At 40.3% G+C, this 57,671-nt stretch carries 48 protein-coding genes and 1 tRNA gene (2 of these 49 only partly in view); 32 read left to right on the top strand and 17 right to left on the bottom strand.

Annotated elements, in window-relative coordinates; translation table 11 throughout:
- The 6 genes from uvrB to RR876_RS00920 form a co-directional block, all read left to right on the top strand.
- On the top strand, positions 1-1,787 hold the 3' portion of the coding sequence (gene uvrB / locus RR876_RS00945) for an excinuclease ABC subunit UvrB (RefSeq protein WP_332477025.1). Its footprint begins 235 nt before the window's first position; only the last 1,787 of its 2,022 coding nucleotides appear in the window; its start codon lies beyond the left edge, outside the window; it ends in the stop codon at positions 1,785-1,787.
- A 103-nt stretch (positions 1,788-1,890) separates the two neighbouring features.
- Positions 1,891-2,475 carry a lipocalin family protein gene (locus RR876_RS00940; RefSeq protein WP_332477026.1) on the top strand — a complete coding sequence of 195 codons (585 nt, stop codon included), beginning with the start codon at positions 1,891-1,893 and terminating at the stop codon, positions 2,473-2,475.
- A gap of 149 nt (positions 2,476-2,624) precedes the next feature.
- Entirely contained in the window at positions 2,625-3,560 is a 936-nt protein-coding gene (gene rarD / locus RR876_RS00935) for an EamA family transporter RarD (RefSeq protein WP_201703722.1), read from the top strand.
- Between the two features lie 323 nt (positions 3,561-3,883).
- Complete coding sequence (locus RR876_RS00930) at positions 3,884-5,341, top strand: glyceraldehyde-3-phosphate dehydrogenase (protein ID WP_004980374.1); 1,458 nt, start codon at positions 3,884-3,886, stop codon at positions 5,339-5,341.
- Positions 5,342-5,628: 287 nt separating this feature from the next.
- Complete coding sequence (locus RR876_RS00925) at positions 5,629-6,345, top strand: MFS transporter (protein ID WP_332477027.1); 717 nt, start codon at positions 5,629-5,631, stop codon at positions 6,343-6,345.
- An 8-nt stretch (positions 6,346-6,353) separates the two neighbouring features.
- Positions 6,354-7,034: a hypothetical protein gene (locus RR876_RS00920; protein ID WP_332477028.1), complete on the top strand. Its 681-nt coding sequence runs from the start codon at positions 6,354-6,356 to the stop codon at positions 7,032-7,034.
- Between the two features lie 52 nt (positions 7,035-7,086).
- Here RR876_RS00920 and RR876_RS00915 read toward each other — a convergent pair whose 3' ends face one another.
- Complete coding sequence (locus tag RR876_RS00915) at positions 7,087-7,938, bottom strand: SDR family oxidoreductase (protein ID WP_332477029.1); 852 nt, start codon at positions 7,936-7,938, stop codon at positions 7,087-7,089.
- Between the two features lie 112 nt (positions 7,939-8,050).
- On the opposite strand from RR876_RS00915, the gene RR876_RS00910 reads away from it, so the two are divergent.
- The 3 genes from RR876_RS00910 to proB all read left to right on the top strand — a co-directional run bounded on the left by RR876_RS00910 (position 8,051) and on the right by proB (position 11,209).
- Complete coding sequence (locus RR876_RS00910; protein WP_004980366.1) at positions 8,051-8,431, top strand: helix-turn-helix domain-containing protein; 381 nt, start codon at positions 8,051-8,053, stop codon at positions 8,429-8,431.
- A 403-nt stretch (positions 8,432-8,834) separates the two neighbouring features.
- Positions 8,835-10,049 (top strand): Obg family GTPase CgtA, encoded by a 1,215-nt coding sequence (cgtA, locus tag RR876_RS00905; RefSeq protein WP_332477030.1) that lies wholly within the window; start codon positions 8,835-8,837, stop codon positions 10,047-10,049.
- A 26-nt stretch (positions 10,050-10,075) separates the two neighbouring features.
- Complete coding sequence (proB, locus tag RR876_RS00900; protein ID WP_005399671.1) at positions 10,076-11,209, top strand: glutamate 5-kinase; 1,134 nt, start codon at positions 10,076-10,078, stop codon at positions 11,207-11,209.
- Between the two features lie 58 nt (positions 11,210-11,267).
- Here proB and RR876_RS00895 read toward each other — a convergent pair whose 3' ends face one another.
- The 3 genes from RR876_RS00895 to RR876_RS00885 form a co-directional block, all read right to left on the bottom strand.
- A complete protein-coding gene (locus RR876_RS00895; RefSeq protein WP_332477031.1) occupies positions 11,268-11,864 on the bottom strand; it encodes a phosphatase PAP2 family protein in 597 nt (198 codons plus the stop codon).
- Positions 11,865-11,992: 128 nt separating this feature from the next.
- Positions 11,993-14,188: a TonB-dependent siderophore receptor gene (locus RR876_RS00890; protein ID WP_332477032.1), complete on the bottom strand. Its 2,196-nt coding sequence runs from the start codon at positions 14,186-14,188 to the stop codon at positions 11,993-11,995.
- Positions 14,189-14,380: 192 nt separating this feature from the next.
- Positions 14,381-15,082 (bottom strand): SIMPL domain-containing protein, encoded by a 702-nt coding sequence (locus RR876_RS00885; protein WP_004693610.1) that lies wholly within the window; start codon positions 15,080-15,082, stop codon positions 14,381-14,383.
- Between the two features lie 472 nt (positions 15,083-15,554).
- On the opposite strand from RR876_RS00885, the gene RR876_RS00880 reads away from it, so the two are divergent.
- The 7 genes from RR876_RS00880 (at position 15,555) to sohB (ending at position 25,634) form a co-directional block, all read left to right on the top strand.
- Positions 15,555-16,928, top strand: a complete 1,374-nt coding sequence (locus RR876_RS00880) for a diaminobutyrate--2-oxoglutarate transaminase (RefSeq protein WP_004693606.1) — start codon at positions 15,555-15,557, stop codon at positions 16,926-16,928.
- A gap of 2 nt (positions 16,929-16,930) precedes the next feature.
- A complete protein-coding gene (locus tag RR876_RS00875) occupies positions 16,931-18,463 on the top strand; it encodes an aspartate aminotransferase family protein (protein ID WP_332477033.1) in 1,533 nt (510 codons plus the stop codon).
- Positions 18,464-19,555: 1,092 nt separating this feature from the next.
- Complete coding sequence (locus RR876_RS00870) at positions 19,556-20,581, top strand: substrate-binding domain-containing protein (protein WP_004693599.1); 1,026 nt, start codon at positions 19,556-19,558, stop codon at positions 20,579-20,581.
- Between the two features lie 104 nt (positions 20,582-20,685).
- Entirely contained in the window at positions 20,686-22,065 is a 1,380-nt protein-coding gene (gene pstC / locus RR876_RS00865) for a phosphate ABC transporter permease subunit PstC (RefSeq protein ID WP_332477034.1), read from the top strand.
- Positions 22,065-23,453, top strand: a complete 1,389-nt coding sequence (pstA, locus tag RR876_RS00860) for a phosphate ABC transporter permease PstA (protein WP_332477035.1) — start codon at positions 22,065-22,067, stop codon at positions 23,451-23,453. The genes pstC and pstA overlap by 1 nt, the downstream gene beginning before the upstream one ends.
- A gap of 13 nt (positions 23,454-23,466) precedes the next feature.
- Positions 23,467-24,381: a phosphate ABC transporter ATP-binding protein PstB gene (gene pstB, locus RR876_RS00855; RefSeq protein ID WP_004693593.1), complete on the top strand. Its 915-nt coding sequence runs from the start codon at positions 23,467-23,469 to the stop codon at positions 24,379-24,381.
- Positions 24,382-24,662: 281 nt separating this feature from the next.
- Entirely contained in the window at positions 24,663-25,634 is a 972-nt protein-coding gene (gene sohB, locus RR876_RS00850; protein ID WP_289844555.1) for a protease SohB, read from the top strand.
- 79 nt (positions 25,635-25,713) lie between these two features.
- On the opposite strand, the gene RR876_RS00845 is transcribed toward sohB, so the two are convergent.
- Positions 25,714-26,925, bottom strand: a complete 1,212-nt coding sequence (locus tag RR876_RS00845; RefSeq protein WP_125273105.1) for an aspartate aminotransferase family protein — start codon at positions 26,923-26,925, stop codon at positions 25,714-25,716.
- A 162-nt stretch (positions 26,926-27,087) separates the two neighbouring features.
- Here RR876_RS00845 and grxD point away from each other — a divergent pair, with 162 nt between their 5' ends.
- On the top strand, positions 27,088-27,429 hold the full coding sequence (gene grxD, locus RR876_RS00840; RefSeq protein ID WP_004693588.1) for a Grx4 family monothiol glutaredoxin: 342 nt from the start codon (positions 27,088-27,090) through the stop codon (positions 27,427-27,429).
- Between the two features lie 56 nt (positions 27,430-27,485).
- Here grxD and RR876_RS00835 read toward each other — a convergent pair whose 3' ends face one another.
- Positions 27,486-30,119 carry an ATP-binding protein gene (locus tag RR876_RS00835; RefSeq protein ID WP_332477036.1) on the bottom strand — a complete coding sequence of 878 codons (2,634 nt, stop codon included), beginning with the start codon at positions 30,117-30,119 and terminating at the stop codon, positions 27,486-27,488.
- 181 nt (positions 30,120-30,300) lie between these two features.
- Between RR876_RS00835 and RR876_RS00830 the strand changes: the two genes are divergently transcribed.
- From RR876_RS00830 to rpmE, 4 genes are all read left to right on the top strand, one after another.
- Positions 30,301-32,442 carry an MFS transporter gene (locus RR876_RS00830; RefSeq protein WP_332477037.1) on the top strand — a complete coding sequence of 714 codons (2,142 nt, stop codon included), beginning with the start codon at positions 30,301-30,303 and terminating at the stop codon, positions 32,440-32,442.
- A gap of 124 nt (positions 32,443-32,566) precedes the next feature.
- Positions 32,567-32,968: a lactoylglutathione lyase gene (gene gloA / locus RR876_RS00825; RefSeq protein WP_004693583.1), complete on the top strand. Its 402-nt coding sequence runs from the start codon at positions 32,567-32,569 to the stop codon at positions 32,966-32,968.
- A 167-nt stretch (positions 32,969-33,135) separates the two neighbouring features.
- On the top strand, positions 33,136-34,116 hold the full coding sequence (locus RR876_RS00820; RefSeq protein ID WP_004693581.1) for a bile acid:sodium symporter family protein: 981 nt from the start codon (positions 33,136-33,138) through the stop codon (positions 34,114-34,116).
- Positions 34,117-34,321: 205 nt separating this feature from the next.
- On the top strand, positions 34,322-34,549 hold the full coding sequence (rpmE, locus tag RR876_RS00815; RefSeq protein WP_004693579.1) for a 50S ribosomal protein L31: 228 nt from the start codon (positions 34,322-34,324) through the stop codon (positions 34,547-34,549).
- 140 nt (positions 34,550-34,689) lie between these two features.
- On the opposite strand, the gene RR876_RS00810 is transcribed toward rpmE, so the two are convergent.
- From RR876_RS00810 to epmB, 3 genes are read right to left on the bottom strand one after another with little or no spacing between them, the layout of a single operon-like run.
- Positions 34,690-36,816, bottom strand: a complete 2,127-nt coding sequence (locus RR876_RS00810; protein WP_332477038.1) for an EAL domain-containing protein — start codon at positions 36,814-36,816, stop codon at positions 34,690-34,692.
- Entirely contained in the window at positions 36,798-38,543 is a 1,746-nt protein-coding gene (locus RR876_RS00805) for a GTPase (RefSeq protein WP_148827089.1), read from the bottom strand. Before RR876_RS00805 ends, RR876_RS00810 begins: the two co-directional genes overlap by 19 nt.
- 17 nt (positions 38,544-38,560) lie before the next feature.
- Positions 38,561-39,577 carry an EF-P beta-lysylation protein EpmB gene (gene epmB / locus RR876_RS00800; protein WP_183174473.1) on the bottom strand — a complete coding sequence of 339 codons (1,017 nt, stop codon included), beginning with the start codon at positions 39,575-39,577 and terminating at the stop codon, positions 38,561-38,563.
- Positions 39,578-39,886: 309 nt separating this feature from the next.
- Between epmB and efp the strand changes: the two genes are divergently transcribed.
- The 8 genes from efp (at position 39,887) to RR876_RS00760 (ending at position 48,427) form a co-directional block, all read left to right on the top strand.
- A complete protein-coding gene (gene efp / locus RR876_RS00795) occupies positions 39,887-40,456 on the top strand; it encodes an elongation factor P (protein ID WP_004693574.1) in 570 nt (189 codons plus the stop codon).
- Between the two features lie 168 nt (positions 40,457-40,624).
- Complete coding sequence (locus RR876_RS00790; RefSeq protein WP_332477039.1) at positions 40,625-42,727, top strand: carbon starvation CstA family protein; 2,103 nt, start codon at positions 40,625-40,627, stop codon at positions 42,725-42,727.
- Between the two features lie 10 nt (positions 42,728-42,737).
- Positions 42,738-43,040: a YbdD/YjiX family protein gene (locus RR876_RS00785; protein WP_004693572.1), complete on the top strand. Its 303-nt coding sequence runs from the start codon at positions 42,738-42,740 to the stop codon at positions 43,038-43,040.
- 252 nt (positions 43,041-43,292) lie between these two features.
- Complete coding sequence (locus RR876_RS00780) at positions 43,293-44,312, top strand: 2-dehydropantoate 2-reductase (protein ID WP_332477040.1); 1,020 nt, start codon at positions 43,293-43,295, stop codon at positions 44,310-44,312.
- A gap of 165 nt (positions 44,313-44,477) precedes the next feature.
- Positions 44,478-45,389, top strand: coding sequence for an AAA family ATPase (locus RR876_RS00775; protein ID WP_332477156.1), 912 nt, complete (start codon positions 44,478-44,480; stop codon positions 45,387-45,389).
- Positions 45,390-45,405: 16 nt separating this feature from the next.
- Positions 45,406-46,305 carry a DUF58 domain-containing protein gene (locus RR876_RS00770; RefSeq protein ID WP_332477041.1) on the top strand — a complete coding sequence of 300 codons (900 nt, stop codon included), beginning with the start codon at positions 45,406-45,408 and terminating at the stop codon, positions 46,303-46,305.
- A gap of 10 nt (positions 46,306-46,315) precedes the next feature.
- Positions 46,316-48,307, top strand: coding sequence for a DUF3488 and transglutaminase-like domain-containing protein (locus RR876_RS00765; protein ID WP_332477042.1), 1,992 nt, complete (start codon positions 46,316-46,318; stop codon positions 48,305-48,307).
- 43 nt (positions 48,308-48,350) lie between these two features.
- A tRNA-Val gene (locus RR876_RS00760) sits at positions 48,351-48,427 on the top strand.
- 426 nt (positions 48,428-48,853) lie between these two features.
- Here RR876_RS00760 and RR876_RS00755 read toward each other — a convergent pair.
- The 8 genes from RR876_RS00755 to RR876_RS00720 all read right to left on the bottom strand — a co-directional run bounded on the left by RR876_RS00755 (position 48,854) and on the right by RR876_RS00720 (position 56,268).
- A complete protein-coding gene (locus tag RR876_RS00755; protein WP_332477043.1) occupies positions 48,854-49,873 on the bottom strand; it encodes a hypothetical protein in 1,020 nt (339 codons plus the stop codon).
- Positions 49,874-50,014: 141 nt separating this feature from the next.
- The gene (locus RR876_RS00750) at positions 50,015-51,157 is read right to left on the bottom strand and encodes a tyrosine-type recombinase/integrase (RefSeq protein WP_332477044.1); all 1,143 of its coding nucleotides are present in this window, start codon (positions 51,155-51,157) and stop codon (positions 50,015-50,017) included.
- 1 nt (position 51,158) lies between these two features.
- The gene (locus RR876_RS00745) at positions 51,159-51,425 is read right to left on the bottom strand and encodes a hypothetical protein (RefSeq protein WP_332477045.1); all 267 of its coding nucleotides are present in this window, start codon (positions 51,423-51,425) and stop codon (positions 51,159-51,161) included.
- Positions 51,415-51,717, bottom strand: a complete 303-nt coding sequence (locus RR876_RS00740) for a hypothetical protein (protein ID WP_332477046.1) — start codon at positions 51,715-51,717, stop codon at positions 51,415-51,417. The genes RR876_RS00745 and RR876_RS00740 overlap by 11 nt, the downstream gene beginning before the upstream one ends.
- Positions 51,718-52,022: 305 nt before the next feature.
- Positions 52,023-53,933: a DUF3732 domain-containing protein gene (locus RR876_RS00735; RefSeq protein WP_332477047.1), complete on the bottom strand. Its 1,911-nt coding sequence runs from the start codon at positions 53,931-53,933 to the stop codon at positions 52,023-52,025.
- On the bottom strand, positions 53,930-54,412 hold the full coding sequence (locus RR876_RS00730; protein WP_332477048.1) for a three component ABC system middle component: 483 nt from the start codon (positions 54,410-54,412) through the stop codon (positions 53,930-53,932). Before RR876_RS00730 ends, RR876_RS00735 begins: the two co-directional genes overlap by 4 nt.
- A 10-nt stretch (positions 54,413-54,422) precedes the next feature.
- Positions 54,423-55,571, bottom strand: a complete 1,149-nt coding sequence (locus tag RR876_RS00725; RefSeq protein ID WP_332477049.1) for an ABC-three component system protein — start codon at positions 55,569-55,571, stop codon at positions 54,423-54,425.
- Positions 55,572-55,620: 49 nt separating this feature from the next.
- On the bottom strand, positions 55,621-56,268 hold the full coding sequence (locus RR876_RS00720; protein WP_332477050.1) for a S24 family peptidase: 648 nt from the start codon (positions 56,266-56,268) through the stop codon (positions 55,621-55,623).
- 101 nt (positions 56,269-56,369) lie between these two features.
- Here RR876_RS00720 and RR876_RS00715 point away from each other — a divergent pair, with 101 nt between their 5' ends.
- The 3 genes in view from RR876_RS00715 to RR876_RS00705 are tightly spaced (at most 39 nt apart) and all read left to right on the top strand, a layout consistent with a single transcriptional unit that may run on beyond the window.
- The gene (locus RR876_RS00715; protein WP_116763120.1) at positions 56,370-56,555 is read left to right on the top strand and encodes a Cro/CI family transcriptional regulator; all 186 of its coding nucleotides are present in this window, start codon (positions 56,370-56,372) and stop codon (positions 56,553-56,555) included.
- 39 nt (positions 56,556-56,594) lie between these two features.
- A complete protein-coding gene (locus RR876_RS00710) occupies positions 56,595-57,044 on the top strand; it encodes a phage regulatory CII family protein (RefSeq protein ID WP_087011036.1) in 450 nt (149 codons plus the stop codon).
- 11 nt (positions 57,045-57,055) lie between these two features.
- Positions 57,056-57,671: the 5' portion of a helix-turn-helix domain-containing protein gene (locus tag RR876_RS00705; protein ID WP_332637059.1), read on the top strand. It continues 395 nt past the right edge of the window; 616 of the gene's 1,011 nt are visible here — the first part of the coding sequence; its start codon is at positions 57,056-57,058; its stop codon lies off the right edge, out of view.

The following is a 57,671-nucleotide window of genomic DNA, read 5'->3' as shown; positions in this document are numbered from 1 at the left end:
TCAAATCTTTCTTTCCGAACAATGCCGTCGAATATTTTGTCAGTTATTATGACTATTACCAACCTGAAGCCTATGTGCCATCTTCAGACACATTTATTGAAAAAGATTCAGCGATCAATGACCACATTGACCAAATGCGTTTATCCGCGACGCGTTCGCTCTTAGAACGTCGGGATGCGATTATTGTTGCTTCAGTTTCTGCTATTTATGGTTTGGGTGACCCCAATGCTTACATGAGCATGTTGCTACATATTGTACAGGGCGACAGTATTGCGCGTGATGACATCATTCGTCGTTTGGTGGAAATGCAATATAGCCGTAATGAACTTGAGTTTTTACGCGGTACCTATCGTATTCGCGGTGAAATTATCGATATTTTTCCTGCTGAATCAGACCAGCACGCAATTCGGATTGAGTTGTTTGATGATGAAGTCGATTCGATTCGTTGGTTCGATCCACTGACAGGCAAACTCGTCCGTAAAGTTCCGCGTGTAACCATTTATCCAAAAAGTCACTATGTAACACCGAAAGATAATTTAGAACGCGCCATTGGCACGATTCGTGAAGAGTTAAAAGATCGTTTAGGATTCTTCCGTGCACATGACAAATTGCTTGAAGCACAGCGAATTGAACAACGCACTCGATATGATTTGGAAATGATGCAGCAGTTGGGCTACACCAACGGTATTGAAAACTATTCACGTCATTTATCCGGTCGTCCTGCGGGCGAAGCGCCACCGACCTTGTTTGATTATGTTCCTGACGACGCCTTACTGATTATTGATGAGTCACACGTCACTGTGCCGCAAATTGGCGCGATGTATAAAGGTGACCGTTCGCGTAAAGAAAATTTGGTGAATTATGGTTTCCGTCTTCCTAGTGCTTTAGATAACCGCCCAATGCAGTTTGAAGAGTGGGAACGGATTACGCCAGCAACGATTTATGTCAGTGCTACACCAGCCAAATACGAGCTTGAAAAAGCCGAGCAAATAGCTGAGCAGGTGGTTCGTCCTACAGGGTTGATTGACCCCGAAATTGAAGTACGTCCGGTATTGACTCAAGTTGATGATGTCTTGTCTGAGATCAATATCCGTAAAGATCTAGATGAGCGTGTTTTGGTAACCACCTTAACCAAACGTATGGCAGAAGATTTAAGTTCGTACTTAAAAGAATATGGCGTCAAAGTTGCCTATCTGCACTCAGATATTGATACCGTTGAACGGGTGAAAATTATTCATGACTTACGTTCAGGTGTCTACGATGTTCTCGTCGGGATCAACTTACTACGTGAAGGCTTGGACATGCCTGAAGTATCTTTAGTGGCTATCTTGGATGCGGACAAAGAGGGTTTCTTGCGTTCTGAGCGCTCTTTGATTCAAACCATTGGTCGTGCAGCACGTAATGTAAAAGGCAAAGCGATTTTATATGGTGATCGGATTACCGATTCGATGCAAAAAGCCATCGATGAAACAGCCCGTCGTCGTGAAAAACAAATGGCCTTTAATGAGCTGCATGGCATTATTCCGCGCAGCACCATCAGACAAAATAAAAAGGATATTGATACAGGCGAAGTGCTGACAGATGATCAAGTTGAAAGTGGTATCACAGACCAACACCAAACGCTCAGTGCAGATGAGCAGCACTTGCTGTCCGATCCGAAACTTCTTGCCAAGCACTTAAGCAAGCTGGAAAAAGAAATGTTAAAAGCTTCTAAAGAGCTACAGTTTGAGCAAGCTGCACGTCTGCGAGATGAAATTTTGCGCTTAAAAGCACAACTTCTAACCTAAGTTGCATTTACATAACGCTACAGTAATTTGGGCAGAAAGCATTATTTTTTAAAGAGATGTTTATTTTTAGATCATAAATTCTGAAATATTAAAGGTACAGTTTATGTCTGCAAATCTTCCAAAGGCGGGTTTTACGCTTGCCAAAATTGCTGTAGGTGGTGCTGTTTTAGTCGGGTTAGGCATGGCAACCATGGCTTATGCCCAGAGCAAACCCTTAGCCGTGGTGGATAAGGTTGAATTAGACCGTTATTTGGGTGTTTGGTACGAAATTGCACGTAAGCCCATGTACTTCCAAAATAAATGCGGAAGTAATGTCTCGGCTACTTATACCCTGAATGAAAATGGCAATGTGATAGTAGATAACCGCTGTTATGCTCAAGATGGTAAGCTGATGCAGTCTATAGGTGAAGCATTTGTACAAAACCCACCTTTTAATAGTAAGTTGAAAGTGAGTTTTTTACCTGAGGCGGTGCGTTGGTTACCTGTGGCACGCGGAGATTATTGGATTTTAAAAATTGATGATGACTATCAAACGGTTTTAGTGGGGGAGCCACGACGTAAATATATGTGGGTGCTTTCTCGTTCGCCACAACCAGACCAAAAGGTCATTAATGAATACTTAGAATATGCAAAGTCAGTGGGTTATGACTTGAATGATTTGATTCATACCAAACAATTGCAAAAATAAAATCTATTAAGCCTTGAAAGCCATGCTGAAGCATGGCTTTTTTAGTTTCATATACGTATTTTAAAACTTGAATAATAAAGCTTTATACAGTCGAACGCTTTATAATCGGAACCTGGTAAAAAATCGCGTAAATCAATGTGGAGTGAAGGATGTATAAAGGTGTTGCACTATCGGTTTTAGCATCCGTCACTTTTGGGGTTTTGTATTTTTATACCTTTTTTTTAAAGCCTTTGGATAGTGAACAAACTTTTGCTTGGCGTATGCTCTCGACTTTACCCTTTTTAACCGCATTCATGTGGTGGAGTGGTGATTTAAAACTCATTTCGGAGTTGTTTAAGCGTATCTTTAAACAACCTTGGATGTTTGCTTGGTTATTGTTTAGTTCGGTTTTATGTACCACGCAGTTGTGGCTATTTTTATGGGGGCCCATGAATGGTCGCGGCCTACAGGTGTCGCTCGGCTATTTTTTACTGCCTTTGGTCATGGTGTTGGTTGGTTGCATCCTTTACAAGGAAAAACTATCCCGCTGGCAAATGGCTGCGGTAGCCCTTGCTGTGCTTGGGGTAGGACATGAAATTTGGCGTATTGGTAGCATGGCATGGGAAACGGTTTATATCGCTTTGGCTTATCCTTTGTATTTCTTCCTGCGTCGTGTTTGTAAGACGGATCATTTGGGTGGCTTCTGGTGGGATCTGTTTTTAATTTTACCTGTCGCTTTCTATTTGGGCTTTGTGCATAGTGATAGCTTGGCTTTGATACAACAGTTTCCACATCTGATTTTGGCGGTCATTGGACTGGGTTTCTTAAGTGCGATGGGACTCGGAAGTTATATACTTGCGAGTCGTTATTTACCTTTTGTGATCTTTGGTTTGCTGAGTTATTTGGAGCCTGTTTTACTGGCGGGAGCATCAGTTGCCATGGGAGAGCGTATAGAGGCAGGTGAGTGGTTTACCTATATTCCAATTTGGTTCGCAGTCTTATTGCTCATTATTGAAGGTGTGTTGCATTTATATAAACAACAACAAAATAAAAAACAGCTCGAACGAAATATTGAGCATTTTGAAAAACAGCAACATTCAGACTAATTTGATGATGTTCGGAGCTGTCATTGCGCTAGAATTTGGGCGATAAGCAAGTTTCTTATATGTTTATTGCCCTTTAAGAATAGTTGACTGTTTGATAAAACATCATTTGCGTAACTGTTTATTTTTTATCTAAAAAAATATTTTTTTAATTTTTATACTGCAAAATCATAAGACTAAATGCAATCATTTCTTAAATTAATAATGGATATACGACAAAAAACATCATGCATTTACAGCTTTCGATTCAAACTTGGCGCTAAATCCTTTACAATTGTTGGGTTTTAAAATTTACGCTTAGATTAAATTAATTAGAGGACGTATCTGTGAGCAAAGAGACTATCATCGCCCTACACGCAGAACACCAAGGTCGCTGGAAAAACCGTGAAGAAATCGCGGAACAAATGATCGCTTTGATCGGTCAGCTTTACCGTGAAAAAAATATTGTGGTTTCAGTGTTTGGACGTTCTTTAGTTAACCGTTCAGTTATCCAAATTTTAAAAGCGCACCGTTTCACTCGTATGATGGACGTTGAGCTTTCAGTTGTACACACGTTCCCAATTCTTGAAGCGTTGGCTAAAATTGAAAATATCGGTACTGCTGAAATTGATCTAGGCAAATTAGCCGTTGCGTTTAAAGAGCAAGGTGGCGATGTTGATGCATTTGTTGCAGCAGCTGTTAAATCTGTAGAAGGTCGTGCGACTTCAGTAGAAGGTCGTGACGTTGTCCTTTACGGTTTTGGTCGTATCGGCCGTATCCTTGCACGTTTAATGATTGGTCAGTCTGGTCTTGGCCGTGGTTTGAACCTAAAAGCGATTGTGGTTCGTAAGTCATCTGATGGTGATTTGGAAAAACGTGCGTCTTTATTACGCCGTGACTCAATCCATGGTCCATTCTCTGGTACGATTTCTGTTGATGAAGAAAACGAAGCAATCATTGCAAACGGTCAATTCATCAAAGTGATTTATGCGTCGAACCCAACTGAAGTTGATTATACCGATTATGGTATTAGTAATGCATTAGTGATCGACAACACGGGTAAATGGCGTGATGCTGAAGGTCTTGCGCAACACCTTAAGTGCCCAGGCGCTGCACGTGTGATCTTGACTGCACCAGGTAAAGGCGACATGAAGAACGTGGTGTTTGGTGTGAACCAAGCAGACATTCTTGATGAAGATACCATTATCTCTGCTGCAAGCTGTACAACCAACGCAATTACACCAACACTTAAAGTTTTGCATGACAAATACACAGTGTTGAATGGTCACGTTGAAACAGTTCACTCGTTCACAAACGATCAAAACTTAATCGACAACTACCATAAAGCAGACCGTCGTGGTCGTGCTGCAACGTTGAACATGGTGATTACTGAAACAGGTGCGGCTAAAGCGGTTGCTAAAGCACTTCCAGCACTTCAAGGTAAACTGACAGGTAACTCTGTACGTGTTCCAACACCAAACGTTTCACTTGCGATTTTGAACTTAACTTTAGATAAAGAAGTTGATCGTGATGAAGTGAACGAATACATTCGTAAAATTTCAATCAGCTCTAGCCTTCAAGGTCAGATCGGTTATACCAACTCGACTGAAGTTGTATCATCTGACTTTATCGGTTCACGTACAGCAGGTGTATTTGACGCGCAAGCAACAATCACTTCGGGCAACCGTTTAACTGCTTATGTTTGGTACGATAACGAAGTTGGCTATAGCTGCCAAGTTTTACGTATTGCAGAGCAAATGGGCGGCGTAAGCTATCCAAAAATTCCAGCTGAAACAAATGCATAATTTGTAATAGTTACTAAAAAGAGCCTCAATTGAGGCTCTTTTTTTTGCGTTGTTGTTGTGGATGAGGCTGATCAGATGCATTGGGGTGACATAAGTATTGGCTTGGGTGGTAAGAGTTGCCAATGTTTAATCCCTAGTAATTTACTTAGAATAATTAGAATACTGTGTAGAATAGGGTGATAAAAATTATAGAGTCTGGTTGGTATACCGCCCTCAATGACTTTCTAGGCTGACAAAAGGATGATATTTGTCAGATAAAAAGAAAATAAAACAAAAGGAATTTGAATTTGCAAGTGAAGCATGTGCTAAGTGGATTGGCATTCATTGTGTTGGCATCTGTATGCGGTGTACTTATCGCTATTTGGACGTTTAAACACTTTAATATTTATATTCCCTTAGAAAATCAAAAAGTCAGTATTGATCTGCAAGAACCTTTACAAGCTGAGGTTAAAATTCATGATGCCTTAGATGTAGATGTCACAGGGCGCGTCAATGCAGAAATTCCAATTCGTGAAAACCTGAATATTCCCCTGACCCAAACGCTGACTCCACGGGTATATTTTGATAATCAGGTTCCGATTAAAACCACCATTCCAGTGCGTGAAACCTTGAAAATTAATCAGAATATGCCTGTAGATACCAAGGTACAGGTGAAAGTCATGGGACGAGATGTGACTTTACCTTTAAAAGGAAATATTCCCATTCAGTTGGATGTGCCGATTCATATTGATGTGCCACTTGAACAGCAAGTACACCTCAAATTTGATGCACCTGTGAAAACCGTACTGAAAGAAAACCTACATATTCCAGTCAATACAGTGGTTAAGACCAATATTCCAATACAGGGACATTTAAACGTTCCAATTAAAACGGCATTGAAAGCTTCGGTGGATGTGCAAAATACATTACCAATTGAAATCAAGCAGGGTGAGTTGAAAATTCCACTCAATAGCTTGCAATTACTGCGTGAAAAACCTCTACCTCAAGAACACGTGAAGCCATAGGAGGGAGTATGTGGATATTCCAGTCTGCGAAGCGGCTTATACTGAGTTTTGTGTGCGTTGTAATTTTAGTGAGTGCGCTGTTTTGGTTGTACCTGAATATTCAAGCCAGTATGCAAGTGTCTGCGAGTGAAGCCCAAATTCAACTATCAGACTCCTTACCGACAAAAATCCAAGTGGGTAATTATTTAGAAACCCAATCCGTTGGGACTTTAGATACGCAACTGAAAATCGATCAGAAAATCAACCTGCCTTTGACAGGGAAATATTTGGCAAATTTAGAGTTTGAAGTAGAAGTACCCGTTTCAGTATCTGTTGATTATCAAACCGAGGTGCTCATTGATCAAAATATGCCGTTGGAGACAACTACAGACCTAATTTATCAAAATAAACTATTACCTAAGTTCCCACTCACTTTAGATATTCCGATTAAGCTGGCTGTGCCATTTCATTTAAAGCAGGACTATCAGATCCCAATCAAAATTATGTTTAATGGTTTGGTCTATTTTGAGTTTGATGAGCAAGTACGACTGCATGTGTTGCATCAGTTTGCACCACAGTTAAATTTGAATGACCCAATAACTATGCGCAAAATAGCAAGCTTCAATGCGACCATGTACAACATAGAGCGAAGTACGACGGCGAACTTGGAGATGAATATGACACTACCCGTGAAGAACATTCATCCATAAAAAACACCACCAATCATTGGTGGTGTTTGAATGTGAAAATTAAATGAGTGGCTTAAAGTGCGGCTTTGATTGCATTTTGAATGCTGGTGGTGTTACGTCCAATCAATTGTTCTAGGTCTTTACGGTCACTATACATCGCGCCTTGAATGCTTTGGGTATCTGCATCAACGATTACATCAACTAAGCCAGCAGGTAGGCCTGCTTGAGTTAAGCCTTGCGTGTATTCTTCTGCACTTAGGTTCTGATAAATAATGTCTTTATTTGCCGCTTGGCCAATTAAAGTTGCAAGGTCTGAGAGTCTAAAACTTTCTGAACCTGCTAGCTCATAGGTTTTATTCTCATGGCCCGTTGAGGTTAAGACTTTCGCTGCAGCTTCAGCATAATCTATACGCGATGCTGAGCTAATTCGACCGTCTTGAGCTGCGCCAAAAAGCGTCCCAATTTCAATGGTATGAGCAACACCTGCAAGGTAGTTTTCGCTATACCAGTTATTTCTTAAGAAGGTATAAGTGATTCCACTGTCTTGAATTAGTTTTTCGGTTTCACGGTGTTCTTGGGCTAAGCCGAGTGGGGAGGTATCTGCACGAAGTAAGCTGGTATAAGCAAGATAAGGTATGCCGGCTACTTTCGCAGCATCAATCACTGCTTGGTGTTGAGGTGTACGGCGACCAATTTCATTGGCTGAAATCAATAATAACTTATTTACTCCTGATAGAGCAGGAATTAATGTTTCAGGGCGGTCATAATCAAACTCACGTAGCTCAATACCTTGGACTTTGAAATGTTCAGCTTTATCGATGTTACGAACTAGCGCAACAATATTCTGGGCAGTAGTCAGCTGCAAAAGTTGCTCTATAACGAGGTTGCCAAGTTGTCCTGTTGCGCCTGTGATTGCAATTTTCATAATTCACCTATGTTGGTTGTTTTCTATACTTGATGGTTGTATCTTAATCTGTTAACTTACTAAATGTAAGTACGTACCAAAAAGTAAGTAATAAACCAAATGGAGAGAAATGATGCACACCTATGCGACAAGCAAATTGTTAGGTCAAGTTTTATCCACGGAGTGTCCGTCTCGTGAAATTTTGGAGCATCTTACGAGTAAATGGTCGGTACTGGTGTTGCGCTGTTTAAGTGATGGCGTACATCGTTTTAGTGAACTCAAGCAGCGTATAGAAGGGGTGAGTGAGAAAATGCTTTCTCAGACGCTTAAAACTCTTGAGCATGATGGCTTTATTCTACGGACGGTCTATCCTGTGGTGCCGCCCAAAGTAGAGTACCAATTGACGATCTTGGGTTCTCAAGCCGCTGAGAAAACCATGTATTTGATTGGTTGGATTGAAAAAAGTTTGCCTGAAATTCTAGAAAGCAAGGAGCGAGTAGCAGCTTTAAAATAAAAGATGACAAGTAATGTGGATTGGTTGTGATAATCCTTAATTGCATTTTAAGAGTGAATTCCTCAGGCGTGCGGAGGTGGTTTAGATTTGATTAGAATTTCAGGCTGTGAAAAAGTCTTGTTATCAAGCAATTTACTCTTTTAGCGCGCTATTTTGATGTGAAAATCCTTTTTGAAAGTAAAAGTTGATTAGGATTGAATAAAATGAGTCGAAGAGTGATCTAACGACTAAATGGTCAGCACATTTAAATTAAAAAATGAATAAAATCAGGTGAAAAGTGTCGAAAAGTTAGATTTTGGTATTTTTGTGACTAAATTTCATGTTTCGCTGAATAATTCTATTCGAGAAATTTTGTAAAATATGGCAGAATATGCGGTTTTAAAGTATTTAGAGGATTGGCAGCATGCGCTTTGTTGATGAAGCAGTCATTACCGTAGAGGCTGGCGACGGTGGCAATGGCGTAGCCAGTTTTCGCCGTGAAAAATTCGTACCTTTTGGTGGTCCAGACGGTGGTGATGGTGGTCGTGGTGGTAGCGTATTTATCGAAGCTGATGATAATACCAGTACCCTTGTAGACTTCCGTTATACTCGCCGCTTCCGTGCGGAGCGAGCTAAAAATGGTCGTGGCGCGAACTGCGCAGGCCGTGGTGGTGAAGACACCGTATTAAAGGTTCCTGTAGGTACAACGATTGTTGACACTGACTCGGGTGACATTATTGGCGACTTGGTTGAAAGTGGTCAGCGTGTGCTTGTTGCAGCGGGTGGTGATGGTGGTTTGGGTAATACTCACTTTAAATCATCGACGAACCGTTCGCCACGTAAGTGTACCCATGGTTTTAAAGGTGAATTCCGTGAAATTCGTTTAGAGCTAAAAGTACTGGCCGATGTTGGCTTACTGGGTATGCCAAACGCAGGTAAATCGACGTTTATTCGTGCCGTATCAGCAGCAAAACCTAAGGTTGCAGACTATCCATTTACTACGATGGTTCCAAACCTTGGTGTGGTTGATGCAGACAGTCACCGTTCATTTGTAATGGCTGATATTCCTGGCTTGATCGAAGGGGCTTCTGAAGGTGCGGGTCTTGGTATTCGTTTCTTAAAGCACTTGGCGCGTACGCGTATTTTGCTTCACATTGTGGATGTTCAGCCAATTGATGGTTCTGATCCTGCATACAATGCAAAAGCGATCTTGGGTGAATTAGAGAAGTTCTCTCCGACACTTTCAAAGTTACCTATCGTTCTAGTGTTAAACAAAGTTGACCAACTTTCAGACGATACGCGTGACGAATGGTGTCAGCATATCTTAGATGAAATGCAGTGGGATGGCCCAGTATTTAAAACTTCAGGTTTGATGTCTGAAGGGACAAAACCAGTTGTGTATTATCTGATGGATCAAATTGAGCAACAACGTGAACGTGAGCTTGAAGATCCTGATTATGCAGCAGAAGTGAAAGCATTCCGTGAGCAGCTTGAAGCTGAAACACGCGAACAAACGATTGCCGCTAAAGAAGCATATCGTGAAATGCGTCGTCAACAACGTCTTGCAGGCCTGTTGGCTGATGATGATGAAGACGATGATGAAGATGACGGCGAAATGGAAGTGTTTTACGTACGTTAAGCTCGTAATGAGTAACTGAGGACAAGATGATAGAAGTGGTAGATGGGCAACGTAAGCTCGAAGCTTGTAAACGAATCGTTGTTAAAATCGGATCATCTTTACTCACAGCAAATGGGCAAGGTCTAGATATAGATGCAATTTCGCATTGGGCGAAACAAATTGCAGATCTACACAATGCAGGACATGAGATTATTCTGGTGTCGTCAGGAGCTGTGGCTGAAGGTATGGTTCGTATGAAGCTAGACAGCCGACCCACCGATCTACCCAGTCTTCAGGCGTGTGCTGCCATTGGTCAAATGGGGCTTATTCATACGTGGTCAAGTGTGCTTGAAAAACATCACATTCAGACTGCGCAAGTGTTATTAACTCATGATGACTTGGCAGACCGTCGTCGTTACTTGAACTCATGTGATGCTTTACAGAACTTGATTGAATGGCATGTCATTCCTGTGATCAACGAGAATGACACAGTTTCGACCGATGAAATTCGCTTTGGTGACAATGACACGCTGGCCGCAATGGTTGCAGGTCAAGTCCATGCTGATTTGTTAATTATTTTGACAGACCAGCAGGGTATGTTCGACTCAGACCCACGTTCAAATCCAGATGCAAAACTGTTCCATACTGTGCGTGCTCTAGATGAGAGTTTGTTTGATATGGCTGGCGGTGGCGGTAAGTTTGGTCGTGGTGGTATGTTGACCAAAGTCCGTGCTGCACGCTTAGCTGCAAAGTCTGGCTGTCCAACGCTGATTGCCAGTGGTGAAAGCGACAATGTGCTGGCACGTTTGATGGATGGTGAAATGCTTGGGACATTGTTTATTACTGACAATGACCGCATTACGGCTCATCAACAGTGGTTGGCGGCTCACTTACAAACTGCTGGTCGTTTGGTGTTGGATGATGGTGCTGTTAAAGCCATAAAAGATAATCATCGTAGTTTGCTTCCAGTTGGTGTGAAAGCTGTGGAAGGGCATTTTGAACGCGGTGACGTGGTTGAATGTGTTGATATCCAAGGTGGCCGTGTTGCGGTCGGACGTGTCAACTTTAGTTCGCGTTCTGCGGAGCTGGTAAAGGGCTTGGCGTCAGATAAAGTTCACCAAGTTCTAGGTGAAGCACGTTCACTTGAGATGATCCATCGCAACCACATGGCGATCTACTAATTTAAACGCATTAAAAAATCCCGCTTTCGAGCGGGATTTTTTTGTTTTGGAACGAAAGTTATTTGATATAGCCTTTTTGAATGAGGGGCTTAAATAAGTAAAAGTGAATGGTGAGTGCCCCTTGCATGATTTTCTCTTTATAGAGATTCCAAAGCTTTAATCCAAAGAAGTTTAAGGCAAAAGCCAATAGAAATGCGCCGAGCATATCTAAAGGAAAATGCACACCAAGATAGACACGTGACCATGCAACCAGCCAAGCCATAATCAAGAGAAAAATTCCCAGTTTACGCTGCGCAGAGAATAGATAAGAAAAGGCGATACTGCTAAAAATCAGCATATGGTCACTAGGGAAAGAGCCATTGGGTGCATGGTAAATGAGAGTGCGTCCGACCTCCATGACGAAAGGCCGTGGGTGATAATACACATGAGAAATACATTGGCTGATCAAAATGGCGATACTGGTAAAAATAAACGCCTTCAATATCTGCTTTTTAGTGTCATAGTTACCACGTAGCCAAAACCAAGCAAACAGTAAAATCATGCAATAGAGCAGGTCATTGGCGATGAATATGGCAAAATGAATACTTGTATTACTAGCTTCAGGGGAAGCATTAATCCATGAAAAAAGCGATAAATTAAGTTCTGAAAGAGTCATGAAAGTGGATTGTGTTTATAAAGTACGGAAGAGAGTCATAATTTTGTCATATTGTTAAAATAAAAAAGACCACAAAAATGTAGTCTTTTTTAACAGTTCAATATGGTTGAACGAATTGGTTTGCAGTTTTAGAAATCAAATGACGTTTGAAGGTAGAAGGTACGTGGTTGCCCTACATATTTTCCGCCTGTGGAGTCAGTAGAACGTGTGAAATATTGTTTATCAAACACGTTTTTAACGCCACCCGCAATTTTTAAACCGTGGAGTTGCTCACCAAAGTCATAGGCTGTACGCACCGCAAAGGTAGAGTAACCTGGAATATCACCTAATTTTCCATCAACTGATTCGTCAGTTTGATAGGTATCACTCGAACCTGGAGAATGCTGCTTAGATTGGGCAAACATATCTGCATTGACGCTCCATTGATTCACTTTATAGGCTAAACCAACATTTGCAGTGTGGCGGGAGTAGAAAGGAAGGTCTTTGTCTTCAAAGTCGCCTGCTTCAGCTACAGCTTTGGTGAAGGTGTAGTTGCTATAGAGTTTTAAGCCCTTAAGTGCATCAGTCAAAGCGCCAAAGTCATAAGCTAGACCAAGTTCTACACCTTTGTGACTGGTTGCGCCTAAGTCTGTCCAAATGCCATTATTCTGAGCATCACGTTCTAAAATTAACTCTTTTTTGAAGTCTAAATAAAACGCGGTTAATTCTGCATTTAGACCATTGCCCAAATACTTCGTCCCAATTTCATAGTTATTGGACTTTTCAGGATGTAAGCCATCCGTTGTGCTTTGTGCAACACCACCTTCTAAACGTGCCAATTGGTTATATTGCTGTGGGCCGAATGAAACGCCCGCATTGGCAAAAATTTTCCAATTGTCTGTCGCTTTATACATAACCGATAGGCTTGGTAAAAACTCATCTGAATCAATTTTTGGTGAAACGGTATTAACTGCTACGCCTTGGTTATAAGCAGTAAAATTGTTATGCGTTTCAATCGATTCAAAACGTAGTCCCGGTGTGATGACCCAGTTCTCTAAATCGAAGCGGTTATCTGCATAAATCGCATGTGCTTTAGTGCCACCTTCACTCGTGGTACGTGCTTTAATTTCGGTCACAGGTGCATTCAATGCATATGTCGATGAGCGACCTGAGAACTCAGAACTATCTTCATCTAAATAACGATAGCCGATAGTAAATTCGCTATTTGAGTTACCTAATTGGTATGCACGAGACCAGCGCGGTTCAATGGCAAAAACTTTGTAGTCGCGTGGAGAGGTGTCCATACGCGAAGTCGTTGCACTAACATCTGTCTCTAAGTCGCTCGTGCGAAATGAGTCAATATAATAGGTCAGCAATTCAAAGTTATTTTTTTCATCTTGATGTGTATAGCGGAATGACACATCTGAGCGGCGACCAGAGAAATAATTACGTGACTTATTTGACTGATAAGGGTTTTGTGCATATTTTTCGGCAGTTAAGCCTTCAGGCATTTCACCACGACCTTCGTAATGATGTAAATTCAGCGCGACTGCATCAGTATCTGTAATTTGATAGGCCGTTTTTAACATGACATCATCAATGTCAGTTTTATTATTGGCTTCGCGGTAGCCATCACCTTTTGTACCCGAATATAGTAGGGCAAGACCTAGACCATTATCTAAGGTTCCGCCTACAAATAGGTTTGGGCTATATTTAACTTGATCTGTACCCGAAGCATATTCGGTCGTTAGGCTGACATTACCTGCAAACTCTTGAGGAATAGTGCGAGTTGCAAAGTTAATGATACCGCCTACGTTCTGCGGCCCAAAACGTACAGAGCCTGCACCACGAACCACATCTACAGATTCAATATTGCCTAATGATACCGGTGCTAGAGAAAGCTGAGGCTGTCCATAAGGCGCAAATGATAGAGGAACACCATCAAGCAATACTGTAGAGCGAGGAGATAAACGAGAGGCTAAACCACGGACCCCAATATTGAGTGAAACATCACTGCCACCAGTACCATTATTTTCTTGGACTTGAACACCAGGCACTTGCTTCAGGGCATCTTTAATTGAAGTCGCAGCAACTTCATCTAAGCGATTGCGATTAATAATCGTACGAGCGCCTGCATGCTTTTGCACTTTCTCTGCATTGGCATCTTCTAACCAGTTGCCTTGTGCTTCAAGTTTGATGGTCGGAAGCACATTATTGCTCGTTGCTTCAGTGAGTTCTTCTGCTTGTGCATAGGTCAAGCAGCTCATAGAAAGTCCAATCGCAATACTGAGTTTTTTGGTTTTGAATAATCTGCGATCCTGCAGATGAAGACGTGATGAAATCATTCTTTTGTGCGCAATCCATAATAAAGAACGCGGCTATCATATGCTGAACTTTGCTGAAATCAAATAATAACCATTATCAATTATTGCAATTAAAACGCTAAAATTAATAGGCGAATTAAAGTTTTATTGAGCGAGCACACAATAAAAAGCCATGTTTAACATGGCTTTTTAGATGAATTTGAATGAAATCTGTTATTTAAGTTGAACAGTACCATTTGCATTCACAGTGATTTTAGATTCACCGCCTGCAACATCTTGCATTGGCGCATCAGCTGCTGCAAATTTTGCACTTTCTGCACGCATCATGACTGGGCGAGGGTAGTAGTTGCTGGTATTAATGTTTAAGTTAACCAAGTTATAACCTGACTTACTCCATGCTTGTGCTAATGATTGCGCACGCTGTTGAAAGTTTTTCGATGCTTCAACAATCAGCTCATTTTCCACTTTCTTACGTTGTGTGTCGGACACACTAAAGCCAATTGACTGGGTTTGGAAGTTTTGCTGTAGCTCACCAATCAATTGGCTCGCTGCTTTAAAATCGGTACTTTCTAAATTAATTTCAGCACGACCACGCCATTCTTTTAACTTTTGGTTGTCATCGTTGTAAATTGGGTAGGTGGTTTGAGAACCTGTTTCGACTTTTACGCTTGGATATTTACGTGCTAAAGCTGTAGCTTGATTCATGAGCTGCGTAATTTGTGTTGCGAGTTCGGCAGGTTGTTTGTTACTCCGTTCAATATAAAGCGTTGCATTCATTAAATCGTTGGATACTTGGCGTGTTGCCTCGGCCTGAACATTGACAATATTGTAGTTTAATTGGTTCTCAGACTGAGCAAAAACTGCTGAGCTAAATAAAGCACTAAGAGCGATTGCTGGGATGAAGAATTGACGCATTTTTATTCCTTTTTTATTTAGGAGGAGTTTTGCAACATTTGTAAAAAGCTTAAAGCCAATTTGTGGTGAATTTGCGAAAATATTGTGGTTCGATTGTAAAAAAAGGTACAAAATATTTTTCATAAAAACCTAAATAAAATTATTTATTTCAAAAACTTATTTTTTGACCAGGGTGAGTATTTTGAAATTTTGTGGTGAAGTTGAAAAATAAATAAATTCATCGTCTTTTCTTTACGTTGTCACACTATAAGAGGATAATTTAAGCTATGGTTTGGCATGATATATTTTTTTAGTAAATTTCTGACAGATAATGTCCAAAAGCTGTTTATTTTATTGAAAATTTCTGTATCATCCGCCTCCTAGTTATGAAGTATCCAAACGCTATCTGACTAGATTTATAAAGCGCCGAGTCAAAGGACCAAAAGTCACCCGACTTATTTCTTTCAACCCATATCAGAGATGGTAATTCGATATGAGCGTTTCTTCTGTAAACCCTGCCACTAATACTACTAACGAATACTATTTGACTCGCCAAAGTCAGATGGAATCCAATGTTCGTAGCTATCCACGGAAATTACCGTTAGCGATAGCCAAAGCATTAGGCTGCTGGGTTACTGATGTTGAAGGTACAGAGTACCTCGATTGTTTAGCTGGGGCAGGAACATTGGCTTTGGGCCATAATCATCCTGCGGTAATTCAAAGTATTCAAGATACACTTGCAAGTGGTCTTCCTTTACATACTTTGGATTTAACGACACCTTTAAAAGATGCATTTACTGAAGCATTACTTGAACAATTACCAGGCGGTAAGGAAGAGTATTGTTTACAGTTCTGTGGTCCATCTGGTGCAGATGGCACGGAAGCAGCAATTAAATTAGCGAAGACGTATACCGGTCGTAGCACAGTGATTAGTTTCTCTGGTGGTTACCATGGTATGACGCACGGCGCTCTTGCAATGACAGGTAACCTGTCTGCGAAAAATGCTGTAAATGGTTTAATGCCAGGCGTTCAATTTATGCCGTATCCGCATGAATACCGTTGCCCACTTGGTTTAGGTGGTGAAGCGGGTGTGGATGCTTTGACATATTTCTTTGAAAACTTCATTGAAGATGTTGAAAGTGGTGTAACCAAGCCAGCTGCTGTGATTCTTGAAGCAATTCAAGGTGAAGGCGGTGTGGTAACAGCGCCAACCAAATGGTTGAAAAAAATCCGCGAAGTGACTGAAAAACACAACATTGTGTTGATTCTTGACGAAGTTCAAGCAGGCTTTGCACGTTCAGGCAAAATGTTCGCATTTGAACATGCGGGTATTGAACCTGACGTAGTGGTGATGTCTAAAGCCGTTGGTGGTAGCTTACCGCTTGCTGTGTTGGGTATTAAACGTAAGTTTGATGCTTGGCAGCCAGCAGGTCACACGGGTACTTTCCGTGGTAACCAATTGGCAATGGGTACTGGTCTTGCAACGATCAAAACCATCAAAGAACAAAACCTTGCGCAAAATGCACAAGAACGTGGTGATTTCTTACAAGCTGAATTTAAAAAGCTTGCTCAAGAGTTCCCATGTATCGGTAACGTGCGTGGCCGTGGTTTGATGATTGGTGTTGAAATTGTTGATGAGCGTAAACCAGCGGATCATATGGGGTCTTTACCTGCAGATGGTCAATTGGCAGCAGCGATTCAAGCGGCATGTTTTAACAACAAATTGTTGTTAGAAAAAGGTGGTCGTAACGGTACAGTCATTCGTTTACTTTGCCCACTTATCATCACTCATGATGAATGTGTTGAAGCGGTTTCTCGCTTCAAGAAAGCAATTGCTGAAGCACTTGTTGCAACTCGAGGCGCGTAATCATGGTTGATTTTGCAGAACACCGTAAGGCGTTACTCTGCAATGATGCTGCATCTATTGCTGACTACTCGTCAGCAATGGATCAAGCGACTAAAGCAGTTGCAGCATGGTTGCAAAACGACAAAATGTACACAGGCGGTAGCATTAAAGAGCTCCGCAGTGCGATTGCATTTAATCCTTCTAAAGAAGGTTTGGGTGTACAAAAGTCACTTGAACGTATGGTTGAGCTTTTCTTAAACAAAAGCTTAAAAGTCCATCACCCGCACTCGCTCGCGCATTTGCACTGCCCAACTATGGTGACTAGTCAAATTGCTGAAGTGCTGATTAATGCAACGAATCAATCGATGGATTCGTGGGACCAAAGTCCTGCAGGTTCATTGATGGAAGTTCAGTTGATTGATTGGCTTCGTCAAAAAGTGGGTTATGGTGCAGGTCAAGCTGGTGTGTTCACTTCTGGTGGTACACAGTCAAACTTGATGGGTGTACTGCTTGCACGTGATGCATGTATTGCGAAAAACTGGAAAGACGAAAACGGTAATCCGTGGTCTGTACAGCGTGATGGCGTGCCGGGCGATGCGATGCGCAGCGTCAAAGTTATTTGTTCTGAAAATGCACACTTTTCTGTGCAAAAGAACATGGCGATGATGGGCATGGGCTTCCAATCAGTCGTAACCGTTCCTGTGAACGAGAACGCGCAGATGGATGTGGATGCACTTGAAAAAACCATGGCGCACCTTCAAGCTGAAGGTAAGATTGTGGCGTGTGTGGTTGCAACTGCGGGTACGACCGATGCAGGTGCAATTGATCCACTGAAGCAAATTCGTGAAATCACCAACAAATATGGCGCGTGGATGCACATCGATGCGGCGTGGGGCGGTGCTTTAATCCTATCGAACAATCATCGCAATATGTTGGATGGTATTGAGCTTTCTGACTCAATCACGTTGGATTTCCATAAGCATTACTTCCAAACCATCTCTTGTGGTGCGTTCTTGCTGAAAGACGAAGCGAACTATCGTTTCATGCACTATGAAGCTGAGTATTTAAACTCTGCTTATGACGAAGAGCATGGTGTGCCTAACCTCGTGTCTAAGTCACTTCAAACAACACGTCGTTTTGACGCGTTGAAGCTTTGGATGACTGTTGAAGCGCTTGGTGAAGAATTGTATGGTTCTATGATTGACCACGGCGTAACACTTACACGTGACGTTGCTGATTATATCAATGCAACTGCTGGTTTAGAGATGTTGGTTGATCCACAATTTGCATCTGTATTGTTCCGTGTGGTTCCAGCAGGCTACCCAGTAGAATTGCTTGATACCTTAAACCAAAACGTTGCAGATGAATTGTTTGCACGTGGTGAAGCGAATATTGGTGTAACTAAAGTGGGTCAAAATCAATCTTTGAAAATGACGACTTTAAGTCCAGTTGCGACTTTAGATAACGTGAAGAACCTGCTTGGTCTTGTCCTTGCAGAAGCGGATCGTATCAAAGGTTCAATCGCAGATGGAACCTATACACCTGCAATTGCTTAATCGATTGTTTGTGTTAAAAAAGGAGCTGATATCAGCTCCTTTTTTTATGTGTTGTAAATATTAAAATGCATAACATCTATTGGCTAAGCACCTAATTTTAATTATGTTGGAGATGCTTTATTTTTCTATGAAGTAGTTTTCGATATCTGTTTGAACTATGATTTTCAGGAAAATGAGCTTCAATGATTAAGACTAAAGCTAAATATTCGGGCTTTTGATTTTCAACAGGCAAATGATTTTCTTCACGAATTTTCAAGTTAAAGGTATGACCTGCACGACAGGCAAGTCCTTGTCATAATCACGGCAATTAGGGGTAAATAAATGTGTTTTGCTAGCTGTCATGGGAAATGTCGCACTCATATGACTTGTCGCGCTTCTTACGAAAAATGAATGGTTAAGGCGGCAGTAAGGGGAGGAGAAGCCCAAAATCTCCTTCTTTGAGCTATCTTTTAGAAAAAAGATAAAGCTGTTTCGTCAGAAATATCCATTATTCGGACAAATATTTCTAAAAATAAGAAAGGTACCTGAGTCTAAAAAGTCATAGATTTGCTCTCGTATTCAAGATGAGTATGCTATTTTCTAAGAAATAAATGGGGGATAAAAGGTAAAAATTAAGGCCTAAATGACGCTCAATTTTCTAAATATGACACTACTCATTTGTCATTTATGGGTTATGAAATTCTGACAAATGGCGAAAATTTATATGGATTCTGCATATGGGTATACGCAAATTTTTATAGATTAGAAGGGCTATTCAATGTTAAAGAAATCAAAGTCTATGGAGTTCTTTTTTGCTTTATGTATTGATTCTAAATGTGTTTTATTTTTTATAAAAGCGTAAAAGATGTTGATGTAAAATGAATTATGCACTCTCGGTATATCGAAATAAGAAAAATTCTTTACGTGTTTAGACTGGGTGAAATTGAACAAAGTGTAACGAATCATGGACAAATAAAAATAAACATCATGAAAGTGTCACAATGCTGTAACTTGCTTGTCATATTCTGAAATCAAAATGCAGTTATCCAAAAAAGTACAAGACTGAATAAAAAGTGGCGTACTCCAAAATGTTTAATATGTGAGATAACAAATATGCGCTTAAACCATATCGCACTTGCAGTAGTAGTTTCTGGGGCAGCTGTAGCAACCACGGCAAACGCAGCTCGTGACACAATCCAAATTGCGGGTTCTTCAACAGTTTTACCATATGCAAGTATTGTTGCTGAAGAGTTTGGCAATACTTTCCCACAATTTAAAGCACCCGTTGTTGGTTCTGGCGGTTCTTCAGGTGGCTTAAAACAGTTCTGTAATGGTGTGGGTGACAACACCATCGATATCGCGAACGCATCTCGTAAAATTAAAGATACAGAATTAGCTGCTTGTAAGAAAGCTGGTGTGAACCAAGTGATCGAAATCAAAATTGGTTATGACGGTATTGTATTTGCTTCAAATGCAAGCAAGGCAGCATACAAATTACGTCCACAGCACGTCTATGCAGCTTTAGCAGCGCAGTTACCATCTAACGGTAAAATGGTTGCAAACCCTTATACACGTTGGAACCAAATTGACAAAAGCCTTCCAAACGAACCAATCACTTTAGTGATTCCAGCATCAAACCACGGTACACGTGAAGTGTTCCAAGAAAAAATGGTTGATGCAGGCTGCGAAACTTATGCAGCAATCAAAGCAATGGATAAAGATGCACAAAAGAAAGCATGTTCAACTTTCCGTAAAGACGGCAAAGTGATTGAGATTGCGGGTGACTACACTGAAACTTTAGCGCGCTTAAAAACGTCGCCTAGCGCAGTGGGTGTGTTTGGTTTAGGTTTCTATGACCAAAACCGTGACAAGTTACGCGTAGCTACAGTGAACAATGTTGCGCCATCTGAAAAGACGATTTTGAATGGTTCATACCCAGTTTCTCGCCCATTATTCTTCTACGTGAAAGGCGAGCATTTGAAATCAATCAAAGGCTTAAAAGAATATACTGAATACTTCATCAGCAAGAAAGTATCAGGTAAAGGTTCTAAGCTTGAGCGTGCTGGTTTGATCTCAATGTCAGACAAAGAGCGTGCAGCAGTTCTTGCGAACTTCAAAGCAGGCAAAGCGGTTAAGTAATTAAGCGTAGAAACAGTCAACGGTAGGCAAGTCCTACCTTTGACGTTTTTTACTAGGATTAAGTTTTTTCAAATAATGAAAATTGAAAGAACCGTGGAGAATACATGAATCTGCTACTTATAGGTGTGTTATTGGCACTGATTGCCATAGCCTATCAAATGGGCTTAAGTCAGAGCCGTAACTTAGCAGGTAAGGGAAATAATTCTGCAAAATTACACTCACGTCCGGGGTATTACGGTGCGTTAGTGGCTTTGTGGTGTGGTATCCCTGCTTTTTTAATTTTGATTGTTTGGAATATTGTTGAACCAAATGTTTTGAATCATGTGGTGTTAAATCACGTGCCAGCACAAGTCGCTGCAACTTTAGATGCTGCTAGTACAGATGTGTTGATCAACCGTGTGGAAGCGATTGCCTCAGGTTTTGGTGTAACAGATACACCAGCCGCGTATGAGCTTGCTGCTGCGGAGCAACTGGCGAAGTTTCAAAGCATTGGAACATTCGCAAAAATTGCAGTGGTGATTTGTGCGGCGTTGGCAGGTTTAGTCGCTGCGAAAAAGCGCATTGCAACACAGTTCCGCGCTCGTAACCAAGTTGAAAAAACCATTAATGTTGCACTTGCGCTCTGTTCTGGTGTCGCGATTCTAACCACGATTGGTATCGTGATGTCGATGTTCAGCGAAGCGATGCGATTCTTCCACTTTGTGAGTCCACTCGACTTTTTCTTCGGCACAGAATGGAACCCAGGCTTTAGTACTTCAGGAAGTGCAGACGGCAGCTATGGTTTGCTTCCGCTACTTTGGGGCACCTTAATGGTCAGTGGTATTGCACTCTTGGTTGCAGTCCCTGTGGGTTTAATGATCGCGATCTATCTTGCTGAATATGCATCTTCTGGCTTCCGAGCTTGGGCAAAACCAACCATTGAGGTTCTTGCAGGGATTCCAACCATTGTTTACGGTGTGTTTGCACTGATGATCATTGGCCCATTCTTTAAAATGCTTGGTGAGTCCGTTGGTTTACACATCAACGCAACCAGTGCACTCACTGCTGGTTTCGTCATGGGTATCATGATTATTCCTTTCGTTTCATCGTTGTCTGACGACATTATCACGCAGGTGCCACGTGCATTACGTGATGGCTCATTAGGTTTAGGTGCGACAAAGTCTGAAACCATTCGTCAGGTGGTGATACCAGCGGCACTTCCGGGCATTATCGGCGCGTTCTTGCTTGCAGCATCACGTGCCATCGGTGAGACCATGATTGTGGTGCTTGCAGCAGGGAACAGTCCTTTACTACATGCCAATCCACTTGAAGCCATTTCAACTGTGACCATTACCATCGTAAACCAATTGACTGGTGATACTGACTTTGCAAGCCCGCAAGCTTTGGTGGCATTTGCACTGGGTCTGACACTCTTTGTAATTACGCTTGGTTTGAACATTGTTGCACTGTACATCGTGCGTAAATATCGTGAGCAATACGACTAATGACGACTTCTAATAGCACAGCAGATCAAGTATTTGATCCACAACATGCGGCAGAATTACGAGAAAAGCGTAAGCAAACGATCAGTAATTCATTGGCAAAACGTCACCGTAAAGAAAAAACCTTTCGCTTCTTTGGTTTCTCGGCAGTGATTGCAGGTTTATTCTTTGTCGCGCTACTTTTTGGCAGTATTTTATCGAAAGGCTTACCTGCTTTTTGGCAAAGTAGCATGAGTTTACCTGTATATTTTGACCCTGCCATTATTAGGACAGGTGCAAAACCTGTACAGCGTGCAGGCGAATCTCCAGCGCAGTTTGAAGAGCGTTTTATTGCTTGGCAAACTGAAATGGGTATGGTGGATTGGGATGCTTTAATCGTGAATGCCATGATTGCAAAAGACCCAGCACTTGCTTCTAAACGAGATGATTTGGCTTCTTTGTACACCAGTTCTGAAGCGTATCGCTTACGTGATATGGTGATGAAAGATCCATCATTGGTCGGTAAGAAAGAAGACATTAAAGTGCTTGCCGATGCAAACGTTGATGTGTGGCTCGCAGGAAATATTGACCGCAGCTTGCCTGATGAACAGCAACAGTTGAGCCCAGAAGTTCGTCAACTTGCCGATGAAATGAAAGCTTCAGGGGTAATGGAAAATACTTTCAATACCAATATCTTCGTCAGTCCAGACTCTCGTAGTTCTCCTGCAACTTCAGGTTTAGCAGGGGCATTCATGGGATCGCTGTTCATGATGCTGATCGTGATCATTATTTCGATTCCAATTGGTGTGGCATCTGCGATTTATCTTGAAGAATTTGCGCCTAAAAACTGGATCACTGACGTCATTGAAGTCAACATTAACAACCTTGCCGCTGTACCATCAATTGTCTTTGGTTTGCTCGGTGCTGCGATCTTTATTGGTTGGATGCATTTACCGCTTTCCGCACCATTGGTTGGTGGTTTGGTGCTGAGTTTAATGACTTTACCAACGGTGATTATTACGACACGTGCATCGTTGAAAGCTGTACCACCATCAATTCGTCAGGCAGCTTTAGGGCTAGGTGCTTCACGTGTACAAACCGTATTCCATCATGTTTTACCACTTGCACTACCGGGGATTCTAACGGGTGCAATTATTGGTGTAGCACAAGCATTAGGTGAGACTGCACCGCTGTTATTAATTGGTATGAGTGCATTTGTTGCAAGTGTACCTACAACTCCATTTGATCAATCGAGTGCTTTACCTGTACAGATTTTCTTGTGGCAAGGTAATGAGCTGCGTAACTTCTTCGAAGGACGTACAGCGGCTGCGATTATTGTTCTGCTTGCAATGATGATTGGACTCAACAGTATTGCAATTTGGTTACGTAAGAAATTTGAAGTCCGTTGGTAAGTGAGGGCAAAATATGAATACCGTTGTTAAAAATTCCTTAGATCAGGATCAAACAGTGAATCAAGAACACACTCAATTTACAAACCCGAATACGACCTCTGGTCAGCAGGGTACTTCTTTTGTGTCGCAGTTCGATACACAGACTTCTGCTAAGAAAGATCAGGCACAAGGACAAGTCAAACTCAGCACTTCAGATGTACATGTTTACTATGGCGAAGCTGAAGCGATTAAAGGGATTGATCTGAATATCTATGAAAATGAAGTGATTGCATTTATTGGGCCATCGGGCTGCGGTAAATCGACCTTCTTACGTACTTTGAATCGTATGAACGACACCATTGATAGCTGTCGTGTGACGGGTAAAGTGATGTTGGATAATCAAGATATTTATGACCCAAACCTTGATGTGGTGCTGCTTCGTGCTCAAGTGGGTATGGTATTCCAAAAACCAAACCCATTCCCAAAGTCGATTTTTGATAACGTGGCTTATGGCCCTAAACTGCATGGTTTAGCACGTGATAAGTATGACTTAGAAGAAATTGTAGAAAATAGCTTACGTAAAGCGGGCCTTTGGGACGAAGTCAAAGACCGTTTAAATCAACCGGGCACAGGCTTGTCCGGTGGTCAGCAGCAGCGTTTATGTATTGCACGTACCATTGCGGTGAGCCCTGAAGTGATTTTGATGGATGAGCCATGTTCAGCGCTTGACCCGATTGCAACAGCGAAAGTGGAAGAGCTTATTTCTGAGCTTTCAACGCAGTATACGATTGCGATTGTGACGCACTCGATGCAGCAGGCTGCACGTGTATCAGACCGTACCGCTTACTTCCATTTAGGTGACTTGATTGAAGTGAACTCAACCGAGAAAGTTTTCACGCAGCCAGATCATCAGCTAACTGAAGCCTATATTACCGGTCGTTTCGGTTAATACGCACAACTTGAAATATTTGAGAAAACAGAGCCTAAGTGCTCTGTTTTTTTATACGCGAGCATTTGGTTTGGTGATTAAATAGTCACGATAATGGGCATTGTGTATTGCAGTCATATTGGACAATAAATGCGAAGGTGTGCTGTCTGAGAGATTGACTCATCTTGTAAATGATTAAATGTGAAAGATAACGCATTACAGAATAAAACAAAAAATGGCTATTGAAAAAAAATGCCATTGACCTAATCTAGGTCATATACCGACGTATTATTTTAGAGAATATAATTTCTATGTTATTTCATTTACCGAAACTTCCCGCTGAAATTCGAATTACACATTTAAATGCGCGTATCAATGAACAACGTAAAAAAATTGCGCAAACTACAGCCTCTAAATTGGAGTTATTGCAACTGACTCAGCAGTTAGCGAAAGAGTCTCGTCATCGTAAAAAGGCCAATCAAAAAGTTTATATTCTAGATTTTAAAGGTGATACTGCGGCAACAGCGGTAGAAAGCTTACGTGAAGAAATTACCTTGATTTTAGCGACAGCCAAAGCAGGGCGTGATCGCGTTGTGGTGCGCTTAGAAAGCCCAGGCGGTATGGTGCATGGTTATGGTTTGGCTGCTGCACAGTTGGTACGTTTACGTGATGCAGGTTTCAATCTCACTATCTGTGTCGATAAAGTTGCAGCGAGCGGCGGTTATATGATGGCATGTATCGCCAATCAAATTATTGCTGCACCTTTTGCAGTTGTTGGTTCAATTGGTGTGGTCGCGCAAGTCCCTAACTTTAATCGCCTGCTAAAAGAACACAATATCGATTTTGAGCTGTACACAGCAGGCCAATATAAACGTACAGTGACGATGTTTGGTGAAAATACAGCAGAAGGTAAGGCGAAGTTTGAAGAAGAGTTACAACAGACGCATGTGCTGTTTAAACACTTTGTTGAAAAATACCGTCCACAACTCAATGTTGAGAAAGTAGCGACAGGTGAGCACTGGTATGGCCAAGATGCTTTAGATTTGAATTTGGTCGATCAGTTACAAACTTCAGATGCTTATTTGCTTAATTTACTGACCGATCATGATGTTTATGTCATCTCAACGCGTAAGAAACCAACTTTAGGTGAGAAGTTAGGCTTACAAGCAGCGCAAATGGCAGACGCTTTAGTACCAGCAGTCATGAATAAAGTGATAGAAACCTTAACTAAAACCAATGCAAGTTTGGTTCAAATGCGTGATCCAAAACTTTAATATTTAGTTGGCCGATTTATTTCAAAAAGTCTGGTTCCAAAATCTGCCAAAAGCAATTTTAGAACCAGACTTTTTTGTCTTAAGCCAAGTAAGCTTTAATCATTTTCACTAGACGTTCAATCAGTTGATCCGCCTGATCTTTGGTAATATTCAAGGTCGGCAGTAAACGAACCACAGAACCCGCAGTAACGTTAATAATGGTGTGGTATTCATCACGAGCGATGTTGACCAAGTCACCACATGCTTTTGGTAGCTCCACACCAATCATCAAACCAAAGCCACGGACAATCACATTTTGATCGGCAAGTTGCTTACGCAGTTGCTCTACGATGTAAGCGCCTTGTTCAGCTGCATTTTGTACAATGTTTTCTTTTTGCATAATGTCGATGATGGTATACACCACACGCGAACCCAATGCTGAGCCACTATACGTTGAACCGTGGTTACCCGCGGTCAGCACACCTACACCACGACCTTGAGTCATCACCGCACCAATGGGGAAGCCATTGCCTAAACCTTTGGCTGTGGTGAGTACATCAGGAATGATGTTGGTGTGTTGGTAGGCAAAGTATTCACCTGTACGGCCATTACCTGTTTGAACTTCGTCCAACATCATCAGCCAGTTATGCTGATTACAGATCTGACGAATTTCTTCCAAGTAGCTAAAGCCTTGCGGAGCGGTGTTGACCCCACCTTCGCCCTGAATTGGTTCGACAAAGATTGCGACAATGTCTGGATGGTGAATTGCTGCTTCTTCAATGGCTTCAATGTCGCCGAACGGGACACGAATAAAACCTTCAACCAATGGGCCGAAGCCTTCTTGGACTTTTTTGTTGCCTGTTGCTGATAACGTTGCCATGGTACGCCCATGGAATGAGTGCTCTGCAACAATGATTTTTGGATTGGCAATGCCTTGCATGTAGCCAAATTTACGGGCAATTTTGATTGCACCTTCATTGGATTCTGCACCACTGTTTGAAAAGAACACTTCTTCCATGCCAGCAACTTCAGCAAGTTTTTGTGCTGCAGCCGTTTGCCAAGGCACTTCAAATAAGTTACTGGTATGAATGAGCGTTGCCGCTTGTTCTGCAATCGCTTCTGCAATTACAGGATGTGCATGACCTAAACCACAGACTGCGATCCCCGTCAGTGCATCGAAATATTCAGTACCATCCTCAGTGTACAGATAAGAGCCTCGACCTCGGACAAAGCTGATCGGCTGACGGCCAAATACTGGCATCAAATGAGAGGGTTGATCAGTTTGTACAGGAGCAAGGGTAATGTTATTCATGACTAACTCTTATCTGTTAGAGGGTAAGTGAAATCCAATATTAAGCAATTATGCTTGTAGTTTTAAAGCCTAAATCTAAATAAAAGTCGAAATATTGCTTTAGGCATACTGTTTTTCTACGTTTTGGGTATAATGCGGGTTAGATTAGTTGAGGATTGATCAATGACTGAACAAGCACGCGATACCGAAGCGTTAATTCGTGACCAAATTGCAAAACACGCTGTACTTCTTTATATGAAAGGCACTCCACAGTTTCCACAATGTGGTTTCTCTGCACGTGCTGTAGAAGCGCTTAGTCAAATTGGTCGTCCGTTTGCTTATGTGAATATTCTTGAAAATCCAGATATTCGTGCTTTGTTACCACAAATTGCAAACTGGCCTACATTCCCACAGTTATGGATCAACGGTGAGTTGATTGGTGGTAGTGACATTATTCTAGACATGTTCCAAAAAGGTGAATTACAACCTTTAGTTGAACAGCATAGTCCAGCACCTGAAGCTTAATCTTCAGTTGTAAAAAAAGCGCCTCAATGGCGCTTTTTTTTGTTTGAGGGAAAGGGTTAACCCGCTGTAGTTACAGTGCTTACAGCTTCAGAAGTGTGTTCCGCTGCATTTTCAGTTGCAACTATCTTCTTTTCAGACTTTGCCTTTTTTTTGTCCTTCTTCTTTTTTTTCTTTTTCTTTGGCTCTTCTTCAAACTCAGCACCATCTTCAATGGCTTGCCAATAATCTAGCTGATCCATCACCGCCGCATAAATAGACTTCTTGGTATAGCGTCCTTTCTTGTCTAAAGTGCCGACTGGTCGAGCCATAAGTAGTTCAAGCGCTTGATCTATCGTATCTATAGCATGAATGTGGAACTGGCCATTTGAAACCGCTTCAATCACGTCTTTACGTAACATTAAATGCTGCATATTTTGACGCGGAATAATCACACCTTGTTTACCAGTTAAACCTTGAAGTTTACATGCATCGAAGAAGCCTTCAATTTTCGCATTGACACCACCAATTGGTTGAACTTGACCTAATTGGTTCATTGAGCCAGTAATCGCCCAAGACTGATCAATCGGGAGTTGGCTAATCGCTGAGATTAAAGCAGACAGCTCTGCAACCGTAGCGCTGTCACCATCGACTTGACCATAGCTTTGTTCAAAGGCAAGTGCAGCAGAGAAATGTAGGGTTTGTTCGCGCCCAAAATGTGCTTTTAAGAACGATGACATCAATAGCACTCCTTTCGCATGTAGAGAGCCACCGAGCTCGACACTACGCTCAATATCTAGAATATCGCCGCCGCCTTGATACACGGATGCTGTTAGACGTGATGGTAAGCCAAACTCAACATCCGCATAGTGAATGACCGAGAGTGCGTTAATTTGGCCGAGGCGGTGTCCACGCGTTTCGATGAGCTGTGTACCACGAGATAAATCCTGCCAATAGAGCTCACGCAAATAGCCTAAGCGATATTTACGATGATCTAATGCCATATTAATGTGTTGATCCGAGACAATCTTATCGCCTGATTGGAAGGCATGATGATGTGCCTCACGAATCAAATCACCCAATGTGAGGGCATGTAAAGATAAGGAACTTTGATCTTCGGCTTGACGACTAGAGTCAGTCAAAAGCGCAGAAAGCGCAGATCGATCGAAAGGAAGTAGTTTATCGGCCTGTACATAGTCTGCAATCAGTTGCATATAGGCTTGTTCATTTACTTCATTACGCTGCAACGTATCAGTAAAGTCGGCACGGATTTTAAAGACACTGCCAAGCTCAGGTTCTACTTCAAGTATTTCATAATAAATTTCAGGCTCTGCCAGTAAAACCACTTTCAAATTCAGCGGAATTGCTTCAGGTTCAATTGAGATACTTCCTGTCAGTGTCAACATATGCTCAAGTGAAGAAAGTTTTAACTGGCCTGATTTTAAAGCACGTTTTAGACCTTGCCATGCATAAGGTTGTTCAAGCAGTTGTTCTGCTTCTAACATTAAAAAACCACCATTGGCTTTATGCAATGTCCCTGGGCGGATTAAGGTAAAGTCTGTAGTAATGGTGCCATGTTGAGTTAGTTGCTCTACGTGGCCAAGCAAATTGTAGTGAGTTGGGAAGTCTTCAAAAATAACCGGTGCGCCAGCATTGGGTTTATGTGACACAATGACATTGGCTTGGTAGCGTGAAGGGATACGACTAAACAGGCCGGGGGTAAAGTCATCTTCTTCTTGTTCGAGCACAACCTCGACATTGTTAATAATGTCTTCAGCATAATATTTTAAATAGTCTTTTAAGCCTTCAACCTCAGCAAATTTACTCAGTAACTGTTCGACTTTAGGTAATAAAACTTGCTTGGCAATATCGCGATTCAACACTTGAACCTTATCGCGGGCATCCTCCTCCAAGTCGCCTAAATGCATGCCTAAACGCTCAAGTTTTTTGTCCATGTGGCGTATATTGGCATTAATTTCAGAACGTTCTTTAGAGCTTAAAGCATTGATGTCGGCCTGCGTCATTTCCAATACTTTATCGTCTACATACTGGACCGGGATAAAGCAGTGCTCATCATTACGAGAGATCAGTTTGAGGTCGAGTTCTTCACCTTCTTGGGTCAATTCAATCAAAGCTTGTTGCTGAACATCACCTGTTTGTTGGCGAATGGCTTCTATACGGTTGTGGTAGGTTTCAGCAGTAAAGCGGCGCTCAAGTTGCTTTAAAGTGGTTTGCCATGTTTGATGTAACATGGTTTGAAATTTTACCGCCTGACCCGCAGGTAATTCTAAAGCAATCGGTTGACGTGGGCTTTTAAAATTATAAACGTAAACCCAATCGTTCGGTGTCGGCATATTTTTGGCGTGTTGCTGGAGTAAACGCTTAACCATGGTGCGCTTGCCCAAGCCAGCTGTCCCTACGGCAAAGATGTTATAGCCAGAGTAAGGTAAGGAAATGCCTGCTTCAACTGAAGCACGTGCGCGGTCTTGCCCTAAAAAATTATTGAGCGGTTTAATACGACGCGTTGAAGCTGGAATCTTATCCAGAGCAGGGGTGTGCGTCAGTTGCTCTGCTTGAAGTTGTGTCTTTGCTAAGGTCGTTTGAATTTCGGGTTGGTCAAATGCTGAACTAAGGTTGTTTTCTGGATTTTCTTGACTATTTAATGCAGGTGGTACAGATATAGAAGAGCTCATTTGATCGTGTTTTTGGGTCACTTTGAAATCCGAAACTAAAGATTGCGTTAGAAACTTAAAGGTATACAGGTTTAATGCAAAAGATCAAGCAAAGTCGCAGTGTTTGTCGACAAAAATAGAACATTGATTTTATAAATCAGGTTGAAACAAATTGTATTAAGGGTTTGAATAGCAGCATTGGTTTTAAGACAACAAAAACGTAATGACAACACAATCTTCAGGATGGAAATCCGCCTTTACTGCATTTTTAGATCGCCGTGCGTTGATCATGCTGTTTTTGGGTTTCTCAGCAGGTATTCCAATCCTGTTAATTTTCTCGAGCTTATCTTTATGGCTAGGGGAAGCAGGTATCGATAAGAGCGCTGTGACTTTTTTTAGTTGGGCAGCGTTGGGTTATTCATTCAAATTTGTTTGGGCCCCTTTGGTAGATGAATTACCTGTACCAGTGCTGACCAAATTATTGGGTCGTCGCCGTGCGTGGTTATTGATCGCACAACTCTTAATTATCTGTGCCATTTCTATCATGGCTTTTTCAGATCCGTCTCTTGGTCAGAGCTATCTTTACCAAATGGCTGCGGGTGCTGTGCTTTTAGGTTTTTCTGCCGCGACACAAGATATTGTGATTGATGCCTATCGTATTGAGCTTGCAGAAACGCAAATGCAAACGGTATTGGCTTCAACTTATAACGCTGGTTATCGCATCGGGATGATTGTTGCGGGTGCGGGCGCGTTATTTTTAGCGGCTTATTTGGGTACAGCCAAAGGCAACTATATTTATGAGGCGTGGAAGTGGACGTATTTGGCAATGGCGGCGGTCATGTTGGTCGGGATTGCAACCACATTATGTATACGTGAGCCACAAGTTGATCGGGTACGTAAAGAATATAAACGAGTAGATTATTATCGTTTAGTGGCAGTTTTCTTTGTATCTGTGGTGAGTTTTGTACTGAGCTATATTTATTCAGGCAAGCTCACAGAAATGCTGATTCAGCTCTGGTCGATCAAAGATAGTTTTGCACTGTTTTGTTTTGAGGCTTTACGTTTTATTGGCTCTGGCGCTGTTGCATTTATGGTGGGCTCAAGCCTTGTCAAAATGGGCGCTGTGAACAAACAAATGGCCTATGAAACATGGGTGAATCCTGTTGCTGACTTCTTTAAGCGTTATGGCGTGAAATTGGCGTTGGTATTACTATTGTTGATTGGTTTTTACCGTATTTCCGACATCATTGCAGGTGTGATCTCTAATGTGTTCTATCAAGACTTAAACTTTACCAAAGAGCAGATTGCCGAAGCGGTAAAAGTTTATGGGGTGATTTTTAGTTTGGTGGGTGGATTTTTAGGAGGACTACTGGCGCAGCGCATGAACATCATGAAGTTGATGTTTGTCGGGGCAATCTTGGCCAGTTCAACCAATCTCATCTTTATTGGTTTGGTCAAATCAGGTCAGCCTTTAAATGATGTTGTGATCAATGTTGGTGAGCAAAGTTTCACAGCCCGAGCGGATGAGACAGGTGCATGGAAAATTAAGGTTCCTGTTGAGCAGCTTCAGGCAAATCAAAGTCTAAGTGCAACGGCTAGTTTTCAGAATAGTACTTCACAGCCTGTCTCGGTCACATTGCCTTATATTAGCCAAACGGGTGCATCTACGGCATTGCTATTGCTTCCGATCACGGCTGATAATGTGATTAATCAACGAGAGTCTGAAGGAAGCATCGTGGTACGAGGTCAATACCTTGCAACACTGGCTGAAAACCAAAGTATTAAATTGAGCTTGGATGGTCAAAGCTTTGATGCAAAGTTAGACAAAGAAGGTGTTTTTAGCGCGGCAATCCCTGCGAAACAGCTCCTTGATTCAAACTCTAAAAAGCTGAATGCCGTATTGATGCAAAATGAGCGTGTGCAACAACATACAGCAATGAATTATCTGGTAGATCCCGCAGCTGCAAAATCTGTAACTCTAGATGTTGATCTGCAACCGATTAATTTGCATAAGGCGGTTGATGGACAGTTAGAAGTTAAAGGGAAGGTGATTAAGGAATATAGTTCGAACTGGCTGTATTTTGCGATTATTGTTGATAATTTGGCATCAGGTTTAGCTGGTGCAGCATTTATTGCATTTCTATCAAGTTTGACCAGCGTATCTTTCACTGCTGTTCAGTATGCGATTTTTAGTTCATTGATGACGCTGACACCCAAAATTCTAGGTGGTTATTCAGGGACAATTGTGTCCAATATTGGCTATCCAAATTTCTTCTTGCTGACCACACTTATTGGAATCCCAATTTTAATCTTAGTGGTCTGGGTGGCGAAACTTCTACGTGAGCATGCCGCTGAGCAAAGTTAAAGCATCGATTTGTCTCGAATCAAAAAAGTAGTCCTTGTGGCTACTTTTTTTATGGTGGAGGTTTGAAATATAGAGCGGCATTGCCTATATTGGGTGGCTGAGAATAAATCATGAGGAAATTCCAATGCGCATGCTACATACCATGCTACGTGTAGGCAATTTAGAACAATCTTTGGCGTTCTATACTGAAGTGCTTGGTATGACTTTGCTTCGTAAGCGTGATTATGAAGAAGGTCGTTTTACTTTGGCATTTGTGGGTTATGGCGATGAGGAAAATCATACGGTTTTAGAGCTGACGCATAACTGGGACACGGACAGTTATGAATTGGGCAATGCTTATGGTCATATTGCCATTGCAGTAGACGATGCATATAAAGCTTGTGAGGAAATCAAAGCGCGCGGTGGCAATGTCGTGCGTGAAGCCGGACCAATGAAGGGTGGTGTTACGGTTATTGCCTTTGTAGAAGATCCAGATGGTTATAAAATTGAACTGATTCAACAAGATAATAATGCACGTAATAACTAAGCCGTTATTCGGTCATATGCAGCGTATATGCACAGTATTAATTAAAAAAATATTGAACATATTCTGTAAAAGCTAGCTTTATTTATATAGCTCAGTAAGATGAATTTACCCAAAGGTAAATTAGTCACTGGGCTTTTTCATTTTTAGAGGAATGACAGGATGTTGGTATGTTGAAATTATTGGCACTCGATCGGTTTACGTTATTGTTATTTGTTATGGTGCTCTTAGCCAGCTTTGTCCCTGTTTCAGGTCAAGCGGCCAGTGTATTTGGTGTACTGACGACGGTCGCGATTGCGATATTATTCTTTTTGCATGGCGCTAAACTATCCCGTGAAGCCGTGATTCAGGGCATGATGCACTGGAAACTCCATGCTTTGGTTTTTGCATTTACCTTCATCCTTTTTCCCGTTTTAGGTTTGCTTGCAAAACCTGTATTGGTGCCACTACTTGGACAGGAGTTGTATTGGGGCTTTTTGTTTATGTGCTTTTTGCCATCGACAGTACAGTCTTCAATTGCGTTTACTTCAGTCGCACAAGGCAATGTGGCTGGAGCGGTATGCAGTGCGTCATTCTCGAATTTGATCGGGATGTTTATTACCCCTGTGATGGTGGCCTTTTTCATTTTGGGGCAGTCAGAGCATGGTTTTGATCCAACCTCGTCTATTCTTCAAATTACCTTATTGCTGTTGGTTCCCTTTGTCCTTGGACAGTTACTTCGACCATATGTCTTTCCATATATGCAAAAAATGCCAAGCATCGTTAAAGCATTCGATCAGGGCTCGATATTAATGGTGGTGTACGGTGCTTTCAGCGGTGCTGTGGTTGCGGGCCTATGGCAAGAGGTAAGTGTTGGTACGTTAATCCTATTGATCATTGTGTGTTCGGTCTTATTGACAATTATTATGTTGCTTGGGTTGTTTTTACCACGTTGGCTAGGCTTTAACCGTGCCGATCAGAAAACCATTTTTTTCTGTGGTTCAAAAAAGACCTTAGCCAGTGGTGTTCCAATGGCACAGATTCTTTTTATTGGACAACCTTTGGGGATGATTGTTCTACCGATTATGATTTTCCATCAAATCCAGTTAATGGTGTGTGGCATTATTGCTAACTATTGGGCAAAGCAATCTGAAATTGAAACGAAAGAATAATTGGCTATCTGATACTATATCTCGTATAATATTCGCCACTTGTTGTGCTTAGCTCTGACGGTATCCGTCTCGGTGGGCCAAAAGAATGGTCTGTTATGGTGTTGATCTGCAACTTAATTTAATTAAGTGGCCCTTTCCTCAATTTTGAGAGTGATCAATTGCGATGACAGCAAAACCTTCTTTAATTTTTATGGAGTAATCGACGATGCGCGCCGATATTCACCCAAAATACCAAACTTTAGTTGCTACATGTTCTTGCGGTAACGTAATCGAAACTCGTTCAGCACTTGGTAAAGAAACTGTTTACCTAGACGTATGTTCAGCTTGCCACCCATTCTACACTGGCAAACAAAAGAACGTTGACACTGGCGGTCGTATCGACAAGTTCAAACAACGTTTTGCTGGCATGTCACGTTCTATCAAACGCGACTAATAGCAAAAGAAAAAAACGGGCATTTGCCCGTTTTTTTATGATTTTGATACAGATTCATAGGAGCGATAGCTGGACTATATAATAAAAAGACCCCATATAGGGGCCTTGAAATTTAGAGGCTAGTATCCAAGGTCAAACCTTTACTGATCCTGCACGTCAATCAGATGATCGAGTTTCTTCTGGAAATAATCGCCTTGAATAAAGCGGGCATCGACATTCCATGCATTGGCAAACGACGTCATATCATTCAGATCTCGCAGCATAATTTGAATGTTTTTCAATTGATGATATACCGCAACTTTTTCTTGCAACTCTTCCGTGTTGGCGTCGCTACTGAGCATGCGAGTTAAGTTTTCGTTTAAGGTGAGATTGTTGATATCGAGCTGACGTAAGATAGATTCACTATAAATACTATTACCAAAGTCACGAATCGAAACTTCAGCACCATATTGGCGAAGCTGGGCAATGTATTTTTGCGCTTCAGCAATGTTTTGGCTGATATCATCCTCAGAGAACTGAAGGATAATTGGATGACTTAACTTACTGCGTACAATGGTAATCAGTTTGGCTATAAATTCAGGGAAAGAGCGGTCATTCAAGAGTACGGCTTTGTTTAAGTTTACAATCAACTTTGCTTCAGGATACTGAGTGATAAAATTGTGTAGTTGTTTACACGACTCAACTAAAATCCAGCGGTCAAGTTTAATAGACAGTTCGTGATCTTCACTTAACTCTTTAAGGCTTGATATATCTTTCCACGTATTACCATAAATAAAGCCACTTGTAACCTCATAGGTGTATAAATTAGTGTCTTCTTTGTCGTAAAGCTGTTGATATTTAAGATGAATCTCACCACGCTCTAATGCAAGATGTAAAGCTTTAAGTACCGTAGGCTCATTTGCTGTTTTTTGAGTGTCTAAAGTATCGCTGACAGTAGGGTTGATCAACTCAATCACAGGCATGTCAATACTGGCTTTCTGCTCAATTTCGCAATCGTCTTGATTGGTCGGTAAAGCGGTTTTAAAGGCTGAGCACAATAAGTTTTCAAACTCATTTTGATTTGAAATTTCACCTTTCAATAAAGTATAGCCAATGCGCAAATTTACGGGATAGCTATTGTTTTCTACCGTGATGAGTTGTGGTTTGGTGAGCGCATTTAACGCAATCAGCTTAGATTCAAGTTTTGCCTGTGATTCTGCTTGGAATAAACCAACGATGGTTTGCCCACCCGCCTTAAACAGAGGAATATGAGTCTGTTCATTTAAAAAGCTGTAAATATTGTTAAAATAATCACGCGTAGTTGCCCAGTTGGCTTTAAAAATTTCATCTGGACAAGAGCTGAGTGCAAAGCTAACCAAAGCATTCTGATCAGAGGGTTGCTTGGTCATGGCACGGTTAATTTGTTGATACGTATTAGGTTTTGTCGCATGCTTTTCAGTGTTGACCGATGGAGCAGCAGGGCGTTCAGATTCGACTTCAATCGTCAGTTGGAGAGCATCATCTTCAGGTGCGGCTAAAAACTCAACTTTTAAAGGATTTTTAGTTTGGGCATTGCTATTGAGAGTAGCAACTTCAAAAGCACCTAAATCAAACTGACCTTGTGAAATTTTCTTAAAACGGATTTTGAAATCGTTTACATCTTTCGGCTGCAGAATATCAAGCAGCGGTTGACCAATAATATCATCTTCAGAGCTTAGGCCGAACAGTTGTAAGTATTCAGCATTGGCTGAAACATGAATCCCTTCTTGAATTAAGGCAATAGCTTTATTGCTTTCTTCAACTAAAGCCTGTGCCTGACTTTGCGCTGTTTCAAGCTCATTCATGAGTTGTTGTTGGCTTTGTAATAAACGACTTAATGACAGCGCACGTAGTAGACCTAAGTAAAAGTTATCCGCTTCTTCTAAGTTCAAAATATCATAGATCCCTTTACGAATAAAACTTGCATATTGGGCTGATTGATATTCATCGGGCTTTAATAAAATCAGTGGTAAATTGGCTTGGTTAGAGTTACGAATCAAAGTCAGTGCTTGTTCATACTTTAAGTCATAAGCGCGACCAAAAATCACCACGTCCCAAGGCAGATGAAGCTGTTTTTCAAAGTTTTGTAAGTCATCCAGTAAGGTGGCATGGACTTGATGATCGCTAGAAGTTAAAAGGTCACGAATTTGGTTATAACGGATCTGATTATCATCAATAATGAGTAAACGTGTTTCCGTACGTTTTAACTTTTTAGATAATAATGGATTTCTCACTTCAATGCTTCCCATAAATCGTGATTCTTAATAGCATTCATTTGCTTTTGAATAAAACTTTGAACCAATGGTTCTTGTTGGTCATTCAACAATTCATAATCAAAACGAATAAAACTTTGCGTAATTAAATGTGCTTTTACTAAATAAATTTTAAGATCTTCATCACCTAGGCGTAAGTGAATGGTTTGTTTTTCTCGGTACATATTCGAACCCGGCACAATGAGACTGGTTTGTACTTCATCTAGCTGGGACGTTTGTACCAATAATGCAGGCTGATAGTTCTGAGTGGTTCGGTCTGTTTTTACCATTACGGCACATGGGAAAAGATCTTGCGCTAAGATTTCTAACCCTAGTTCCAAGCTTTTTTCACTTGATTGTTTAATCCAGCGAATCACACCACCGCGCCATTGGCTATGCGCATTTTCTTGGACCAAAATAAACTCACCTGTTTTTAAATGTGCAGGTGTTGGTCCAGTCCAACGAATACGGTAACCATTCACGCTAATATCTAAAACTTCGGCAGGGTAGATTTGTTTCGATTCACGATCAATCATACGAGCAGAACTTGTCTCCACAGGAATATTACTGTTCATGGAGTTGATCACGTGACTTTCATTCTGAAAGTTGTAGTTGCCTTCTAGCTCTAAAGTTTCATTAAAATTTTTGCCTTTAGACAAATAAAAATGTGCGACTGACAGGCCAAAACAAATTTGTAATTGGGCTGAGTATTCATAACGTTCATGCTTACGTTCAATGTTATTGGTCAATAAGTTATGAATATGAAAATGCAGAGCAGGGGTAAGGAAAATCTTCTCATCGCGCGACAGTGGCTCGGCGCGTTTGGTTTGCATCTCTGAGAGATGATCAAGCAGAGCTTGCGTCGAGATAAAAATATTCGGCTGAATGTGACTATTTTTTTGAGAATTATAAGTCGGTGGATAGTCTTTTGAAGCATCGACAATATAGCGAGATAAGGTTGTTTCTTTAGGTAAAATTTGAATCAGTTTCGCCCAATCAAAGCTACACAAAAACAGCCCTTGAATTTCACCCGGACGGATTTGGTGGGTATTAAAAATATCCAATAGAATAAGCTGCGCATAGGCTTGGCTAATATTGTTCAGTTGATGCTGCGTGCCTTGTATTTGATTAATGTTGGTCAAATAGAAGTTATTTTGAATAGCAGAATCCAAGAGCTGATGAGCCGCTAGCCACTGACCTGGAATCGGGGAACTATAGAGCAAATGCTGTTGATACAACAACAGGGACAGTTGTTGTAAAGCATAATAACTCGATACGGTTCGAGCCGTTTGTAGGTTCTTTTTTTGGTTAAAAGCAAATAAAGAAAACTTATTTTGAGTGATTTGCTGAGAGACACGCTTTGCAATGTCGATATAGACTTTTGCAAAATGGCTACGCATTAATAAGGCAAGCTCAATAATATGGTCATTTCGATCAGTGGTGATGAGGCCCTGATTAAAAAAATGTTTCTCTAAGCTGGTAAGCACATTTTCCAAATTTGGATGCAGTACTTGAACCAAATCAAAACGAAGTGTTTCACTGACTTGAAGCTCGGAGACTTCAAGTAAAGCTTGAAATAAGGAACGAGAAGAGTCACCCAATTGTAAAATGGATAAGTTTGCTAACCATTCTTGTAAGCCTTTGACTGTGCTTGGGCAAAAACTAAGCTTATCCAACTTTAATTCGGTTGGTTTTTGGAAGATATCTGAAGTACTCGTCGTCATCATCGTTATTATTTAACTCAAAAAGTTGAAACCCCGAAAAGTGGTGTCTTATTCTTTTCTCCCGCAATTTCCCTGACCAGCTTGGGAACCAGATAGCCGGGTAGATTCGCCAATAATCCTTGATATAGAAAATCAATGTCTTGCGGGTTTAAATCAAAATGGTGAGCCCCTTTTACTTTATCTAAAACATGTAAATAGTATGGCAATACACCTGCATCGAATAAACGGTAGCTCAAATCTGTCAAAATTTGAACGTGATCATTGACCCCTTTTAACAAAACCGCCTGATTGAAAACGGTGATTTTTTCTGCGACTAATTGCTGTAATTGACGGCAGGTAAAATCATCCAATTCCGATGCATGATTTGAGTGTACCACTAGAATAATGCGCAGCCTACTGTTTTTTAAGATGGAAATTAGCTCATCATCGACACGGTTAGGCATTACGATGGGAACTCGTGAGTGAATTCTCAAAAATTTAAGTTGAGGAATACTTTCTAAGCGTTCAATCCATAATTTTATTTTACGATTGGACAGCGTTAAGGGGTCTCCGCCACTCAAAATCACTTCATTAATGTCAGGTTGTGACTGAATATAGTGCTGAATATTGATCCAATCTTCTGACTTTGGCAGGTTCTCTTGATAGGGAAAATGTCGACGAAAACAATAACGACAATGAACGGCACATGCCCCAGTCAGCGTAAGTAAGAAACGAGTTTTATATTTATGCAAAACACCGGGTTGTTGGTTGGCTTGTTCCTCACCCAGTGGGTCGGTCACAAAGTCGGGATGTTCTTCAAGCTCAAGATGATGGGGCAGGACTTGAAGGAGTAAAGGATCAAGCGGATTTCCTTTTTGCATTCTGGTCACAAAAGCACGGGGAACACGGAGTTTAAATTGAGTCGATGCAAGCAGTGCACCCGACAGCAGTTGCTCAGGAGACAGCTCCAGAATGTTAAGTAATTCTAAAGGATCGGTAATTAAATCACTGAGTTGAGCTTGCCAATTTTGCTCTTGGTACAAATAATGAGTCATGCAATAAGGGGTCAAATACTAGGTAAAAAGAAAGTTAGGTCATCAAATCGGGTGATGTCGAAACGAGTTGTTCGGATGTGTGCGGTCTAAAAAGCCTTTTTCAATACACAAAAACACGCGGAACAGGGCTATTTTATCAAGATCTTCGGCTTATAGGCAGTGGATTTTCATTGCTTCATAACACCTTGCTCATTTACAATACGAGGCATCAAAAAAGATGCCCTATCTTTACGACCCTGCTTTTCAAAGCTTTGGTGTTTAAGATATAGACATAAATATTTAAGTTAGTTAGTTTGGAGTGCGCCAGTCATGGCCTATTATTCTACGAATGATTTCAAGTCAGGCCTTAAGGTTATGCTTGATGGTAACCCATGTTCAATCATGGAAAATGAATATGTAAAGCCAGGTAAAGGTCAAGCATTTAACCGCGTAAAACTACGTAATTTACGTTCTGGTAAAGTTTTAGAAAAAACATTCAAGTCTGGTGATTCTTTAGAAGCGGCTGACATTGTAGAAGTAGAAATGGAATACTTGTACAACGACGGCGAAATGTGGAACTTCATGGATCCTGTATCATTTGAACAGATCGCTGCTGACAAAACAGCAATGGGCGATGCTGCAAAATGGTTAAAAGATGATTCAAATGAAAAATGTACCATTATGCTGTTCAATGGCGTGCCATTAACAGTAAACCCACCAAACTTCGTAGTTTTGAAAATTGTTGAAACTGATCCGGGTGTACGTGGTGATACTTCTGGCGGTGGTGGTAAACCTGCAAAATTAGAAACAGGTGCTGTAGTACGTGTTCCATTATTTGTACAGCAAGAAGAAAGCGTTCGCGTAGATACTCGTACTGGCGATTATTTAGAACGTGCATAATGGTTTAAAAATAGACTATTATCGGAAGGGATGATGAAAATCATCCCTTTTTTTATGCCAAAGTATTAGATCAAAACAAGGAGATGCAGAGTAAAGTCGCAAAGGAAAACAGCAGTACCTCGAATAATTAAAGACGCTGATTGAATGCAACAAATATGAGGGATTGAAATGGAATCTGTTCAGCCGAAGTCAACTCTGACTTCAAAAATCATCTGGCTACTGGTAGCCATCATCGGTGCAGTCTCTTTTGGGATATTGGCACTGAGTCGTGGTGAGCATGTCAATGCCATCTGGCTCGTACTTGCTGCGGGCTGTATTTATAGTATTGCTTATCGCTTCTATAGTTTATTTATTGCAAATAAAGTTTTTGAGCTTGATGAACGTCGCTTAACTCCCGCGCATCGTTTGAATGATGGTTTGGACTATGTTCCAACCAACAAAAGCGTTCTATTTGGACATCACTTTGCAGCGATTGCAGGTGCAGGTCCATTAGTAGGGCCTATTTTAGCAGCACAAATGGGCTATTTACCGGGCACGATTTGGTTACTTGTCGGTGTAGTGCTTGCAGGTGCAGTACAAGACTTTTTGGTGTTGTTTATTTCTACCCGTCGTGATGGACGTTCACTCGGTGAAATGGCAAAGCAAGAGCTTGGAACTTTTGCAGGTATTGTGGTCATGCTTGGTGCATTGGGGGTAATGATTATTATCCTTGCTGTTTTGGCACTGGTCGTGGTCAAAGCACTTGCACACAGCCCATGGGGCGTATTTAGTATTGCTGCAACGATTCCAATTGCGCTCTTTATGGGGATTTACATGCGTTTTATCCGTCCGGGTAAAATTGCAGAAGTATCTATTATTGGTTTCGTTTTGATGATGCTCGGCATTGTCTACGGTGAAAATATTGCACAGCATCCATATTGGGGTGCGTTCTTTACCCTGTCGGGCACTCAGTTGACATGGGCGCTGATTATTTATGGTTTCGTGGCTTCAGCACTACCTGTGTGGTTATTGCTTGCACCACGCGATTACTTATCAACCTTCTTAAAGATTGGTGTTATTGCAGGCTTGGCCGTCGGTATTATTTTCGCAATGCCAGAAATGAAGCTGCCAGCATTCACGCAATTTATTGATGGTACTGGCCCTGTATTTGCAGGTTCAATGTTCCCGTTCTTATTTATTACCATTGCCTGTGGCGCAATTTCAGGTTTCCATGCTTTGGTGTCGTCAGGAACCACGCCGAAACTTGTGAACAATGAACGTGATATTCGTATGATCGGATATGGCGGTATGCTCATGGAGTCATTTGTTGCAATCATGGCCTTGATCTGTGCCGCAGTGCTTGATCCGGGTGTATATTTTGCGATTAACTCACCAGCCGCTTTACTGGGTACTAGTGTCGACACTGCAGCTGAAGCTGTTCGTAACTTAGGTTTTGTTGTTACTCCAGAAACATTAACCTTACTGGCTCAAGAAGTGGGTGAAAGTACCATTCTTTCACGTACTGGCGGTGCGCCAACTTTTGCCATTGGTATGGCCCACATCATTACGGAAATTTTCAATAGCCGTGAAATGATGGCGTTTTGGTATCACTTTGCCATTTTATTCGAAGCACTATTTATCTTAACGGCAGTTGATGCGGGTACGCGTGCATGTCGTTTCATGGTGCAAGACACCGTGGGTATTGTGATTCCTGCGGTAAAAAACTCACATAACTTCTTCGGAAACTTGTTGGGTACAGCGGTTGCCGTTTCGGGTTGGGGCTTCTTTGTTTACCAAGGTGTAGTTGATCCGCTCGGGGGCATCAATAGCTTATGGCCACTGTTCGGTGTGGGTAACCAGATGCTTGCGGCAATGGCATTGATCTTAGGTACGGTTATCCTCTTCAAAATGAAGAAAGAGAAGTATGTATGGGTCACGATTATCCCGACCATATTCTTGTTGGTAACCTGTATGACCGCGGGCTGGCAGAAAATTTTCCACGAAAATCCAAAAATTGGTTTCTTGGCACAAGCTGAACGCTTTAACAATGCAATTGCAAACAATGAAATTTTAGCACCAGCGAAAACAGTTGCTGAAATGCAGACCGTTGCGATGTCGAATCAGATCAATGCTGCACTCTGTGGATTCTTTATGATTGTGGCGATTGTGATGCTCTTTGCTGCGATTAGAGTGATTCGTCGTGCATTAGCAAGCCCAGTTCCAACTGTGCATGAAGCAGAAGCCATTTATCGTGATCCTGAAGACATTCAGCCATCAAAAGCTGGGCATTAAGGAGAGTCAGATGAATCTAAAATTTGCTAAAAGTGGAAAAACGATGATTTATAAAATCATCAAAATGACCGTGATGTCGCAGAAAGATTTGATTCTGAACCCTAAAAATTGGTCTCGAATTGCGACATTGTGGCAACGTTTGCAGCAAAGTTTTCGCTTGATGGTGGGGGTGCCTGATTATCCAAACTATTTGGAGCATATGAAAAAGCACCATCCTGATTTAGAAGCGATGGATGCTAAAACTTTTTATCGTCACTGTGTGGATGCGCGTTATCCATCTGCAACGAATGGCATGAAAAAGTGCCCTTGTTAATGTAATTAATCAGTTGAAAGACGGCACTTCGGTGCCGTCTTTTTTGTGAAAAATCGATTGAAAGTAATCAATTAGATGTGGTTGCTCGTGTTAGATTCGACAGTGTATTTTTTGCATGAAGCAAGTTGTTGCATTGTAGATTAAATCATAACGAACACGGAGTGTGAGGCATAAAAGGTTCATGTCGTATATTTGACAGCTTTTGATTGTTATAGCTCTTAAAATACTGGAATGTTTGCAAAGGGAAATTGAATGAAAATATATATTTATGGTGCTGGAAGCATTGGGTGTTATTTAGGCGGAAGATTGGTTGCTGCAGGTAGTGATGTTACTTTTATCACGCGTCCACGTATTCATGCAGAGCTTTCCCAATTTGGCTTAGTCTTAACTGATTATTTAGGCAAAAAGATCAAACTTGCACCCCATCAACTCAAACTAACGACTGATCCTGCTCATGTTGTGGATGCTGATGTTGTTTTTATTTGTGTGAAATCGGCGGCAACCGAACAAGTTGCACATGAAATCAAAGAATATTTAGGGGCTAAAGCACCGCTGATCATCAGCTTTCAAAATGGCTTAAGTAATGTCCCTATTCTAAAAAGGGTTTTGCAAGGGTCGATGATTTTAGAGGGAATGGTTCCTTTTAACGTCGCCACGCAAGAAGCTGGGCATTATCATCAAGGCACATCAGGTGCATTAAGTGTTAGGCAATATCCAAATCAAAATTTGCTTGAAAATGCATTTCAAAAAGCAGGTTTAGAGATTGTTTTTGAAAAAGATATGCTGGCTGTGCAGTGGGCCAAGCTTTTACTTAATTTAAATAATTCAATCAATGCATTGTCAAAAAGACCGTTAAAGGAACAATTGTCGATTCGTAAATATCGCCAATGTGTGGCAATGGCGCAGCAGGAAGCTTTAGCACTGCTTGATTATGCACAAATTAAACCTGCAAAGTTAACCGCAGTTCCGACCCATTTAATTCCAAAATTGCTGAGTTTACCCAATCCATTATTTAAATTATTAAGTCGTAAAATGTTGGCGATCGATCCATTGGCTCGGTCGTCTATGCAAGATGATTTAATTGTAGGTCGCCCCACAGAGGTCGACTGGATTAATGGTGAGGTTTTAAAACTCGCAGAACAATGCGGTAGACAGGCTCCAATCAATGCACGACTCATAGAATTGATTAAGCAAGCAGAGAAATCATCGCCTTCATTTTCAATGAGTGCAGATACTTTAAAAGATCAGTTGAAATCTGCAGCGAAACAATAGCTTGAGCTGAGGGAAGTCATTCATACGCAAATCATTGAAGATTTATAAGGATCGTCTTTGAGTATGTCTGAAAAACCTGTATGTTAAACCTTGATTTATATTTTGATTGGGGAGAATAAGGTGCTTTGGGGAAAAGAAAGAACGGTAGAAACACAGCAACATGACATGCTCGATGAATCACAGTTAAGTGTTTTTTATCCAAAAATCCAAGAATTCCTCAATCAAGTCAATCAAATCGTTTTAGATAAAAATCAACAAACCCAATTGGCCCTATGCAGCCTGTTAGCAGGTGGGCATATCTTGTTTGAAGACTTGCCCGGTTTAGGCAAAACCACATTGGCCAGTAGCTTGGCACATTTGGCCGGTCTTCAATTTAAACGGATTCAATTTACCAACGACATGCTGGCAAGCGATGTGATTGGGGTGAATATGTTTAACCAAAAAGAACATCAGTTTGAGTTTAAGCAAGGGCCAATTTTTACTCAAATTTTACTCGCAGATGAAATTAACCGTTGTAGTCCAAAAACGCAGAGTGCGCTCTTAGAGGCGATGGAAGAGGGTGTAGTGACGATTGATGCAAGTCGTTATGTACTACCACAGCCTTTTTGGGTGATTGCAACGCAAAATCCACTTTTTCAAAGTGGAACCTATGCACTACCAGAGTCACAGCTTGACCGTTTTCTTATGCGTTTATCTTTGGGTTATCCATCACGTCAGGCAGAAAAGGCTTTATTGCAGCAACAATCCCGTCATGACTTGATTCAGCAGTTGATGGCTGTATTTTCCGAACAAGACATTCTTGCCTTACAAACTTTGGTGCCACAGATTTATTTGTCTGAGGAAGTCTTGGACTATATTTTAGATTTGGCGGTTGAAACCCGTAAAGGTCGACATGGTTTATCGACTCGTGGCGTACTGGCTTTGAAGAAAGCAGCACAAGCCTATGCTCTAGTTAAAGCCCGTGCATTTGTTACACCCGATGATGTACAGGCTGTATTTGTCGCAGTGACTGCGCATCGTATTGGGCTGGGTGAAGCTGAAACTGAGCAGCTTATGAAGCAAGTCAAAGTTCACTGATAGGATAAGCTGACGCATGTTGTGGCAAAACTGGATAAATAAACGCTTTCAATTTAAGGTTGAAAAACAACTGACCCAAAAAGATGTACTGGTGTTTATTTATCAGCAAGGATATCTGTATGTGGTGCTGATTTTAATCACCTTTATTGCAGGGGTGAATTATGCCAATAACTTAATTTTAGCGTTTTGTTTTTTAATCAGTGCCGTGCTGTGTATGAGTTTTTATTTGACCTTTAAACAGCTACATGGGTTAAGTGTTGACCTTGTATTGCCTGAAATAGGGCAGGTTGAGAGTGCATTGCAATTACAAATGCATTTCAAACAACATTATTCACAGCCTCGATACCTTTGGCTCGCTTATGCTGATCATATAGAACAGTTGTTTATTCAAGATACCCATCAGGTGTTCGATTTAAATTTTTTTCCAAAAGAGCGCGGACAGTTTAGTTTTCCAGAGATTAAAATATATTCGACTTATCCATTTGGCCTCGTTCGTGCATGGAGTTATTTTTTTATCCAAGCACCTGTGTGGATAGCGCCTAAAGCTAAGTCTTTAGCGGCAGAAAATAAACAGCAACAGCACAGTTTTGAACCGGACATGGATGAATTTCGAGAATTACGAAATTTTAAAGAGGGCGACTCTTTACAGGCGGTTTCATGGAAACAAGTGGCACAAGGACAAGGGTTATTTATTAAGGTTTTTGAGCAGCATCAGGATCAACACAGTTTAGACATCCACTATGCACATATGCCGAGTCCTTCACATGAAGAAAAATTGAGCTTAATGATGGGCTTGGTTGAACAATGTGAGCAGTTGCAGTATGCCTATGCACTGTATTTACCCCATGCTGAACTAGCCAAAGGGATAGGACGAGAACAATACCTCCAAGCCAAACTACTTTTGGCTCAGGCATAGCGAGAACAGTATGCATTCTTCTATTCGTATTGCCATTGTACTGACACTGAGTTTGATTTGGATCACACAACTAAGTTTTAGCCCTGTGTTATTGAGTGTCATTTTCACCATTTGTATCGGTTGTCTATGGTATTTCATGAAATCCACGGGCAACTATTTTCCAAAATGGGCAATTTACATTTTGACGCTTGTTGCTTTAGCGGTCACTTTTGGGAGCTATCAAAGCTTTTTAGGGGTGGAAGCGGGCGTAGCCGTTTTAAGCATCTTTCTCTTTGCTAAAGCCTTAGAAACAAAAACGCAGCGTGATGTGATCATTCTGTTTAACTTTGCATTATTTGTTGCGGCGAGTATGTTTTTACATAGTCAGTCATTTATGACGGCTGTGATGGTTTTACTCTGTTTATTGAGCTGTTTGTTGGGGCTATATCGCGTGCAAACCCATACTTTTGCATCTGAAAACTCGAATCGGATGGCATTACGGCAAGATGCAAAACACGTCATTAAATTTGTAGGTCTCGCACTGCCTTTTTTTGTGCTGCTGTTTATCTTTTTTCCGCGTTTACCCCCACTTTGGCATATTCCAATTCCTGAAAATAAAGCAGTGACAGGCATGAGTGACAGTATGTCACCTGGAGATATTGCGCAATTATCCCAGTCCAGTCATTTGGCTTTTCGTATTATCGGTGATGTCACTCAGCTCCCAAATCGTTCAGAGCTTTATTGGCGCGCGATGGTCTTAGATCAATATGATGGGCAAAAGTGGACCAGTAGTTTTATTAATCAACAAAGTATTGCGGATGATACATTAACGCATATCTCTACATCCAAAAAATGGAACTATCAATATTTAGCCGCTGATGTCGCGATTCCGTGGATTATGGCATTGGAATATTCACAACCCTTAGAGCGGCGCTATCAGCTACGCCAAGATTGGAGTATTCAAGCTTATCGTCAAGTCCAGCGGGTGGAACCTATTGCATTGCAATGGATGGGAAATGTTCAATTTGCCCAGAGTGAATTATCTAAGGTACAACGAAGCATAAACTTAAAAGCGCCTGAGCACACGGACTTGAAAGCACAGCAATTTGCACAGCAGCTCTTTAAACAAAGTAACGAGAATCCGAAACGTTATATTCAAAATGTTTTGCAATGGTATCGCAATAATGGTTTTAGTTATACCTTGCAGCCGGGCTTGTTGGGACAGCATCGTATTGATGAGTTTTTGTTTCAATCCAAACAGGGTTTTTGTGAACATTATGCTTCTAGCTTCGCGATGCTGATGCGCTATGCCGGAATTCCAGCGCGCATTGTGGTTGGGTATCAAGGTGGCCAGCCTTCACCAGATGCAAAAAGTTGGGAAATTCGACAGTTAGATGCGCACGCATGGACGGAAGTCTTTGTGGATGGGCGCTGGAAACGCTATGATCCAACAGCGATGATTGCACCACAGCGTATTGAACAGGGTATGCAAGATTTAATGAGTCAAAATGCTAGTGTTTGGGGTGAGAGTAGTCGATGGAATGTACAGCGCTATTCGGTATTAAACAAAATGCGCATTTGGAGCGACTATGCAAGTTACCAATGGCAAAGTAAGGTGGTTGGCTATAATGCAGAGACTCAACGAGGTTGGTTACAGAAGCTAGGACTTCAATCCAGTTATTCATTGGTATTGCTGATTATTATTAGCATCGGTGGGTTAGTTTTACTGTACTGGTGGGTTATATTTTGGCGTAAACGTGCTCAAACTTGTGAATACGACATGGTCGTTCAATATTTTTCTCGAAACTTAACAACTGAGCAGCGTAAGCAAAATGCTGAAACGGTCTATCAATGGCTGATCCGCTTAGCTCAAGACGTTAAACCTGAACAGCAAGTTTCATTTAAGCAGGCGGCTGATTATTATCAACAAATGCGTTATTCCAAAACGTTGAATTCAAAAAATATTCAACAATTTAAACAAATGCTTAAAACTTGTGCATCTGCTTTAAAAAATAAGAAATAGCGCTTGTCATGTATTTTAAAAGTGAATATTATGCTTTTACTTCAGGTGTATAGCTCAGTTGGTTAGAGCGCTACGTTGACATCGTAGAGGTCTCCAGTTCGAGTCTGGATATACCTACCAAAATTCGTTGATATTTCAACACATTAAAGCCCGCTTAAAAAGCGGGCTTTTTGTTTTCGGGGAAGATTCGGGGTATTTTCGGGGAATGGCGTAATTCCCCAATGTGGAAAACTCATCCATTTAAATTTAAAAACAATTATTAACGATAGCTAAATCAATAACTAATTGGACATCTATTCTTATTTCATCGGGACATTTTTTTCTGTTTTAGGGTTAAATGAGACTACACAAAGCCGTGGAACATTGTTAATAAGTAATCATGAAAATCATTAAAAAAACCCAGATCGGTAGGTCTGGGCTTTTAACATTGACATAAAACTATGAATTATAAGAAATAAAAGAGAGCATTTCGTATAAGGTGTATTATGTTAATTTTAGAAAATCTTGAAATTTATCCTTAAAATTCATAGCTACTCAGAATTAACCTTAATTAGAAACTTCCAATTGATTTAGTAAATTCTGATTTATACAAAATTTTGTAACTTCAGGAATCATTCTTGAAAGCTCAGAAAATGTTTTAAAAGCTTCTGGATTTTTAGTAATAAAACTTCCGGGTAGTGCAATTTTAATATTAGAAAAATCCATACATGATCTATTATGATAATGACTTAACCAAATATATTTATCTCTTAAAGATTTGTAGAGTTTTTGCGTTTGATTATCTGTTGAATCCTTTAACAGTAAAGCTTTTGTAATCTGGAATTCAATAGCTTCTTTATATACTCGTAAATAGCCTCCTTCTAAATTTATATGTTCTTTATACTGAATGTGATTAGCACAAGCATTTTTAACCACAAATGGATTGTTCGAATCCGCATCTACTGAGGCTCTTCCAAATCGGTTAAAATCTAAATAATTTGTTCCATTATCATCAACAATTAAAGATGTGTTATACATTGTATTACTTAACCAGTTTATGGATTTCATGAGCTTAGTATTTTGAACTACATCGTCAGCTAAAATTACTCGTGGATATTTAGCTTGATAAGCTTCTGCTACATATGCAGCTCCAACCCCTTTTCCAACAGCAAAAGTTCCATCTATATATGAATAATGGTTACTGATCCCGCCTCTTAAAAACATCTTCTTTTCTGATATACATTTATATATAAGTAATCTTAGTCTTTGTAAGAGGATTAGTAACATATTAGAGGAATGGCTTAATGCAACTTCTTCATCAAAATCTAATTCTAAATTTGGACTATAGCTAACAATTAAAGAGTCTGAGATGAAAGCAAAAGAAATCTCGTAATGGCTAAATAAATCAAAATTACTCTTAGCATAATATGTTTTAAGCTTTGAGTCATTATTTTGTCTCTCAAAAATTTTAACATTACTTTTCATAAACTCTATAAGTTGTTTAGCTGTTTGTAAGTCGTTAACTTCCCCATTAATTTCTTGATAACCTAAAAGATCTACAAAAAGAGTCCAATGTAATAACTTCATAATTACTTTCATTAAAATTTAAAATAGGTGTCCATATCTTATATATTTATTTATAAAAATCACCACATTTAACATACTGGCGAATATATGAAATTAAAAGCTGATGATCCATCAAATGAAAGCATCAGCTTATTGGTATGACTAACGATAGCTAATCCGCTCAGGTTTAGGCGCTTCGTGACCCTCTAAATAGTGATCAGTCATCTTCACAGTTGCGTGGCCAGCCAGTGCCTGCGCGTACTTCTTTCCATACTTCTGTGTGATGTTATAAATGCCCAAAGCACGTAAATCATGCAGAGATGGTCGTTGGTTTAGTTCCAAATGATCATACGCACCTGACAAGTCCCGATACTTTTTAAACTGCTTGGTAATATGATCCTCAGTTACAGCAAAAGGATGCAGTTTCGCATTACGGATTTGTTCGTTAATGCGGTCTGGTCGTGTTGCAATCAGGTAAGGGCAGCGTAGTCGCATAGAATGCTCTATACACTGCAATACGACTTCCCGTAGCTCAGGATGCATATCCACTTCAATAAACACAGGCTTGTCGTAATTCAGCGACTTATGCTGCAGTACGGTCATGGTGTTGTCTTTGATGTTAATGCTTGAACGCTCCATCACCACCAGATCGGCACGCCGTTGAATAGAATGTAATGCCAGATCAATCGCCAGTTTTAACCACGGCGGACAAACCGACTTCACTAATTCAATCGACTCGTTAGAATGTCGCGTTCTGACTTTTTCTGGTCGTATTGGCTTTAAGGTTTTCTCTGCAATATTTTCAGGTGCCCAGCCGTTGGCCACAAAGTATTTCCAAATGTCGATAAGCTGTGAACGGTGCTTTTCTGCCTGAAAGTCGGTCTGCTGTTTCAGGTATTCAGAAATCATAAGTAGAGTAATGTCGGTGCAATAGAACTGCCCCCACATATCCTGATATTTACCAATGTTCGCCGTGACATTGACCAAGGTATTTTTGGCAAGTTTCTTCTTGGGTAAGTGCAGCTTTTCATATTCATCCAATGCTTGGCCAAAGTTTGGAATATGACTTTGCTTATGTGCTTTTTCTACTGAAGATAGAATTTTAGACACAATGTCTGGGTTACGCTCAAGCACGGTGTTGAGTGCCTGAGCTGCCTTAATGGCTTCATTACGGTCTTTACCCAGTGACTTACGCTGTCCGTTCGGTAGTAGATAGCGGAAGTACATGGTGCCATTGGGCTTTTTGTCGACTTCGACATGGGGAGGTAAGTCCAAGTTCCCCGACTTGCGACCTCGAGGAGCCATATTAAATCTCCGCTAAAATTCGGTCTGCAATGGAGTTACCCGTTTTAGGTGGAGACTCTAGTTCCACCTTAGGCACTTCATCTGTATAGAACAACGGCGCACCCCAACTGGTACATTCGACATACCATTGTTTACCAATTTTTTTACCACTGAGCCAACCACGTTTTATATGGCTGACCAATGTGTCACGGCATGGACGGGATTCTTCGTCTTGCCAATAGCGTTCAGCAAATACGCTGAGCTTGAGGCGTTTGATATTAGTGGCCATTTGGAGTTTCCTCCTTTGTACATATACAGGTACCAAAAAGGGCATAAGTTAAAGGACTTGGTGCATCGTCTGGTGTAACCGCCTTAATATTTTTGAAGTAGCTTTTCTTTTTAAATACGATTTCGCATACACCATTTGCAATGGCTATTACTTTGCCCGTCTTAGATGAATATCTAGCACTATTTGTTGTTTGATAAGTTGTAGTGAATCTAACGCTATCACCAACTTTAATGGTTGAGTGATCTGCGGGTATATATTTTTTACAGCTTTCACAACGATATTCTTTAGCCATAACCTTACCCTCCAACTGCCATTAGAATGGCAGTAATGACCAACCAACATATAAAAGCTAGGCCAAGGAAAAGGGCAAAGTCGCGTAGATTCGCCCAAATAATTGTGCGAAGTGCAGGGCGAAGTTCGGCTGTTGTAGGGGATTGGAAAAGAATAGGCGTCGTTTGACTAGCTATAGGCTTTTGTTTCATACTTATCTCGCAGTTATCTGTAAAGCACCCATGAGTTCGAAGGCAGGGGTGCTTTTTTGTTGTGTACGAGATAAAGGTAAGTTAACTTACCTAAAATGTCAAATAGTAATTTAGCTTACCCAAGGTTGGGCCAATTTTCTGGTACAAGTGCATGTGGAGGTGCCCAAAATGGTTCAATCATACAATCTGTAAACCATTGTTCATTGAAAAGTGCATGTTCTGTAACAATGATTTGAAAATTAGGTACTTCCTCTTTTATAAAATTAATTAGGAACTTGAACAAGTTTTTAACAGCCTGAATATCATCTCTATTATAGTGTTTGTTATCGCGTAAATCAGTTTTGGCTTCTAATCCTAATTGAGGAAAGTATACTTGACTTGGTTGATCGAAAATTATGAAAGATGGAACTGGGCAACTAAAATTTTGAAAATAATAATGAAAAGCTAAAAGAGCAGAAATATGTAAAGCCAGATGATTAGCACCACTACCTATTTTATTCATAGGTATAGATTTTCCAGAAGATCTTGTTGTAATTAAAGTTAAATTTTTTAAATCGAATCTGGTTGTAGAAGTACCATGTTCATAATTTAATAGTTTCAAATACTCGGTAATTTTTAAAGAAATCTGAAAAATAATTGAATCTAATTTCTCTGAAATACTATCATACTCTTCAAGAGCTGTTTTTAGATCTGAAAGTTTGAGCTGTTTTTGAATTAATTCTTCTTGAAGGCTTTCAGACGATTTAATATTTATATTCTCGATGAAACTTTTAATTTTTCCAATTAAAATATAATAGTTTGCAAGATCGAATGAATCATTTAAATATGTATTATTGGCTTCATTGAGATCTGCAAGTTGATGATTTAGTTTGATAATATTTTTATCTATATCATTGATTCTCTTTGATAATTCATCAAAAACTTTGTTTTTATTAAGATCATCAGAAATCTTATTGTAAGTTTTTAGTTTTTTACTAATACTTACCAAGTCTGATTTAACTAATTTAATAATTTCATTGAAACTTTGACTATCTGATAACTCTATATTTTTGAAAGCATTTATTGTAGATAGTCTAGATTCCAATAGTTTTTGATTTGTAAAATAAGTGTCTTTTTCTGAGAAGAATTTTTCTAGTAGAGACTGTTCAGTAATTAATTTGCTTTTTTCCTTTCGGAGCTCGAGAATTTCTCTTTGGATACTAACGATTACTTCGGAAAAATCTTCTTGAAGATTAGCTTCACTAGTTTTTAATTTTACTAAACTTAAGAGTTTTTCTGGTGATAATACATTTGAAATGTCGATTTTAAAATTTGATGCTTCATTTTTTAGATGATCAAATATTAAATAGCTGCCATCATTTTGTTCATTTTCAATTCTTTTTTGAATCAAATTTATATCTTTTGATAACTGTTTGATTTTTTCGAAGATTATTCTATATTCTAAGGATTCCGCTTTCACGATAATTGGGAAAGTATCTTTAATGGCTTGAGGAATAAAACTTTCTGATTGTCTGTAGAACAAACTATCTTTATTTGCTATTAAAGATTGAGGCTGAAATAAATAAAATTTGGTATGAGATAAATTAATATTAAATGAAGTACGTGTTTGATTAGAATCAACATTCGTATATTCATTTGGAATATTCAGTAAATTATTAAATAACAAGGTTAAAGTATCATCATTAGAGTTATTTTCTAATTCTTTGAAATCACAAGCAGTGAGATCTACTCCTCTTTTTAACATTAACTGGCTACAGCTAGCTTTTCCATTTTCGGGTAGTTTCTTTGCAATCAATACATCTTGCTCACCTATAGTATAAATTACACTAACCCATGAAACCTTAGACGTGATAACCCCTTCTGCAATTAAACAATCTGATTTTCCCAAGCAATATTCAATAATATTGATAATTGAAGATTTTCCAGTAGAGCTTAATCCTGTAATAATATTTAGCCCATTAATTTTGAAGTTAATACTTCTAACATCACCATCGTGACTATATATATGTATGGATTTAATTTTCATGGATTAATACCTAGCGTAATAAATATACCAGTTACATCATCTATTTTTGAAATAGAGTTAGAAATAGTATTAGAAGTTTGGAATTCATATTTGAGATTGGTTTTAAAGTAACTTTTATTTAGAAATTTATCATTCAATTCAATTGTGCCGTCTTGTACAGACAAAATTTTAGCTTCGGCAAGGAAAAGTAGGGCGTTGTTAGTGATCTCAATTGAGTTAAAGTAGTTTAATGGGAATGATGAGTAAATATTTCTATTAGATTCAACTATATGGAAAAAATTTTTTCTACTATTATTTAGAAAGCATGATGCATAGTCTTCATTAAGTACTAAGGGGAGAATTACATGTATCAATGCTGGTGGGATACTTTTACCAGATTTTTTTTGATAATGATCAATGAAATTTGCAATAATCAGCGCACAATAAGATGGCGAAAATAAAGCTCTTGATTCACTAGGTTGCTTCTTAAAATCAGTCATTTTATACCTATCAAGGAAGTTTTGGCAGCCAATAGATTAAGTCGTCTTCTTTGTCAGCTAAGATATGAAAACTTCCTCTCGTTACATATTGTTCTGTAACTTTGGGTCTGATAAATATATTTGTGTTCTGAGCCCAACTAAAAATTGCACGTCCAATTTTTAACAATTCAGGTTGTGTAATTTCTTCATCATCAAAATATTGATCATCTTTAAATCGTTCCCATTCATCTATTAGTTTTTTTTCAAATTTTGATATTTCTTCAGATGTTACTAAATTGGATTTTAACCATTCAACTCTTTGATTATAGGCGCGGAAGAAGTCGAAAATAGAGCGTTGAAGTTGGGTGTCTCGTATGCTTATATGTTTCATTTTTTGTACAAAAAGAAAATCATTGTCCAAATAACTTGTTATATCAACTTGATCTTGTGTCAATTCATCAAATGTTATAGGAAGATTATCTACAAAATATTGCTCACTTATTTGTTGAAGTTTTGCACTTATATCTCTAACAATTAAAGGATCTTTTAAACTACCTGTCATTTTTTCAATAACTTTAGAAAACCACCATCCTTCTAATGTTTCGTATACATTATTTCTATATTGTTGGTTCACCGTTCTAAAATAATTATCCATAATATCATTGGGTATATCATTGATTCTTATTGATTTATCTATAATTGTAATCCTGTTGAATAATTCAATTTTTTTAGAATCTTCTAGTGCTTTAAATTTTTCTCTGATAGGAATTATAGTTTTGTTAGTTGAAGTATCTAAAATTTTTTCAATTTGAGTTATATCCTCTAACCGAATAGTTCTCTTACTTCCATCTGTGATGATTTTTAAAAATGAGCTATCAGATACTTCAGCTGTTGTACACAATAAGAAATTTATTGGAGTAGTGATAGTTTTTATTCTATCGATCCAGATATTGACTGATTTCCAGAAATCAACTGAAAGGTCTGTAAGAGTATCATTAATCTGTTTATGCTTTAATGATAGTAATTGTTTCCCATCCTTTGTATTAAGCTCTATATCATCTAATGCTTCAATATGGACTTCGCTCTCTTCATTGATTTTAAATGACTTGAGAAGAGCTAATCTTATTTGGTAATCGTAACCAATACTTGATGCAGCAGCAGCATAAGGATTATTTTTCAAAATAGTTTCCCCTCTATGAATTATAATGTGACATCTTTATAAATTATAATTATACATCTCTATAAAGGCCCACAACTTTTCCGACCAATTTACATCCATCTTCTAACGCTATAGCTTTTTCCAACCATTCAGGATTTAGCGGCTGCAAATACATGTTGTCAGTCTCAACAATTAACTTCTTGAAAGTAGCAGCTTTACCAACCTCACTCGAAACAATGACTAGATCTCCAGTTTTTAAGTCACTTACTTGAAAGTCAGGATTCACATAAATTTTATCGCCAGGGCGGAAGTCTGGAAGCATGGACTCTCCAGATACTTCTAGTCCGTACCCATGTTTGCCACATTTCGGGTTTGGGGGTAACCATTCTTCAAACTGTGTACCCGCAGGCACAGCTTCTACACTAGTCCAAGTACCAGCTTGAACCCATGAAATAACAGGAATTAATCGCCCTGAAATTTGAAAAGGCATGGATACATTTGAGTCAGACTTATCATTTGTGTCCCCATTTAATAAATATGCAGGAGATACGCTAAGTACTTTTGCTAGTGCCATTAAACTTTCATGTTTAGGAAGATTGTCGTCTTTTTCCCAATAAATAACGGATGTCTTAGACACGCCTATCGCATCAGCAATTTGTTGTTGCGTAATTTTTTTATTTTTTCTTAGTTCTTTCAGGCGAGTTCCTAAAGTTTCCATAAATTTTTGCCCATTTTCAATGTAAGGAATCTTACCATTTGACTAGGTAAGTTTTATGTTATTTAATAAGGTAATAAAAGTTACCTAATCGAGTGCAGTTAATGACAAAACAAGAAGCATTAGAGCTTTTGAATTGCAACGTTACAGACTTAGCTTTGAAGCTAGGAATTAGCTCTCAAGCAATCAGTCAATGGTCAGAAAATAAAATTCCACTTGTGCGTGAATATCAAATAAGAGATTTGGCCAAAGGCTTATTACCTTTAAAAAGAAGTACATCAATAAATTAAGCCGCATCAAATTTAAAAACACGTTCAAAGGAAGCCGTTATGAACATATTAGATGCTGCTTATCACACCGTGCACGACTACAAAGGTGGAGCAAATGCACTCGCACCTCGTATGGGTATCAAAAGTCCCGCCGTGCTCAATAGCAAAGTCAATCCAAATACAGACACCCATCACTTGACGCTAGTTGAAGCATCCAAGCTGATGGCGCTAACCAACGACTATCGAATACTGCAAAGCCTCAATGCCCAACACGGCAAAGTCGCAATCAACCTGCCTGACATACCCGAATGCAGAGATACAGCACTCACAGATCTAGTGCTGAGCTTTGGGATGAAAGGCGGAAACGTCTACACGCTGTTTAAAGAAATGATGGCAGACGGACGCATTACACGCGGGGAAGCCATAGACATGTCTAAGGTCATTCACCGACTACACGAAATACTGGCCGAACTGGATGCACAAATACACCAGTGCGTAGACGACAAATAGAGGTAACCCATATGAGTTTAGATGCAACGATTTGGGCTTGGAGAGCGGAAGTAGACAGTTCTACACAACGCCTCATATTACTTTCACTGGCAGACCGCGCAGGGGAAGATCATAAGTGCTACCCAAGCATTATGCGAATGGTCAAAGATACCAAGATGAACCGCAAAACCATCATCAAAGTTTTAGACGACCTAGAGAAAAAAGCCCTGATTAAATATACAGGGAAGATCGTCGGCAACGGCGTAAAAGTCTACCAACTGCGGGGTGTGGTCGGTCGGGAAGATCATCCAACCAGTACCAAAAAAGGGACTAGTGGTAAAAACGGAACTAGTTCCAATTTAGGTACAGGTTCCAATATTGGTACTAGTACCGAAAACGGAACAAGTACCAGTCCCAAAAACGGTACCGAGACCAGTACCGAAATTGGGACACAGAATCTCCCAAGGAATCTTCCAATAGAATCTAAAAATAAAAAAGACTGGCTTTGCTCAAAAAAACTTCGTGAAGAAATTACATTGGCCGATGACAGCATCGAACCAGAAACCCTCATGACAGCGAAATGGGTGGAACGAGAAAAACGCGCCTTTGAGATGTACAACCAAGACAAAACCATTTGCGATGAACTTT

The organism is Acinetobacter sp. (assembly GCF_036666595.1).
GTDB lineage: Bacteria > Pseudomonadota > Gammaproteobacteria > Pseudomonadales > Moraxellaceae > Acinetobacter.
This window is presented reverse-complemented; position numbering and strand designations above follow the sequence as displayed.

Coding starts and splice junctions, on each gene's coding strand:
- RR876_RS00940 (WP_332477026.1), top strand. CDS start 1,891: ATGTCTGCAAATCTTCCAAAGGCGGGTTTTACGCTTGCCAAAATTGCT.
- rarD (WP_201703722.1), top strand. CDS start 2,625: ATGTATAAAGGTGTTGCACTATCGGTTTTAGCATCCGTCACTTTTGGG.
- RR876_RS00920 (WP_332477028.1), top strand. CDS start 6,354: ATGTGGATATTCCAGTCTGCGAAGCGGCTTATACTGAGTTTTGTGTGC.
- RR876_RS00915 (WP_332477029.1), bottom strand. CDS start 7,938: ATGAAAATTGCAATCACAGGCGCAACAGGACAACTTGGCAACCTCGTT.
- RR876_RS00910 (WP_004980366.1), top strand. CDS start 8,051: ATGCACACCTATGCGACAAGCAAATTGTTAGGTCAAGTTTTATCCACG.
- cgtA (WP_332477030.1), top strand. CDS start 8,835: ATGCGCTTTGTTGATGAAGCAGTCATTACCGTAGAGGCTGGCGACGGT.
- proB (WP_005399671.1), top strand. CDS start 10,076: ATGATAGAAGTGGTAGATGGGCAACGTAAGCTCGAAGCTTGTAAACGA.
- RR876_RS00895 (WP_332477031.1), bottom strand. CDS start 11,864: ATGACTCTTTCAGAACTTAATTTATCGCTTTTTTCATGGATTAATGCT.
- RR876_RS00890 (WP_332477032.1), bottom strand. CDS start 14,188: ATGATTTCATCACGTCTTCATCTGCAGGATCGCAGATTATTCAAAACC.
- RR876_RS00885 (WP_004693610.1), bottom strand. CDS start 15,082: ATGCGTCAATTCTTCATCCCAGCAATCGCTCTTAGTGCTTTATTTAGC.
- RR876_RS00880 (WP_004693606.1), top strand. CDS start 15,555: ATGAGCGTTTCTTCTGTAAACCCTGCCACTAATACTACTAACGAATAC.
- RR876_RS00875 (WP_332477033.1), top strand. CDS start 16,931: ATGGTTGATTTTGCAGAACACCGTAAGGCGTTACTCTGCAATGATGCT.
- RR876_RS00870 (WP_004693599.1), top strand. CDS start 19,556: ATGCGCTTAAACCATATCGCACTTGCAGTAGTAGTTTCTGGGGCAGCT.
- pstC (WP_332477034.1), top strand. CDS start 20,686: ATGAATCTGCTACTTATAGGTGTGTTATTGGCACTGATTGCCATAGCC.
- pstA (WP_332477035.1), top strand. CDS start 22,065: ATGACGACTTCTAATAGCACAGCAGATCAAGTATTTGATCCACAACAT.
- pstB (WP_004693593.1), top strand. CDS start 23,467: ATGAATACCGTTGTTAAAAATTCCTTAGATCAGGATCAAACAGTGAAT.
- RR876_RS00845 (WP_125273105.1), bottom strand. CDS start 26,925: ATGAATAACATTACCCTTGCTCCTGTACAAACTGATCAACCCTCTCAT.
- grxD (WP_004693588.1), top strand. CDS start 27,088: ATGACTGAACAAGCACGCGATACCGAAGCGTTAATTCGTGACCAAATT.
- RR876_RS00830 (WP_332477037.1), top strand. CDS start 30,301: ATGACAACACAATCTTCAGGATGGAAATCCGCCTTTACTGCATTTTTA.
- gloA (WP_004693583.1), top strand. CDS start 32,567: ATGCGCATGCTACATACCATGCTACGTGTAGGCAATTTAGAACAATCT.
- RR876_RS00820 (WP_004693581.1), top strand. CDS start 33,136: ATGTTGAAATTATTGGCACTCGATCGGTTTACGTTATTGTTATTTGTT.
- rpmE (WP_004693579.1), top strand. CDS start 34,322: ATGCGCGCCGATATTCACCCAAAATACCAAACTTTAGTTGCTACATGT.
- RR876_RS00810 (WP_332477038.1), bottom strand. CDS start 36,816: ATGGGAAGCATTGAAGTGAGAAATCCATTATTATCTAAAAAGTTAAAA.
- RR876_RS00805 (WP_148827089.1), bottom strand. CDS start 38,543: ATGACGACGAGTACTTCAGATATCTTCCAAAAACCAACCGAATTAAAG.
- epmB (WP_183174473.1), bottom strand. CDS start 39,577: ATGACTCATTATTTGTACCAAGAGCAAAATTGGCAAGCTCAACTCAGT.
- efp (WP_004693574.1), top strand. CDS start 39,887: ATGGCCTATTATTCTACGAATGATTTCAAGTCAGGCCTTAAGGTTATG.
- RR876_RS00790 (WP_332477039.1), top strand. CDS start 40,625: ATGGAATCTGTTCAGCCGAAGTCAACTCTGACTTCAAAAATCATCTGG.
- RR876_RS00785 (WP_004693572.1), top strand. CDS start 42,738: ATGAATCTAAAATTTGCTAAAAGTGGAAAAACGATGATTTATAAAATC.
- RR876_RS00780 (WP_332477040.1), top strand. CDS start 43,293: ATGAAAATATATATTTATGGTGCTGGAAGCATTGGGTGTTATTTAGGC.
- RR876_RS00775 (WP_332477156.1), top strand. CDS start 44,478: ATGCTCGATGAATCACAGTTAAGTGTTTTTTATCCAAAAATCCAAGAA.
- RR876_RS00770 (WP_332477041.1), top strand. CDS start 45,406: ATGTTGTGGCAAAACTGGATAAATAAACGCTTTCAATTTAAGGTTGAA.
- RR876_RS00765 (WP_332477042.1), top strand. CDS start 46,316: ATGCATTCTTCTATTCGTATTGCCATTGTACTGACACTGAGTTTGATT.
- RR876_RS00755 (WP_332477043.1), bottom strand. CDS start 49,873: ATGAAGTTATTACATTGGACTCTTTTTGTAGATCTTTTAGGTTATCAA.
- RR876_RS00750 (WP_332477044.1), bottom strand. CDS start 51,157: ATGGCTCCTCGAGGTCGCAAGTCGGGGAACTTGGACTTACCTCCCCAT.
- RR876_RS00745 (WP_332477045.1), bottom strand. CDS start 51,425: ATGGCCACTAATATCAAACGCCTCAAGCTCAGCGTATTTGCTGAACGC.
- RR876_RS00740 (WP_332477046.1), bottom strand. CDS start 51,717: ATGGCTAAAGAATATCGTTGTGAAAGCTGTAAAAAATATATACCCGCA.
- RR876_RS00735 (WP_332477047.1), bottom strand. CDS start 53,933: ATGAAAATTAAATCCATACATATATATAGTCACGATGGTGATGTTAGA.
- RR876_RS00730 (WP_332477048.1), bottom strand. CDS start 54,412: ATGACTGATTTTAAGAAGCAACCTAGTGAATCAAGAGCTTTATTTTCG.
- RR876_RS00720 (WP_332477050.1), bottom strand. CDS start 56,268: ATGGAAACTTTAGGAACTCGCCTGAAAGAACTAAGAAAAAATAAAAAA.
- RR876_RS00715 (WP_116763120.1), top strand. CDS start 56,370: ATGACAAAACAAGAAGCATTAGAGCTTTTGAATTGCAACGTTACAGAC.
- RR876_RS00710 (WP_087011036.1), top strand. CDS start 56,595: ATGAACATATTAGATGCTGCTTATCACACCGTGCACGACTACAAAGGT.